This window comes from Megasphaera sp. UPII 135-E (assembly GCF_000221545.1).
In the GTDB taxonomy this organism is placed as follows: domain Bacteria; phylum Bacillota; class Negativicutes; order Veillonellales; family Megasphaeraceae; genus Megasphaera; species Megasphaera hutchinsoni.
Genome location: NZ_AFUG01000035.1, coordinates 57,672 through 113,418, shown reverse-complemented (window position 1 = coordinate 113,418; position 55,747 = coordinate 57,672). Strand labels below are relative to the sequence as shown.

At 41.4% G+C, this 55,747-nt stretch carries 58 protein-coding genes, 1 tRNA gene, 3 pseudogenes, 1 riboswitch and 1 other annotated feature (1 of these 64 running past the window's edge); of the genes and pseudogenes, 50 read left to right on the top strand and 12 right to left on the bottom strand.

Features of this window, described 5'->3' with window-relative positions; translation table 11 throughout:
• The coding region (locus HMPREF1040_RS05425; RefSeq protein WP_007392865.1) for a helix-turn-helix domain-containing protein at nucleotides 1–208 on the top strand (208 nt) is incomplete at its 5' end.
• A 71-nt stretch (nucleotides 209–279) separates the two neighbouring features.
• Here the strand turns inward: HMPREF1040_RS05425 and ribB are convergent.
• Nucleotides 280–1,184: pseudogene (gene ribB / locus HMPREF1040_RS05420) on the bottom strand (3,4-dihydroxy-2-butanone-4-phosphate synthase).
• Between the two features lie 105 nt (nucleotides 1,185–1,289).
• Nucleotides 1,290–1,406, bottom strand: a riboswitch (FMN riboswitch).
• A gap of 135 nt (nucleotides 1,407–1,541) precedes the next feature.
• Here ribB and HMPREF1040_RS05415 point away from each other — a divergent pair.
• From HMPREF1040_RS05415 to HMPREF1040_RS05340, 16 genes and pseudogenes are all read left to right on the top strand, one after another.
• The gene (locus HMPREF1040_RS05415; RefSeq protein ID WP_007392831.1) at nucleotides 1,542–2,780 is read left to right on the top strand and encodes a DUF3084 domain-containing protein; all 1,239 of its coding nucleotides are present in this window, start codon (nucleotides 1,542–1,544) and stop codon (nucleotides 2,778–2,780) included.
• Nucleotides 2,781–2,792: 12 nt separating this feature from the next.
• The gene (locus tag HMPREF1040_RS05410; RefSeq protein ID WP_007392861.1) at nucleotides 2,793–3,209 is read left to right on the top strand and encodes a hypothetical protein; all 417 of its coding nucleotides are present in this window, start codon (nucleotides 2,793–2,795) and stop codon (nucleotides 3,207–3,209) included.
• Nucleotides 3,206–4,079 (top strand): annotated as a pseudogene (locus HMPREF1040_RS05405) (YitT family protein). Before HMPREF1040_RS05410 ends, HMPREF1040_RS05405 begins: the two are co-directional and overlap by 4 nt.
• Nucleotides 4,080–4,159: 80 nt before the next feature.
• On the top strand, nucleotides 4,160–4,390 hold the full coding sequence (locus tag HMPREF1040_RS05400) for a YdbC family protein (protein ID WP_007392881.1): 231 nt from the start codon (nucleotides 4,160–4,162) through the stop codon (nucleotides 4,388–4,390).
• A gap of 146 nt (nucleotides 4,391–4,536) precedes the next feature.
• Complete coding sequence (locus tag HMPREF1040_RS05395) at nucleotides 4,537–5,076, top strand: hypothetical protein (protein ID WP_007392876.1); 540 nt, start codon at nucleotides 4,537–4,539, stop codon at nucleotides 5,074–5,076.
• A 14-nt stretch (nucleotides 5,077–5,090) separates the two neighbouring features.
• Nucleotides 5,091–6,113, top strand: a complete 1,023-nt coding sequence (gene plsX, locus HMPREF1040_RS05390; protein ID WP_007392871.1) for a phosphate acyltransferase PlsX — start codon at nucleotides 5,091–5,093, stop codon at nucleotides 6,111–6,113.
• Nucleotides 6,103–7,101, top strand: a complete 999-nt coding sequence (locus tag HMPREF1040_RS05385) for a beta-ketoacyl-ACP synthase III (RefSeq protein ID WP_071777857.1) — start codon at nucleotides 6,103–6,105, stop codon at nucleotides 7,099–7,101. Before plsX ends, HMPREF1040_RS05385 begins: the two co-directional genes overlap by 11 nt.
• A 19-nt stretch (nucleotides 7,102–7,120) precedes the next feature.
• Nucleotides 7,121–8,062 carry an ACP S-malonyltransferase gene (gene fabD / locus HMPREF1040_RS05380; protein WP_036257730.1) on the top strand — a complete coding sequence of 314 codons (942 nt, stop codon included), beginning with the start codon at nucleotides 7,121–7,123 and terminating at the stop codon, nucleotides 8,060–8,062.
• 1 nt (nucleotide 8,063) lies between these two features.
• Nucleotides 8,064–8,807, top strand: coding sequence for a 3-oxoacyl-[acyl-carrier-protein] reductase (fabG, locus tag HMPREF1040_RS05375; RefSeq protein ID WP_007392896.1), 744 nt, complete (start codon nucleotides 8,064–8,066; stop codon nucleotides 8,805–8,807).
• Between the two features lie 43 nt (nucleotides 8,808–8,850).
• Nucleotides 8,851–9,090 (top strand): annotated as a pseudogene (locus tag HMPREF1040_RS05370) (acyl carrier protein); the annotation flags it as partial.
• Nucleotides 9,091–9,163: 73 nt separating this feature from the next.
• Nucleotides 9,164–10,123, top strand: a complete 960-nt coding sequence (locus tag HMPREF1040_RS05365; protein ID WP_007392832.1) for a nitronate monooxygenase family protein — start codon at nucleotides 9,164–9,166, stop codon at nucleotides 10,121–10,123.
• A gap of 30 nt (nucleotides 10,124–10,153) precedes the next feature.
• Nucleotides 10,154–11,404, top strand: coding sequence for a beta-ketoacyl-ACP synthase II (gene fabF / locus HMPREF1040_RS05360; RefSeq protein ID WP_007392894.1), 1,251 nt, complete (start codon nucleotides 10,154–10,156; stop codon nucleotides 11,402–11,404).
• A gap of 18 nt (nucleotides 11,405–11,422) precedes the next feature.
• Nucleotides 11,423–12,136 carry a ribonuclease III gene (gene rnc / locus HMPREF1040_RS05355; RefSeq protein WP_036257700.1) on the top strand — a complete coding sequence of 238 codons (714 nt, stop codon included), beginning with the start codon at nucleotides 11,423–11,425 and terminating at the stop codon, nucleotides 12,134–12,136.
• 4 nt (nucleotides 12,137–12,140) lie between these two features.
• Nucleotides 12,141–13,223, top strand: a complete 1,083-nt coding sequence (locus HMPREF1040_RS05350) for an elongator complex protein 3 (protein WP_007392920.1) — start codon at nucleotides 12,141–12,143, stop codon at nucleotides 13,221–13,223.
• 199 nt (nucleotides 13,224–13,422) lie between these two features.
• Nucleotides 13,423–14,781, top strand: coding sequence for a pyruvate carboxylase subunit B (locus HMPREF1040_RS05345; RefSeq protein WP_007392887.1), 1,359 nt, complete (start codon nucleotides 13,423–13,425; stop codon nucleotides 14,779–14,781).
• A gap of 111 nt (nucleotides 14,782–14,892) precedes the next feature.
• Complete coding sequence (locus tag HMPREF1040_RS05340) at nucleotides 14,893–17,262, top strand: endonuclease MutS2 (protein ID WP_007392864.1); 2,370 nt, start codon at nucleotides 14,893–14,895, stop codon at nucleotides 17,260–17,262.
• A gap of 59 nt (nucleotides 17,263–17,321) precedes the next feature.
• On the opposite strand, the gene HMPREF1040_RS05335 is transcribed toward HMPREF1040_RS05340, so the two are convergent.
• Nucleotides 17,322–18,056, bottom strand: a complete 735-nt coding sequence (locus tag HMPREF1040_RS05335; RefSeq protein WP_007392927.1) for an NAD-dependent protein deacylase — start codon at nucleotides 18,054–18,056, stop codon at nucleotides 17,322–17,324.
• Nucleotides 18,057–18,460: 404 nt separating this feature from the next.
• On the opposite strand from HMPREF1040_RS05335, the gene HMPREF1040_RS05330 reads away from it, so the two are divergent.
• The 15 genes from HMPREF1040_RS05330 to HMPREF1040_RS05265 all read left to right on the top strand — a co-directional run bounded on the left by HMPREF1040_RS05330 (nucleotide 18,461) and on the right by HMPREF1040_RS05265 (nucleotide 34,913).
• Nucleotides 18,461–19,864, top strand: a complete 1,404-nt coding sequence (locus HMPREF1040_RS05330) for a sodium:alanine symporter family protein (protein WP_007392829.1) — start codon at nucleotides 18,461–18,463, stop codon at nucleotides 19,862–19,864.
• 107 nt (nucleotides 19,865–19,971) lie between these two features.
• A complete protein-coding gene (locus HMPREF1040_RS08135) occupies nucleotides 19,972–20,127 on the top strand; it encodes a hypothetical protein (RefSeq protein ID WP_007392915.1) in 156 nt (51 codons plus the stop codon).
• A 105-nt stretch (nucleotides 20,128–20,232) separates the two neighbouring features.
• Nucleotides 20,233–20,661, top strand: a complete 429-nt coding sequence (locus HMPREF1040_RS05325; protein ID WP_007392918.1) for a DUF1934 domain-containing protein — start codon at nucleotides 20,233–20,235, stop codon at nucleotides 20,659–20,661.
• Nucleotides 20,661–22,325, top strand: a complete 1,665-nt coding sequence (argS, locus tag HMPREF1040_RS05320) for an arginine--tRNA ligase (protein ID WP_007392931.1) — start codon at nucleotides 20,661–20,663, stop codon at nucleotides 22,323–22,325. Before HMPREF1040_RS05325 ends, argS begins: the two co-directional genes overlap by 1 nt.
• Before the next feature lie 51 nt (nucleotides 22,326–22,376).
• A complete protein-coding gene (locus HMPREF1040_RS05315) occupies nucleotides 22,377–23,993 on the top strand; it encodes a CTP synthase (protein ID WP_007392818.1) in 1,617 nt (538 codons plus the stop codon).
• A 569-nt stretch (nucleotides 23,994–24,562) separates the two neighbouring features.
• Nucleotides 24,563–25,906 carry an electron transport complex subunit RsxC gene (gene rsxC / locus HMPREF1040_RS05310; protein WP_007392898.1) on the top strand — a complete coding sequence of 448 codons (1,344 nt, stop codon included), beginning with the start codon at nucleotides 24,563–24,565 and terminating at the stop codon, nucleotides 25,904–25,906.
• A 23-nt stretch (nucleotides 25,907–25,929) separates the two neighbouring features.
• Complete coding sequence (locus tag HMPREF1040_RS05305; protein WP_007392912.1) at nucleotides 25,930–26,988, top strand: RnfABCDGE type electron transport complex subunit D; 1,059 nt, start codon at nucleotides 25,930–25,932, stop codon at nucleotides 26,986–26,988.
• Between the two features lies 1 nt (nucleotide 26,989).
• Nucleotides 26,990–27,547: an FMN-binding protein gene (locus tag HMPREF1040_RS05300; RefSeq protein ID WP_007392892.1), complete on the top strand. Its 558-nt coding sequence runs from the start codon at nucleotides 26,990–26,992 to the stop codon at nucleotides 27,545–27,547.
• Nucleotides 27,547–28,170: an electron transport complex subunit RsxE gene (rsxE, locus tag HMPREF1040_RS05295; protein ID WP_007392830.1), complete on the top strand. Its 624-nt coding sequence runs from the start codon at nucleotides 27,547–27,549 to the stop codon at nucleotides 28,168–28,170. The genes HMPREF1040_RS05300 and rsxE overlap by 1 nt, the downstream gene beginning before the upstream one ends.
• The gene (locus tag HMPREF1040_RS05290; RefSeq protein WP_007392895.1) at nucleotides 28,170–28,745 is read left to right on the top strand and encodes an electron transport complex protein RnfA; all 576 of its coding nucleotides are present in this window, start codon (nucleotides 28,170–28,172) and stop codon (nucleotides 28,743–28,745) included. The genes rsxE and HMPREF1040_RS05290 overlap by 1 nt, the downstream gene beginning before the upstream one ends.
• Nucleotides 28,746–28,769: 24 nt before the next feature.
• The gene (rnfB, locus tag HMPREF1040_RS05285; RefSeq protein ID WP_007392852.1) at nucleotides 28,770–29,615 is read left to right on the top strand and encodes an RnfABCDGE type electron transport complex subunit B; all 846 of its coding nucleotides are present in this window, start codon (nucleotides 28,770–28,772) and stop codon (nucleotides 29,613–29,615) included.
• A 15-nt stretch (nucleotides 29,616–29,630) separates the two neighbouring features.
• Entirely contained in the window at nucleotides 29,631–30,692 is a 1,062-nt protein-coding gene (locus tag HMPREF1040_RS05280; protein ID WP_007392846.1) for an FAD:protein FMN transferase, read from the top strand.
• Nucleotides 30,693–30,876: 184 nt separating this feature from the next.
• The gene (locus tag HMPREF1040_RS05275) at nucleotides 30,877–31,317 is read left to right on the top strand and encodes an Lrp/AsnC family transcriptional regulator (protein WP_007392889.1); all 441 of its coding nucleotides are present in this window, start codon (nucleotides 30,877–30,879) and stop codon (nucleotides 31,315–31,317) included.
• Nucleotides 31,318–31,499: 182 nt separating this feature from the next.
• Complete coding sequence (gene abc-f / locus HMPREF1040_RS05270) at nucleotides 31,500–33,398, top strand: ribosomal protection-like ABC-F family protein (RefSeq protein ID WP_036257695.1); 1,899 nt, start codon at nucleotides 31,500–31,502, stop codon at nucleotides 33,396–33,398.
• Nucleotides 33,399–33,497: 99 nt separating this feature from the next.
• Complete coding sequence (locus HMPREF1040_RS05265) at nucleotides 33,498–34,913, top strand: FAD-binding oxidoreductase (RefSeq protein WP_007392922.1); 1,416 nt, start codon at nucleotides 33,498–33,500, stop codon at nucleotides 34,911–34,913.
• A gap of 77 nt (nucleotides 34,914–34,990) precedes the next feature.
• Here the strand turns inward: HMPREF1040_RS05265 and ychF are convergent, their stop codons facing one another.
• The 8 genes from ychF to HMPREF1040_RS05230 form a co-directional block, all read right to left on the bottom strand.
• Nucleotides 34,991–36,097 (bottom strand): redox-regulated ATPase YchF, encoded by a 1,107-nt coding sequence (gene ychF / locus HMPREF1040_RS05260; RefSeq protein WP_007392924.1) that lies wholly within the window; start codon nucleotides 36,095–36,097, stop codon nucleotides 34,991–34,993.
• Between the two features lie 13 nt (nucleotides 36,098–36,110).
• Complete coding sequence (locus tag HMPREF1040_RS05255; protein ID WP_007392874.1) at nucleotides 36,111–37,352, bottom strand: LL-diaminopimelate aminotransferase; 1,242 nt, start codon at nucleotides 37,350–37,352, stop codon at nucleotides 36,111–36,113.
• A gap of 92 nt (nucleotides 37,353–37,444) precedes the next feature.
• Nucleotides 37,445–38,662, bottom strand: a complete 1,218-nt coding sequence (locus HMPREF1040_RS05250; RefSeq protein WP_007392909.1) for an ABC transporter permease — start codon at nucleotides 38,660–38,662, stop codon at nucleotides 37,445–37,447.
• Nucleotides 38,652–39,359, bottom strand: a complete 708-nt coding sequence (locus HMPREF1040_RS05245; protein ID WP_007392930.1) for an ABC transporter ATP-binding protein — start codon at nucleotides 39,357–39,359, stop codon at nucleotides 38,652–38,654. Before HMPREF1040_RS05245 ends, HMPREF1040_RS05250 begins: the two co-directional genes overlap by 11 nt.
• A 9-nt stretch (nucleotides 39,360–39,368) precedes the next feature.
• Complete coding sequence (locus tag HMPREF1040_RS05240) at nucleotides 39,369–40,469, bottom strand: efflux RND transporter periplasmic adaptor subunit (RefSeq protein WP_007392825.1); 1,101 nt, start codon at nucleotides 40,467–40,469, stop codon at nucleotides 39,369–39,371.
• Nucleotides 40,470–40,556: 87 nt separating this feature from the next.
• On the bottom strand, nucleotides 40,557–40,760 hold the full coding sequence (locus HMPREF1040_RS08130) for a hypothetical protein (protein ID WP_176604709.1): 204 nt from the start codon (nucleotides 40,758–40,760) through the stop codon (nucleotides 40,557–40,559).
• A gap of 216 nt (nucleotides 40,761–40,976) precedes the next feature.
• Nucleotides 40,977–41,624 carry a LexA family transcriptional regulator gene (locus HMPREF1040_RS05235; protein ID WP_007392827.1) on the bottom strand — a complete coding sequence of 216 codons (648 nt, stop codon included), beginning with the start codon at nucleotides 41,622–41,624 and terminating at the stop codon, nucleotides 40,977–40,979.
• A gap of 82 nt (nucleotides 41,625–41,706) precedes the next feature.
• On the bottom strand, nucleotides 41,707–42,375 hold the full coding sequence (locus tag HMPREF1040_RS05230; protein WP_007392860.1) for an XRE family transcriptional regulator: 669 nt from the start codon (nucleotides 42,373–42,375) through the stop codon (nucleotides 41,707–41,709).
• A 200-nt stretch (nucleotides 42,376–42,575) separates the two neighbouring features.
• Between HMPREF1040_RS05230 and HMPREF1040_RS05225 the strand changes: the two genes are divergently transcribed.
• Complete coding sequence (locus HMPREF1040_RS05225) at nucleotides 42,576–42,896, top strand: hypothetical protein (RefSeq protein ID WP_007392838.1); 321 nt, start codon at nucleotides 42,576–42,578, stop codon at nucleotides 42,894–42,896.
• 30 nt (nucleotides 42,897–42,926) lie between these two features.
• Here the strand turns inward: HMPREF1040_RS05225 and HMPREF1040_RS05220 are convergent, their stop codons facing one another.
• Complete coding sequence (locus HMPREF1040_RS05220) at nucleotides 42,927–43,577, bottom strand: ECF transporter S component (protein ID WP_007392817.1); 651 nt, start codon at nucleotides 43,575–43,577, stop codon at nucleotides 42,927–42,929.
• A 188-nt stretch (nucleotides 43,578–43,765) separates the two neighbouring features.
• On the opposite strand from HMPREF1040_RS05220, the gene HMPREF1040_RS05215 reads away from it, so the two are divergent.
• From HMPREF1040_RS05215 to HMPREF1040_RS05170, 10 genes are all read left to right on the top strand, one after another.
• Nucleotides 43,766–45,049, top strand: coding sequence for a hypothetical protein (locus HMPREF1040_RS05215; RefSeq protein ID WP_050791365.1), 1,284 nt, complete (start codon nucleotides 43,766–43,768; stop codon nucleotides 45,047–45,049).
• A gap of 128 nt (nucleotides 45,050–45,177) precedes the next feature.
• The gene (brxF, locus tag HMPREF1040_RS05210; RefSeq protein WP_007392880.1) at nucleotides 45,178–45,645 is read left to right on the top strand and encodes a BREX-3 system P-loop-containing protein BrxF; all 468 of its coding nucleotides are present in this window, start codon (nucleotides 45,178–45,180) and stop codon (nucleotides 45,643–45,645) included.
• 90 nt (nucleotides 45,646–45,735) lie between these two features.
• A complete protein-coding gene (locus tag HMPREF1040_RS05205) occupies nucleotides 45,736–46,566 on the top strand; it encodes an undecaprenyl-diphosphate phosphatase (protein ID WP_007392833.1) in 831 nt (276 codons plus the stop codon).
• 68 nt (nucleotides 46,567–46,634) lie between these two features.
• Complete coding sequence (locus HMPREF1040_RS05200; RefSeq protein WP_007392919.1) at nucleotides 46,635–47,180, top strand: DUF805 domain-containing protein; 546 nt, start codon at nucleotides 46,635–46,637, stop codon at nucleotides 47,178–47,180.
• A gap of 86 nt (nucleotides 47,181–47,266) precedes the next feature.
• Complete coding sequence (locus HMPREF1040_RS05195) at nucleotides 47,267–48,106, top strand: energy-coupling factor transporter ATPase (RefSeq protein ID WP_007392902.1); 840 nt, start codon at nucleotides 47,267–47,269, stop codon at nucleotides 48,104–48,106.
• Complete coding sequence (locus HMPREF1040_RS05190) at nucleotides 48,091–48,960, top strand: energy-coupling factor transporter ATPase (RefSeq protein ID WP_007392878.1); 870 nt, start codon at nucleotides 48,091–48,093, stop codon at nucleotides 48,958–48,960. The genes HMPREF1040_RS05195 and HMPREF1040_RS05190 overlap by 16 nt, the downstream gene beginning before the upstream one ends.
• Nucleotides 48,950–49,747: an energy-coupling factor transporter transmembrane protein EcfT gene (locus HMPREF1040_RS05185; RefSeq protein ID WP_007392853.1), complete on the top strand. Its 798-nt coding sequence runs from the start codon at nucleotides 48,950–48,952 to the stop codon at nucleotides 49,745–49,747. Before HMPREF1040_RS05190 ends, HMPREF1040_RS05185 begins: the two co-directional genes overlap by 11 nt.
• Nucleotides 49,738–50,538 carry a tRNA pseudouridine(38-40) synthase TruA gene (gene truA, locus HMPREF1040_RS05180; protein ID WP_007392843.1) on the top strand — a complete coding sequence of 267 codons (801 nt, stop codon included), beginning with the start codon at nucleotides 49,738–49,740 and terminating at the stop codon, nucleotides 50,536–50,538. The genes HMPREF1040_RS05185 and truA overlap by 10 nt, the downstream gene beginning before the upstream one ends.
• Before the next feature lie 50 nt (nucleotides 50,539–50,588).
• Complete coding sequence (locus tag HMPREF1040_RS05175) at nucleotides 50,589–51,596, top strand: C4-dicarboxylate ABC transporter (protein WP_007392839.1); 1,008 nt, start codon at nucleotides 50,589–50,591, stop codon at nucleotides 51,594–51,596.
• A gap of 71 nt (nucleotides 51,597–51,667) precedes the next feature.
• A complete protein-coding gene (locus HMPREF1040_RS05170; RefSeq protein ID WP_007392873.1) occupies nucleotides 51,668–52,372 on the top strand; it encodes a TVP38/TMEM64 family protein in 705 nt (234 codons plus the stop codon).
• 97 nt (nucleotides 52,373–52,469) lie between these two features.
• Here the strand turns inward: HMPREF1040_RS05170 and HMPREF1040_RS05165 are convergent, their stop codons facing one another.
• Nucleotides 52,470–53,018: a ferritin family protein gene (locus HMPREF1040_RS05165; RefSeq protein ID WP_007392899.1), complete on the bottom strand. Its 549-nt coding sequence runs from the start codon at nucleotides 53,016–53,018 to the stop codon at nucleotides 52,470–52,472.
• Nucleotides 53,019–53,256: 238 nt separating this feature from the next.
• Nucleotides 53,257–53,366: a sequence feature (ribosomal protein L20 leader region), on the top strand.
• Between the two features lie 10 nt (nucleotides 53,367–53,376).
• On the opposite strand from HMPREF1040_RS05165, the gene infC reads away from it, so the two are divergent.
• The 7 genes from infC to tatC all read left to right on the top strand — a co-directional run.
• A complete protein-coding gene (gene infC / locus HMPREF1040_RS05160; protein ID WP_036257690.1) occupies nucleotides 53,377–53,895 on the top strand; it encodes a translation initiation factor IF-3 in 519 nt (172 codons plus the stop codon).
• Nucleotides 53,896–53,910: 15 nt separating this feature from the next.
• On the top strand, nucleotides 53,911–54,108 hold the full coding sequence (gene rpmI, locus HMPREF1040_RS05155) for a 50S ribosomal protein L35 (RefSeq protein WP_007392914.1): 198 nt from the start codon (nucleotides 53,911–53,913) through the stop codon (nucleotides 54,106–54,108).
• 40 nt (nucleotides 54,109–54,148) lie between these two features.
• Nucleotides 54,149–54,499: a 50S ribosomal protein L20 gene (gene rplT, locus HMPREF1040_RS05150; protein WP_007392826.1), complete on the top strand. Its 351-nt coding sequence runs from the start codon at nucleotides 54,149–54,151 to the stop codon at nucleotides 54,497–54,499.
• Between the two features lie 145 nt (nucleotides 54,500–54,644).
• Nucleotides 54,645–54,729 (top strand) — tRNA-Leu (locus tag HMPREF1040_RS05145).
• A 112-nt stretch (nucleotides 54,730–54,841) separates the two neighbouring features.
• A complete protein-coding gene (locus HMPREF1040_RS05140) occupies nucleotides 54,842–55,339 on the top strand; it encodes a nitroreductase family protein (protein WP_007392841.1) in 498 nt (165 codons plus the stop codon).
• Nucleotides 55,340–55,389: 50 nt separating this feature from the next.
• Complete coding sequence (locus HMPREF1040_RS05135; protein ID WP_007392828.1) at nucleotides 55,390–55,638, top strand: twin-arginine translocase TatA/TatE family subunit; 249 nt, start codon at nucleotides 55,390–55,392, stop codon at nucleotides 55,636–55,638.
• On the top strand, nucleotides 55,604–55,747 hold the beginning of the coding sequence (gene tatC / locus HMPREF1040_RS05130) for a twin-arginine translocase subunit TatC (RefSeq protein ID WP_007392837.1). 588 nt of this gene lie beyond the right edge of the window; the window shows 144 of its 732 coding nt (coding positions 1–144); the start codon lies at nucleotides 55,604–55,606; its stop codon lies off the right edge, out of view. The genes HMPREF1040_RS05135 and tatC overlap by 35 nt, the downstream gene beginning before the upstream one ends.

Genomic DNA, 55,747 nt, shown 5'->3' with positions numbered 1-55,747 from the left:
ACGTAAAAATTTAATGTTTTATTTATCGGATGAAGCGATGCGACAACATAGTACTTCTTTTTCATTACCATTTAATCGTCAAGAATTAGCAGATTATTTATCGGTTGATCGCAGTGCGTTATCTTCTGAACTCAGTAAAATGCAAAAAGAAGGTCTTCTTTCGTATCACAAAGAAGCGTTTACCTTACATAAAATATGGGATACATAAAGACGTAAGATAAACATATCGGCTATCCATATAAGTGGATAGCCGATATGTTTATCTTACGTCGGTTGTTTTTAATGCAAATGCGGTAAAATGTGACCCATTTTTTCTTTTTTTGTTTCTAAATAAAATTTGTCATATTTTTGTGGAGCGATTTCAATGGGAATTCGCTCTGTAATTTCCACACCAAACCCTTCTAAGCCATAAACCTTTTCAGGATTATTAGTGAGTAAGCGTAATTCCGTTTTTTCATTGCTAATATCACCTTTGACTAAGGCAACATGGTGTTCACTTGTTAAGTCGTTGACATAGCCATAAATTTTGTAGGCAGTTAAGCGATAGCTTCACGCACGACATGTTTATCGTGACGACGACGATAATTTTGTAAATCATGAATGGTGATAAATTTTAACTGATATTTTTCCGCTACTTCCCATAGTTGCGGCGTACGCATCATCGTGCCATCGTCAGCCATAATTTCACAGCACACCCCAACTTGTTTGAGACCGGCCAAACGCAATAGATCTACCGTTGCTTCCGTATGACCATTGCGTTCGAGAACGCCACCTTTTTTGGCAATGAGTGGAAAGGTATGTCCTGGACGACGTAGGTCTTCGGGTCGTGTTTTTTCATCAGCGCATGCTCGGGTGGTGAACGCACGTTCTACTGCAGAAACACCTGTTGTCGTTTGGATATGGTCAACGGAAACGGTAAATGCTGTTTCGTGATTATCTGTATTGTGTGCTACCATGGGTGATAATTTGAGTTTTTCTGCATATTCAATACTCATGGGCATGCAAATTAATCCTTTGCCATGAGTGGCCATAAAATTCATATTTTCGGTAGTACAAAATTGCCCCGCACAAATAAGATCCCCCTCGTTTTCCCGATCCGGATCGTCTGTTACAATGATCATGCGACCAGCTCGCAAATCTTCCAGTACTTCTTCAACCGTATTGAATGTTCGTGTTTTTGTCATGATAAAGCCTCCTGGTTTCATATAATTTGTCTATACGTGCAGTTGCGGGCATAAAAAAAACCCCAGCAAATGCTTCGGGGCAAAGAAACAAAAAATAAAATATCTTTTCACCTTCTTCTATCCAGACTATACTGTCGGTTTTGGAATTGCACCAAATCCTGCGCTAACGCGCTCGCGGACTATACCGCCGATCGGGAATTGCACCCTGCCCTGAAGATTCATTTTGTATGACGTTTTTATTATACTCTATCTATGTACTTTTGTCAAGGCGAATGGGCTTAGAGGTGGGAAAAGAAAATGAAAATAGGTCATGACATATGTATCTATATAGTATATGATATATAAAGGAGGTGCAGTATGCAGTACGGAATCATTATGTTATTTATTTTAGCCATTATGGGGGGTTGTATTGCCTATTTAGGAGATAAGATTGGCTCGCGAGTAGGAAAACGGAAAATCAAAATATTTGGATTGCGGCCAAAATATTCATCCATATTGATTACGATTATTACTGGCGTATGTATTGCAGCGATGACACTTTGTGTGTTGGGGATTCTTTCTGAAAATGTGCGGGTGGCCTTATTTGGTATACAACGATTACAGGAACAACGTGATCGGTTAGAAGCCCAAGAAAAAGAATTGGGGAAGATTTTGCAGAATAAAAATCGATTGATTGCAGAATCATCGCGGTTATTAGTTCAGCAAGATCAGCAATTAGAAAGCAAAAATCTGGCTCTTCAGCATACACAAATGGATTTACAACAGGCTAGGCGAGTGCGAGATGAAAAGACAAAACAGTTATTTATTATCCAAAAGGCGTTAAACGAAGCACGGCTACAGGAACAACGAGCCATATATGATAAGGAAAAGGCCAAACAAGAGCTAGTGTCGTTAGAAAAGACGAAACAGCGTATGATGGATACGATTCAATTATTGGATAAGCGGATACAATTTTTGAATGATAGTATGATACACGTACGGGAAGGCACGGTAATGTATCGATTCGGTGAAATTTTGTCTAGTTCGGTTATTTCGGGCGGGGGTAATGAATTGCAGGCAAAACAGCGTCTTAGTGAGGCTATTCAAGAAACGAATATACGGATTAGCAAGCAAATGGGTATACAAGATAAAAACGCAGTTTTAGTATATATTTCACCGACGGAGTTTAATGGTGCCGTAAAAGCATTGCAAGGAGCTGGTTCGAAACCGCTTTTGGTACGTGTTGCCGCCGCAGGAAATATCATTTTAGGTGAACCGGCGTTGGTACATGTGCAATTATATGACCATATTAAAATGTATAGAAAAGGTGAGGTTGTATATACGTATCGCCTTACCCCGGAAATGATTACGGGTAATGCCGAGTTACAAGTGATGCGTATATTGCGTAAGGTCAATGAAACGGCACGTCAGCGAGGTGTGCTTCCCGATCCACTGACAGGAAATATAGGGGTCCTTTCGGCAGCGGATATGTTTAAGGCCATTTCATTGTTGCAACAATATCAAGATAGAACGATCGAAGTAAAGGCAATTTGCCGAGAAACGACGTATACGGAAGGACCATTAAATATTTCCTTGCAAATTACACCGGTTATATAAGGAGGGATAGGGATGATTGTAGCAATTGATCCGGGCTCAGAAAAAACGGGTATCGCTATCCTGCGTCGGGACGGGACACTCGTAGAAAAACATATCATTCCGTCCGCTTCTTTGGCAGCGGTATTAACGAACTTACAAGTGAAATATGGATTTACGCATATTGCTATGGGCGATGGGACGTGCCATAAACATTTGCAAGGGGTTGTTGCGGCATGGCTGGCGAAACAGATAAAGACGATTGCCTATGCATTAGTTGATGAAAAGAATACGACTGTCGAAGGAAGGCGGTTATATTTTCGTATGACCCCACGGCGAGGATGGCGGCGAGTGGTACCACTTTGTTTGCAGTTCCCTCCCGTGCCAGTAGATGATTTTGTCGCCTGGATTATTGGCCAAAGGTATATTCAACAACAGGGAGAGAACGTATGATTTCTTATATAGTGCGGATTATTGGTTTAGCTGTGGGAGCACTTATTTATACCTTAGGATTAGACATTTTTCTCGTACCCAATCAGGTTATTGATGGAGGCATCGTAGGCGTTTCCCTTATGGTAGCACAGGTTACGGGACTTAGTTTCAGTGTGTTTATTATTTTGTTTAATATTCCCTTTTTTATTCTGGGGTATAAGAAAATTGGTAGTTTATTTACAGTATTATCGCTTATATCTGTTATTAGCTTATCCTTTTGGAATAAAATATTACATATGGCTCACTTGACGCCTGTTACGTATGATCCCTTTTTATCGACTGTTTTTGGGGGCATCATTATTGGGGTAGGTGTCGGTTTGATTATTCGTTGGGGGGGGCTCATTAGATGGAACGGAAATTTTAGCCATTATTGCCGATAAAAAGATTCCCTTTTCTGTGGGGGAAGTAATCATGTTTTTTAACCTATTTATTTTAGGCATTTCAGGCTTTGTCTTTTCTTGGGATAGTGCAATGTATTCGTTGATTGCGTATTTTATTGCATATAAAATGATTGATGTCGTTGCCAATGGTTTGGATGAAATGAAAGGGGTTTTAATTGTGACGACACAACATGATGAAGTATCACATTATTTGTTGCATCGGCTGGGACGGGCTGTTACCTTGTTACATGGGGAAGGTGCATATATGCGGCAATCAACAAAAGTATTATATTGTGTCGTATCCCGGTTAGAAGTAATGACGATTAAAGAGGCGGTACATCAAGTTGATGAACAGGCGTTTATTTCCATTTTTGATATTCGTGAAGCTCATGGGGGACTATTTAAAAAAGACGATCGAGCCATGTTTAATATGAATTTTTATAAAAAATAATTGACAGAAAGAACATCTTTGATATTATATAAAAAAAGGAATACATATATGTGTTATTAGTATGAATGGAGGATTATAAGATGAAACAATTGCAATTTAACATTGAAGATGTATGTGGTACCTTATCAGAAAATAAAGATGGTTGGCGTAAACAATTAACGTATATTAGCTGGAATAATCGTGCACCTAAATTTGATTTGCGTGCATGGGATCCCGAGTATCAAGCGATGACTAAAGGGATTACGTTGACAAAGGATGAAATTATAGAGTTACGGGATATTTTAAATAAATTAGATGTAGATAAGTATTAAGGGAGTTAAAAAGTATGCTATGTCACAGTTGTGTAAGAATGCATACTTTTTTTGCTATGTATAAAACTTGCAAAATAGATAAAATCATTATATAATCTCTAGTTGTATGTACTATTAGTACTTGGTCATAATAAAGGTGATAAGAGATGGGTCGTATAGTGAGACAAAAACGGCATGAGTTATTAAAAAAACGAATTGAAGATAATCCATTCATCAATGATGAAGAGCTAGCGGAATTATTTTCCGTGAGTGTGGCAACAATTCGTTTAGATCGCTTGGCCTTAGGTATTCCGGAAATGCGGATTCGCATTAAAGAAAAGGCACAGGCACTACCTATGCGACAATCGGCTGGTGAAGTTGGCGAAGTTGTCGAATGCACAGTAGGAGAGCGGGCGATTTCTATTTTAACCGCGACGGTCGATATGGTAGATGAAGCGCATATTGTACGTTCACAGGTATTGTATGCACAGGCGAATGCCTTGGCTCGGCATGTATTGCATTTACCCGTTATTATTACGTCTGTTGCTAATATGAAGTACAAACAGCCAGTTACAGCTGGCGATACACTGGTGGCAATGGCTGAAGTGATTCGTCAACGAGAAAATAAATATTATGTTTGGGTTAAAACACGCAAGAATGGAAAAGAAGTTTTTCGTACAAAGTTTATTATTGAATCATTAGAATAATGGAGTTGCTTTACATGAAGATTGCTGTAGATGCCATGGGTGGTGATTATGCACCAGAGGAAACCGTTTTAGGTGCTATTGACGCTGTTCAGACAGATGATATTGAAGTTGTTTTGGTCGGCGATGAAACACGGTTACGTGCTTTATTAAAAGAATATGGAGCGGCTCAACAGAGTCGAATATCCATTGTACATGCGAGTGAAGTCATAGAAATGCACGAACACCCGGCACAGGCGATTCGTAAGAAAAAGGATGCATCAATTTTAGTAGCTACGCGGTTAGTTAAAGAAGGCCGCTGCGATGCGGTTGTTGCACCGGGGAGTACAGGTGCGGCGGTGAGTGCTGCTTTACTTGGGTTAGGGCGTATTAAGGGAATTGAACGACCTTGTATTGCGACTCCCCTTCCGTCTAAAAAGGGAATTACGGTGTTGCTGGATTCAGGAGCAAATGCGAATAGCAAACCTAAGCATTTACTAGAAGGTGCAATTATGGGTGCTCATTATGCGAAATATATTTTGGGTATTGCCGATCCGCTTGTCGGATTGTTAAATATAGGTGAAGAAGCATCTAAGGGAAATGATTTGTGTCAACGTACCTATCCTTTGCTAGAACATTTAAAGACCATTTCTTTTTATGGAAATGTAGAGGGACGAGATATTCCCAATGGCACGGTCGATGTGGTCGTTTGTGATGGTTTTGTCGGCAATGTTATTTTGAAATTTGGCGAAGGAATGGCTTTGTTTATTATCAAATTAGTAAAAGATGCGATTCGTCATGGCGGTTGGTTGGCTAAATTGGGGGCATTAGCAGTATACCCCGCTTTAAAAAGCTTGAAAAAGCGATTGGATTTTACGGAATATGGTGGGGCTCCTTTACTGGGGGTGAATGGCAGTTTTATTATTTGTCATGGCAGTTCTAAAGCTAAGGCGATAAAAAATGCGATTCGCATTGCCAGTGAATTTGTGGAAAAAGATGTAGTAGGCCATATTCGTAAAAGTATCGAGGAGGAACAAGTTGAACAATACAATGAACAATAAGGCTATATATGCAGGGGTATTAGGCACAGGGCATTATGCGCCTGAAAAGGTGTTGACCAATGCTGACTTGGAAAAAATGGTAGATACCTCCGATGAATGGATACAATCTCGGACAGGAATTTGTCAACGACATATTGCGGCGGATGATATGAATACATCTGATATGAGTACGATTGCGGCAAAGCAGGCACTAGAAATGGCAGGACTTCAAGCTACCGATATTGATTTGATTATCGTTTGCACCTTAACTGCGGATATGACGATTCCATCGACCGCATGCATTGTCCAGAAAAATTTAGGTGCTACAAAGGCCGCTGTATTTGATTTATACGCGGCATGCTCGGGTTTTGCTTATGGGGCGATCACGGCTACGCAATTTATTGAAAATGGTATGTACCGCCACGTATTGGTTATTGGTGCAGAAATTTTAAGTCGTGTCTTGAATTATAGCGACCGCAATACGTGTGTGCTGTTTGGAGACGGTGCTGGCGCGGCTGTCTTTGGACCGGTTGAAAAAGGATATGGCGTGTTGGGGGTAGACATGGGAGCTGATGGCAATGGCGGAGAATATTTATGTATTCCTTCTAGTGGCGTAGCTTTATTACCAACGGATGAAAATCGTCAAAAAGGCTTGACTTATGTTCATATGAACGGTAAGGAAGTATATAAATTTGCTGTTAAGGTCATGGGACAAACGGCGGTAAATGCATTAAATCGAGCTGGTCTTTCTTATGAAGATATTGATTTAATGGTACCGCATCAAGCCAATATTCGTATTATTCAATCGGCGGCAAAACGGTTGCATTTACCGATGGAAAAAGTATTTGTTAATATCCAAAAGTATGCGAATACATCGGGGGCTTCCATTCCGATTGCACTGGATGAAGCCAATCGACAAGGACGTATGAAAAAAGGAGATATTATCGTTATTGCCGGATTTGGTGCAGGACTTACCTGGGGTGGTCTAGTCATGAAATGGGCAATATAGAAAAGGGAGTGAATAGATGATGAAAAAGGCTTTTGTTTTTCCTGGTCAAGGAGCACAAAAAGTGGGTATGGTAAAAGATTTGTACGATCAATATGCAATGGTCCGTGAAGTCTTTGAAGAAGCGGATGATGCGTTAGGTTTTTCCCTTACGAAATTATGCTTTGAAGGTCCTGATGAAGAATTAATGAAAACCTATCATACGCAACCTGCTATTTTAACTGCTAGTGTCGCTTGCTATCGTATATTAGTAGCGGAAGGTATCAAACCAGATATAGTAGCTGGTCATAGTTTGGGGGAATATTCGGCGTTAGTAGCAGCCCAAGTTATGTCCTTTGCCGATGCCGTACGTACCGTACGGTTGCGGGGGCAATTCATGCAAGAGGCGGTTCCCTTAGGCGAAGGTGCTATGGCAGCCATTATGGGCCTTGATGATGAACGCATTGCGGCGATTTGTGCAGACATTTCATCGGTGGGCGGTGTGGTTGAACCGGTAAATTATAATTGCCCAGGCCAATTGGTTATTGCCGGTAGTACGAAGGCTGTGCAACAGGCAACGGAAGAACTTAAAAAGGCGGGAGCAAAACGGGCCGTTATGCTCCATGTTAGTGCACCCTTCCATAGTTCGCTCATGCAACCAGCGGCGAAACGATTGGGGGAAGTGTTACATGATCTTACGTTGCAACAAGCAACGATTCCCGTTGTCTTGAATGTTACGGGACAGCCTGAAACAGATGCGGCAGCGATTAAAGAAGCGTTAGTCAAACAGGCGGCTAGTCCTGTGTTATGGATCACTTGCACGCAGACGATGAAAAATATGGGGGCAGATGTATTGGTCGAAGTTGGACCAGGCAAAACGCTTTGTGGATTTACACGGAAAATAGATCGGTCACTACACTGTGAACATGTAGATGATGTGACATCATTAGAAGAAACGTTAACTTTTTTTCAGGGAGGAAATTAAGATGAATATAACGGAAAAGACAGCCATTGTTACGGGAGGTTCTCGTGGTATTGGACGTGCCATTGCCGTTGAATTAGCAAAAGCTGGCGTGCAAGTTGCTATTATATATGCGGGAAATACGGCGGCAGCAGAAGAAACCTTAGCGTTAGTAAAAGCACAGGGTGTTCAAGGAATGATGATACAATGTGACGTAGCCGATGGAGCGGCCGTAGAAGCGATGGTAAAAGAAGTGAAAGATACGTTTGGCTCCATTGACATATTGGTGAATAATGCAGGTATTACGAGGGATACCTTGCTGATGCGGATGAAAGAAACGGAATGGCAAGAAGTATTGGATACCAATTTGACGGGTGTATTTCATTGTACACGTCAAGTTAGCAAGTTGATGATCAAGCAGCGTCATGGTATTATCATTAATTTGACATCTATCGTTGGGCTTGTGGGAAATGCAGGACAAGCTAATTATAGTGCCGCAAAAGCGGGAGTTATTGGTTTTACTAAAGCCGTAGCAAAAGAATTAGCATCGCGGAATATTCGCGTTAATGCAATTGCACCCGGTTTTATTGAAACGGATATGACGGCCGTTTTAAGTGATACGGCGAAAGAAGATATTTTAAAGACGATTCCTATGGGACGCATGGCGAAACCGGAAGAAGTAGCTACGGTAGCGGCCTTTTTGGCATCAGAAGAAGCAAAGTACATGACAGGCCAAGTTTTACATGTAGACGGTGGCATGATTATGTAATATAATACAAAGGCATATTATATTGAAAGGGGGTGAATGATACATGAGCGGAGAAAATACATTTGAAAAAGTAAAAAGCATCGTAGTAGAACAATTAGGTGTGGATGAAAAAGAAGTAAAACTTGATGCTGCTTTTATTGATGATTTAGGCGCGGATTCTTTGGATATCGTTGAATTAATCATGGCTTTTGAAGAAGAATTCAATATCGAAATCCCTGATGACGTTGCAGAAAAAATTAAGACGGTACAGGATACGGTGGATTACATCGAAAAAGAAAAAAAGCGTAAGTTGACGATGAGAACCAGAGGGAAACCCGGTGGTTTCCCTTCTGGTATCTTGAATGGAGGAAAAAACGGTGAAGCTGCCAGAACTAAAAATAGGTAAGCTCATAGCAAAAGTGCCAATTATTCAAGGTGGTATGGCGATACGGTTGTCGACGGCTCGATTAGCCGCAGCTGTTGCAAATGAAGGTGGCATTGGTTTAATTGCGGCGTCGGGAATGCCTTTTGATGAATTACGGCATGAAATTCGATTGGCAAGAAAATTAACTCCTCATGGAGGAATTATTGGTATTAATGTTATGGTTGCAGCAAGACAATTTAAAGAATTAGTTGCTGTTGCTATTGAAGAAGGAATCGATCTAGTTGTTGCTGGGGCAGGTTTTTCACGCGATATGTTTTTGTGGGGAAAAGAAAGTGGAACACCTATTGTTCCCATTGTTTCAACAGCAAAGCTAGCTAAAATATCCCAAACCCTGGGTGCTTCGGCTATTATTGTAGAGGGGTCAGAAGCAGGCGGGCATCTGGGAACGAATCGACCGAGTCGAGATATTGTGCCAGAAGTACGGGCAGCAGTTGATTTACCCGTTATTGGTGCAGGCGGCGTTTTATCTGGCGCCGATGTAGTAACGATGTTAAAGTTGGGAGCCAATGGCGTGCAAATGGGAAGCCGTTTTGCCGCTAGTGTCGAATCTAATGCATCGGATGAATTAAAAAAAGTATACTTACGGGCCAATAAGCCGGAAGATTTTGTTTTGGTGCATAGCCCCGTAGGGTTACCAGGACAAGCTATTCGGACACCCTTTTCTGAACGTATTATGATAGATAAGGCACCACGTCCTGAACACTGTGATGTTTGTCTAAAAAAATGTAGTCATAAATATTGTATTATTCGTGCGTTATCAAGGGCACAACAAGGCGATGTGGAAACGGGTTTGGTCTTTTCTGGACGATGTATGCAATATATTCACGATATTTTGCCAGTAAAAGAAATCTTTGCGAATATTACCCGTGAAGCAGCGGCAATTTCAGAATAATCGTGTTCATAAAAAAATGAGGTGAAAAGGTTGGAAAAACGAGTTGTAATTACCGGGCTGGGTGTTATTTCTCCAGTTGGTATAGGGAAGGACGTATTTTGGCAGGCCTTACTGGATGGTAAGAATGGTATTAAGAAAATTACGCATTTTGATGCAACCGAGTATACGGCACAAATTGCAGGGGAAGTTACCGATTTTGATCCAACGGTGTATGGGATTGATAAAAAAGAAGCACGTCATATGGATTTATCGACACAGTATGCTGTGTGTGCCTCGAAGATGGCTTTAGATGATTCTACATTAAATTTAGATGACGAAGATAGAGATCGTATCGGAACGGTTATTGGTACGGGTATTGGCGGCATTGAAACACTTCATAACTTGTATAAAGGGTTGTTTGCTAAAGGTCCCGGGCGAGTTAATCCTTTCTCTGTACCTAAGATGATTGGCAATATGGCATCGGGACAGGTATCTATTACGTTTGGTTTACAAGGCAATTGCCTAAGTGTAGTTACTGCTTGTGCAACTGGAACCAATTCTATCGGCGAAGCGTTTCGTAAAATTCAACGGGGTGAGTTAGATGTAGTCGTAGCAGGTGGTACGGAAGCGGCTATTTCTCCTGCGTCCGTAGCCGGCTTTGCTGCTATGAAGGCGTTAAGCACGTGTAATGATGATCCGGAACACGCTTCCCGTCCTTTTGATAAAGATCGTAATGGTTTTGTTATGGGTGAAGGATCGGGAATTGTTATTTTAGAAGAATTAGAACATGCGGTAAAACGGGGTGCACATATTTATTGTGAAGTTGCTGGTTATGGAAGCAATGCCGATGCATATCATATTACAGCACCAGCACCAGAAGGAATACAGCAGTCGAAGTGCGTAGAATTGGCTTTGCGTGATGCAAATGTCACACCACAGGAAGTGGATTATGTCAATGCCCATGGTACGTCCACTCGTTTAAATGATTTAAATGAATCAAAGGCGGTAGCACGAGTTTTTGGTGAAAATTGTAAGCATCTTTTGATGAGTTCAACGAAGTCCATGACAGGACACTTGTTAGGGGCTGCCGGTGCAGTTGAAGCGATTGCTTGTGCGATGACGATTGAAACGGGGAAGGTTCATCCGACTCGTAACTTTGTTGAACCGGAAGATGAATTAAAAGAATTAGGCTTGAATTATGTACCACAAACATTTGTTGAAAAAAATGTGCGTGTAGCTATTTCCAATTCCTTTGGTTTTGGGGGGCATAATGCGACACTTCTATTTAAAAAGTACGAATAAAGCGGCATGATGATACGTATGGATGCACGAAGAAAAGCACAATTAGACGAATTTCTTGCTCGTATACAGGTGAGCTCTTTTGACCAATGGCACTTGTTAGATGCAGCATTGACGCATTCTTCATATGCAAATGAGCATCAATGCGGGCATGAATATTGTAATGAACGCTTAGAGTTTTTAGGCGATGCGATTTTAGATATGGTGGTAGGCGAATACCTCTTTTTGCATTATCCGCATATGATGGAAGGGGATCTGTCTAAGGCACGAGCAAGTGTGGTTAGTGAAGCTCCGTTAGCAGATGTATGCAGAGATTTAAATATGGGGCAATACATGTTATTAGGGCATGGCGAGATTAAGTCAGGTGGAAAATTTCGGCACAGTATATTAGCAGATGCCTTTGAAGCGGTTGTCGGGGCATTGTATTTGGGCGGCTCTTATGAGATGGCTCGTACATTCATCTTAACGCAATTGCAACCTTATTTGCAGCGTATTCAAAATGGCCATTATGGTAGGGATTATAAAACGCAATTTCAAGAGTATATTCAGCAAGATGGCGAGCATAATATTACGTATGTACTCTGTGCTGAAACAGGACCTGATCACAATAAAACATTTACGATGCAAGTTTGCGTAGATGGGAGTATACGTGGTGTAGGTTCTGGAAAAAGTAAAAAAGAAGCGGAACAATGTGCTGCGCAAGCTGCATTACAGAAAGTATATGTTAAGGAGTAGAGATGTGGCTTTTGTCACATCTCTTTTTTTAGGAAATACCATGAAAACATCAATTATCCCCGTTTTTATTCCGCACATTGGCTGTCCGTATCGTTGTGTGTTTTGTAACCAATGGAAGATTACGGGACGACAAGGCCTACCGACATCAGCAGATGTAGCGGCACAAATAAAAGCATATATAACTGAAAATACACGAGATCGCCATTGGGAAGTGGCGTTTTATGGCGGAAGCTTTACGGCTATTCCCGTGGCTATACAAGAGGCGTTATTGACCCCGGCTAAACGAGCGTTGGAGGCGGGGAAAATTCAAGGAATTCGTTGTTCGACTCGACCTGATTGCATCGATGAAACGGTGTTGCAACGATTACTTGCATTTGGTGTCGATACGGTTGAATTAGGAGTTCAATCTTTGGATGATTATGTGTTACGTTTAGCGAAACGCGGTCATACGGCAAATGACGTAGAAAGAGCAACGACTAAACTGAAAGCATGGGGGATTCGCGTAGGACATCAGTTTATGCCAGGATTACCGGGCGAAACCGTAGCAAGCTTGCAGTATACCGTGGCACAAGCATGTGCGTTACACTGTGATTTTGCCCGCATTTATCCAGTTGTCGTCATTGCAGGAACGGAACTAGCTATATCCTATCAAAAAGGAACCTATACGCCCTTATCTATTGCCGAAGGAATTCGGCGAGGTGCTTACATGAAACAAAAATTATTACAAGCTCGTATTCCCGTGATACGAACGGGTCTGCAAGCAACGGATGCGTTGAGTGATACCACGCAAGTGTTAGGGGGAGCGTATACACCGGCGATGGGAGAATTAATTGATACTTATCGTTATCGACGGCAATTAATGGCCGTATTAGCACGATTACCACAAGGAGAAAAAATAACGATTTCTTATCATCGTACAGATACGTCACGGGTCCGAGGATATCGAAATCTTACCGTAAAGTTTTGTCAATGGCGATATGCTCTGGATATAGAATGGCATGAAAGAGAAGATCTTCCGCCGACGTGTGTGTCTGTACAAACGAGTAAGCGTGAATATATGCTCTATATGGATGCGGGGAGTATCTGAGAAGGTACTTGTTTTCTCCTTATAGAGAGCCGGGAAAAAAACAATGCCCGAAGATGGAGGCAGCGTTGTTTACGGCAGGAAAAGAAGGCTGTGCATAGAGACTAACTATACATTCATTTTTTGTATATGATATAATACAACTATTATGACTAGGTAGGAATTTAAAACGGTACGTTTTTATGATGGAGGAATGAAAAACATGGCAAGAGTGAAGATTACGGAAACCGTATTACGGGATGGGCATCAATCAATAGCGGCAACGCGTATGCGTTTACGACACATGATCCCCGTGTTGGAAGCAATGGATGAAGTGGGGTATAATGCCTTAGAATGTTGGGGTGGCGCTACGTTTGATACCTGTATGCGGTTTTTAGATGAAGATCCGTGGGAACGGTTGCGGACGTTAAAACGTTATGTAAAAAAAACACCATTGCAAATGTTATTTCGTGGTCAAAATATTTTAGGGTATCGAAATTATGCAGATGATGTGGTATATGAATTTGTGAATCGGGCTATTGATAACGGCATTGATATTATTCGTGTTTTTGATGCGTTAAATGATCCTCGTAATTTAGAATCTGCCATAAAAGCAGCGAAAGACACTAAAGCGGTGCAAGTACAAGGTGCATTGGTGTATACGATTAGTCCTATTCATACGATGGAATCATTTACTAAAGTGGCCTTAGAGTTACAAGATATGGGTGTAGATTCGGTATGTATTAAAGATATGTCTGGCTTATTAACGCCGTATGATGCGTATAATTTAGTACGTATGCTAAAAAAACATTTACATGTTCCTTTAGAATTACATACTCACTGTACGTGTGGACTTGGTGAAATGACTTATTTAAAGGCAATTGAAGCAGGTGTAGATATTGTTGATACAGCCTTATCGCCGTTTGGTGAAGTAACGAGCCAACCTGCAACAGAGTCGATAGTTATGGCATTGCAAGGGAGTATTTATAATACGGATATTGATGTAGAACGCTTGTGGCCGTTAGCCGATCATTTTAAGGAGGTTCGCAAGGAAGTGGCAGAAGAATTTAAATTAACCATGCCATCGCAAATTAATCCCGCCGTGCGAAAATATCAAATACCTGGTGGAATGCTCACTAATTTATATAATCAGTTAAAAGGACAGGGGGCAGAAGACCGTTTTGACGAAGTGCTAACGGAAATGCCAAATGTGCGGCGTGACTTAGGATATCCCCCATTAGTTACACCGACTAGTCAAATTACTGGTTCGGAAGCGGCATTAAACGTTTTGTATGGTCGTTATAAAATTATTACCAATGAAGTGCGTGACATTGTTCGGGGAAAATATGGTCGTGTTCCAGGAACGATAGATCCGGAATTTCGGAAATTATGTATTGGCGATGAACCCGTTATTGATTACCGTCCAGCTGATGATTTAGAACCGGAATTGGATAAAGCAAAAGAAACGTTGGCCCAAGAAGGATTTCCTGATATGTCGCCGGAAGATGTGCTTAGCTTTGCTTTATTTCCAGAAGTGGCACTTCCCTTTTTTAAAAAACGACAAGAAAGGGAGAATAAATAAGGGTTTGCATTAAAAAAAATGGCCTTGTGGCCATTTTTCATTTAAGGTGTATGTGGTAATGCGGCAATAGAAGAAATTGTTTTTTATAGGGTAAAATAGCAGGAGAATAGTATGAATAAACGTAGTATGCGTATGTTAGGGTTTAATAAAATAAAACAACAATTAATGAGGGAAACAAGTTCTTGCTTATCTCGTAAATTAGTTAATGCTCTTTTTCCCGTGCAGCAGTCGCAAGAAGTGGCACGCTTATTAACGGAAACGGAAGAGGCTGTGACCTATCGTTTGCGTGAAAAAAACATGGTATCCTTGGCTATTTTTGATATTTATACGGTCTTAGATAAGGCCCAACGGGAAATTCTTTTAACGCCGCGAGAATGTACGGATATATGGCATAATATTGGTATATATGACGATTTACGACAGCATATTACGGATCGGGAAACGTATCCTCTTTTATGTCAATATATTGATGATATAGCGGATTTTTCGGAGTTGATACGAACCTTTACGCATATATTTGATGAGGACTTACAAATTCGTGATACGGCTTCATCCCAATTACAGCAATTACGGCAGCGGATGCGTGACTTAGAAGGGCGGACAAAACGATATATACAAGAGATAGTACAAGATAAGGATAAACAAAAATATTTTCAAGAAGCCCTGGTTACGGTACGGAATGCCCGTTATGTAATTCCAATCAAACAAGAATATCGGTATGCTTTTCCTGGCATTGTTCATGATACTTCCGCTAGTGGTGCTACGTTGTATATGGAACCGCTCAACATGGTGGATATGAACAATGAATTGCAAACGGTACGCGTGCGTGAACAGAAAGAAATTGAACGGATTTTTCAAGTTTTAACACATACGATTCATATGTGGGCAGAAGATTTACACAACGCAACGCAGGCAACGGCTCAAGTCGACATGATTTTTGCTAAGGCAAAATTAGCAGAACGGATGCATGCGTGTAGACCGAAGATGGCGAGGCATGGGCGAATTCATTTGATACAGGCACGGCATCCCTTAGTGCCGGCTAAACAGGTTGTGGCGAATACGATTATCCTCGGTGATACCTATCGCATGTTATTAATTACGGGATCTAATACGGGAGGTAAAACTGTTCTTATGAAGACGTTAGGCTTATTGGTGTGCATGCATCAGGCAGGGCTGTTTATTCCCGTAGAAGCAGACTCTGAATTGGCCGTTTTTCACGATGTTTTGGTGGATATTGGCGATGAACAGGATTTGACGCAAAATTTAAGTACCTTTTCAGGACATATGACACAGCTGATATATATTCTGAAGCATTGTCGGGTCGATGATTTGGTGTTAATTGATGAATTAGGCTCTGGTACGGATCCGGCAGAAGGTAGTGCTATTGCGATTGCGTTGTTAGAAGCACTCAAACAACGAGAAACGGTAGTTATGGTGACAACTCATTATAATGAGCTAAAGAATTACGCTTATCAAACTACGGGGATAGAAAATGGACACGTTGAATTTGATGAACGCACATTACAACCAACCTATCGGTTACAAATCGGTGCGGCTGGCAGCAGTCACGCTTTTAGTATTAGCGAACGGTTGGGGTTACCGCCAGACGTATTGGCACGTGCCAAAGAGATACGTAAACAAGCCGGTGATATGGATATGGAACAGGTATTGGCGAAGGTGAATCGTCAGGCAAAGTGGCTTGATGAAAAGGAACGTATCTTGAAAAAGCGGTTACAAGATGTGGGCAATCAAGCGGCACAATTATACCGAGAAAAACAACAATTACAAGCACAATATCAAACCGTATTGGAAAAGGCTAAAGCAGAGGCACAGGAACGCAAACGTCAATTACGGGTAGAATCAGAACAGATCATTCGTGCGTTAAAAGAAGCACGTAAGCAGTCTTTAAAAGAAAAAACGGACGAACAGATTGCAGGCATACGGAAACGAATTAATGACTTGGCTATACCGAATTTGCCGGCGGCGAGTGATAAGCGGGCGGATCTTCTTAATATAAACGTAGGTGATTTTGTTTACCTTAATTCCTTACATGGGGTAGGCCAAGTAACAGCTATACAAGGTAAGCAAGTGACTGCTTCGATACGCGGGATGACAATTCGTGTGAAACGATCAGATATTAGTCAAGCGGATACACAAGAAATACAAGCAGCACAACAGAGGGAGAAAAAGGCGGCTACGTCCGAAAAAACGCATAGCTGCATCCGGCCGAAGACGGTAGCGACAGAAATTAATATTATTGGTGAAACATATGTGGATGCGTTGCCACGGGTAGAACGCTTTTTAGATCAGGCACTAGTGGCCGGGTATAGTCCCGTAAAAATTATTCATGGTAAGGGAAGCGGTGCGTTACGCCGCCAAATTCATAGTTATTTAAGGGATTTGCCCTTTGTTACATCGGTCGTATTAGATGACGGCGATAATGGCGGAGCGGGTGTTACCTGGGTATATTTTTCTACGTAATAGGGAACGTTAAAAAGAAAAAAGTCTACGTGCGTATAAGCTACGGCGTAGACTTTTTTTTATAGTGACGGTAGATGTAATTGGCCTAATACCTGGCCAATAGGTTGGCGAAAGATTAAATCGGCTTTTTTATCCATATCCGTAGCGGCTTTGTTGAGTAATACGATATGTTTACCGCGGTAATAATGGAGCAACCCCGCTGCCGGATACACGACTAAACTCGTACCACCAACGAGTAACAAATCGGCTTTTTGCAGTTGGTTTACCGATTCTTGTAATACGTCTTCATCCAAACTTTCTTCATATAAGACGACATCTGGTTTTATTGTGCCGCCACAGTGGGGGCAATGGGGAATAATCGTCGGACTATGTAAGATATCATCGGCTGAAAAGAAAGCGTGACAAGATTGGCAAAAATTTCGTAGTACGCTGCCATGAAGTTCCAATACATGTTGGCTGCCTGCTTTTTGGTGTAAACCGTCAATATTTTGTGTAATGATGGCGGTTAATTTACCCATTTTTTCTAGTGTCGCCAATACCTGATGGGCCGTATTGGGAGAAGCGGACAGACAAAGCATTTTATCTCGATAGAAGCGATAAAACTCTTCCGTATGAGAAAGATAAAAGGAATGACTCAAGATGGTTTCGGGAGGAAATGCATAGGTTTGATGGTATAGCCCATCCGTACTACGGAAATCGGGAATCCCACTTTCCGTGGAAACGCCGGCACCACCAAAGAAGACGATGCGTGAAGCGTCGTTTATCCATTGTTGTAATTGCTTGATAGCTGTCATAGTAGCCTCCTTTTATGTGTTTTTTTTATTATACTATAAATAAAATGAAGACAATAGGAAATAAACATTTCACATTATGAAAATAAGTGGCATATGTATGTGTAAAATATGTTTTTTGCAGCAGAAAAAAAACGCTATTCTTTTCTATAATACAGAATATTAGCCATTTGCAAATAGAGAAAGTACAATATGCTATTCCTTAATTTAAAGAATACCGGGGAAAAACAAAGGTCGATTTTTTGAGTAACCTTTAAAAAAATATTATATTGACAGAAAAATAAAAAAATATTATCATATTTTTATGTACATTAGATGACGATTAATTGACGGTTATTTATATTAAAATAATGTATGAATATAATATAATAATGGTCAAAGAAAATTACATAAGGAGTGATGCAAAGATGATGGCAATTTTGGATTACTGGGATGGTGTATTGTATTATCCTATCTTGATTATTATATTGACCGTAGCAGGTTTGTATTTTACAGGTAAAACGGGATTTGTGCAATTACGTATGTTTGGGGAAAGTATCCGCGTAGTACGGGAAAAACCGGCAACAAAGGGAGCTGTATCATCCTTTCAGGCATTAATGGTTTCGACAGCTTCACGCGTAGGAACAGGTAATATTATCGGCGTTTCTACGGCTATCTGCTTAGGTGGCCCAGGGGCCGTATTTTGGATGTGGCTGCTGGCACTTATCGGTGGTTCGACCGCCTTTATTGAAAGTACGTTGGCACAAATTTTTAAACGGCGTGACGTACGTGGAGGGAGTTTTGGCGGCCCCGCTTATTACATTGAAGCGGCCTTGCATCAGCGGTGGCTGGGGGTGGTATTTGCCATTGCTTTGATACTTACCTATGCGGGTGGATTTAATCTGCTTTGTTCGTATAATATGCAGTCTACCTTTATGGCATATTCCTTTTATCAACCCGATAGTACGCCTTGGATTATTGGTGCTATTTTTGCATTAATTGTCGGGTATTGTTTGGTCGGCGGCGGTAAGCGGATTATCCGTATTACCTCTGTCTTAGTTCCCGTGATGGGGACGGTTTATATTATTGCGGCCTTATTGGTTATATTGCTAAACATCACTGCATTACCTCACGTGTTCTCTGTTATCTTTGCTGATGCTTTTGATTTTCAATCCATCTTAGGTGGCGTTTCTGGTTCGTGTATGATTTATGGTATTAAACGTGGCTTATATTCTAACGAAGCTGGTATTGGTTCAGCACCGAATGCAGCAGCAGCTGCCATGGTTAGTCACCCTGTAAAACAGGGGTTGGTACAGATGCTATCTGTATTTATTGATACTCTACTCGTGTGCAGTGCGACCGCATTTTTAGGGTTATTTTCGGGCGTACCGGCAACAGAAGAAGTGGCAGGAGCGTTATATATCCAACAAGCGGCTACTTCCGTATATGGTCATTTTGGTCCCTTGTTAATCACGATATGCATGCTTTTATTCGGCTTTTCTACGTTGATTGGAAATTTATATTATGTTGACAATTGCATTCATTTTATTCACCGCAAAATGCCTTCTCAATGGTTTGTTATCCTGTTTCGGTTAGTGTGCATTTTCATTATCTTTATTGGTAGTGCCATGTCGATGGCTGCCGTGTGGGATATTGCAGATATTTTAATGGCACTTATGTGTATCATCAATATTCCTGCGTGCTTACTGTTAGGAAATATGGCGGTGCGTGCATTAAAAGATTATCAGCAACAGAAAAAAGCGGGACATGATCCGGTGTTTAAAGCAGCTGACATCGGGCTTTCTGATGATCGTGTAGAATTTTGGAAATAAAAAAAGATGTATTCCTTTAGTAGAGGGAATACATCTTTTTTTTGAGAGGTTCATCACAAGCGGATAAATTATGATATAATACAACAAATAGGAAAGGAGTTGGCACGATGATTATTAGAGATAATAGTACCAAAAATGGGGATACGCATAAACACAGGAAAGGAAAGAACAAGGGCGAAACCGTGCAGATTGATTTGGGTCGGCCTATGACAGAAGAAGAAAAAAAGATTATGGAGCAATTGCAAGAAGGTATTCATCTATAAAAAGAAGCGGGAATACATGTATAGGGTTGACGAAAAGTATTTCTTTTTTAAGACACATGTTATATAATAGAAACATTGGATTATTTATAGAGAGGTTGGTATAGATTGAAGCCTGTTTTAGTGAAAATTCACAGTATGCAACAGGGCGTGGACGGCGAAAAAAATGAATTTGAATTAATCGCGGCTGGTTCCGCTCGTGTGCAGGGAGATACACAATATATTCGGTATAATGAAAGTAAGATTAATGAGATGGAAGGGGTTAAAACATTAGTAAAAGTGTTACCGGATCAGTCGGTTAATTTGATTCGTACGGGCAATGTACATCAACATCATGAATTTCGTAAAGGAAAAGAACAGCGTTCTGTTTATGCATTGGAATTTGGTAAATTTGAAATGCATACGAAAGTTTATGAATGTAAAGTGGATATGAAAGATGGCATTGGTACCATTCATTTAGAATACAATGTTTCTTTAGAAGGACTATATAACAACTATACAAAATTAACTATAACGGTGCAGGAGGATCGAGCCTAATGGAGATAAAAGAACAGGTGATACAAGGTATTAGAGATGCCCTGCAAACTGCAATTGATACGGGAAAATTACCGGAAGGATCGTATCCGGAGGTAGCATTAGAAGTGCCACCACAAAAAGAGTTTGGTGATTTTGCAACTAATATTGCTATGCAATCGGCACGCGTGGCCCATCGTTCACCGCGTGATATAGCGACCATTTTGGTAGAAACATTACAGGGTTCATGGTTGGAAAAAGCGGAAATCGCAGGTGCGGGGTTTATTAATTTGTTTTTACGCAAACAGGTATTATTTACATCGCTTGCGGATATTTTAGCTGCCGGCGAAACATATGGTACGGCTCCTTTACGACCGGAAGATACGGTGCAAGTAGAGTTTGTTAGTGCCAATCCGACAGGCCCGTTACATGTTGGACACGGTCGCGGTGCAGCTTACGGTAGTAGCTTGGTCAATCTTTTGCGAGCAGCGGGCTATCAGGTGGAAGCAGAATACTATATTAATGATGCAGGCAATCAAATGGATAATTTAGCGGCATCCGTTAATGCACGGTATTTTGAATTATTAGGTCTGCCAGCGGAAATTCCTGAAAATGGGTATCACGGGCAAGATATCGTGGAGACGGCAAAGGCAATTCTTAAGCAAGATGGTGATCGATATGTCCATATGCCGGAAGCAGAACGGTTAGCCGCTTTCAAGGAACGGGCGTATGAAGAAAAATTAAAGGCACTAAAACGAGATTTAGAGGCCTTTCATGTCTACTATGATCGGTGGTTTAGTGAACGTACCTTACATCCGCAAGCCATTCAAGCGGCCTGTGATGTATTGCGAAAACGAGGTACCGTTTATGATAAAGATGGTGCTGTATGGTTGCGGTCGACTGAATACGGTGATGATAAAGATCGCGTTGTTATTCGCGAAAATGGGGTGCCCACGTATTTTGCAGCAGATATTGCCTATCATAAAGATAAGTATGAACGGGGCTTTAAAGCGTTGATTAATATTTGGGGTGCTGACCATCATGGGTATGTAGCACGTGTGAAAGCAGCGATGTCAGCTCTGGGATATGATACGAAACGGCTCGAAGTGCTGTTGTTGCAAATGGTCAGCTTGTTTAGAGATGGAAAACCCGTAAAAATGTCGAAGCGTACGGGTCAGGCGATTACATTAAATGAATTGATTGAAGAAGTCGGTGTTGATGCAGCTCGTTATTTCTTTATTATGCGATCACTTGATACGCAGTTAGACTTTGATTTAGATTTAGCAACATCACATAGCAATGAAAATCCTGTATACTACATTCAGTATGCACATGCACGTATTTTTAGTATCTATCGCCAGGCACAAGAAGCAGGAATAGAAATACCACAAGCAGGAGATGATATTACTTGGGATACGTTGCAACAGGATATAGAATTAGAATTGATTAAAAAAATGGCTGTTTTTCCGGAGGAAGTACAACGTGCAGCTATTGCACGAGAACCCCATCGCATTGCTCATTATGCGTATGAATTAGCGGGGTTATTCCATGCATTTTATAATCATTGTCGCATCATTCAAGAAGATCGAGCATTAGCTGTAGCACGGTTGGCTTTAGTTACAGCTGTACGCATTACGATTGCTAATAGTTTAGCTATGTTGGGCATTTCCGCACCACGGAAAATGTAAGTACATAGGATATAGAGGAAATATCAATTTTAGGCTGATGAGGGAGGAAATATGACGAAATACATTTTTGTCACGGGTGGTGTAGTTTCTTCGTTAGGAAAAGGCATTACCGCTGCAGCATTAGGGAGATTACTAAAAAACCGTGGGTTTAAAGTAACCATTCAAAAATTTGATCCATATATTAATGTGGATCCCGGAACAATGAGTCCGTATCAACATGGAGAAGTATTTGTTACGGATGATGGCACGGAAACAGATTTGGACTTAGGACATTATGAACGTTTTATTGATATTAATTTAGGGAAGAACTCAAATGTCACGACGGGAAAAATTTATTGGTCCGTTTTACAAAAAGAACGGCATGGTGATTATTTGGGACATACGGTACAAGTTATTCCGCATATCACCAATGAAATTAAAAATCGCGTTGTGCGTGTAGGTGATGATGACAATGCGGATGTCGTTATTACGGAGATTGGTGGTACCGTTGGGGATATAGAAAGCTTACCTTTTTTAGAAGCCATTCGGCAGATAAAAAAAGATGTTGGGCGTAACGATGTATTATACATTCATGTCACGTTAGTGCCGTTTATTGGTGCAGCAGGCGAGTTAAAAACTAAGCCAACACAACATAGCGTAAAAGAATTACGTAGTATAGGTATTCAGCCCGATATTATTGTATGTCGGACGGAACATTCTTTATCAGAAGAATTAAAAGAAAAATTGGCTCTTTTCTGTGATATTGAACCGGAAGCGGTCATTGAAAATAAAACGTTAAAAAGCATATATGAAGTCCCTCTTTTATTAGCTAAAGAAGGTATGGATCGTATTGTTTTAGAAAAATTGGCATTGCCGGATAAACCATGCAATATGACTGATTGGGAACAAATGGTACAAGATATTTATCATACGGAACAAGACATTGAAGTGGCGTTAGTAGGTAAATATGTATCGTTGCATGATGCGTATTTAAGCGTGGCGGAAGCCTTAAATCATGCAGGTATTGCGTATAAGGCGAAAGTGAATATTCGGTGGATTGATTCGGAAATGCTCGAAGATAGGCAGTGTTCGGTCGAAGAAATATTTCGTGGTGTCGATGCGATTGTCGTACCGGGGGGCTTTGGCAATCGTGGTATTGAAGGAAAAATCAAAGCGGTACGGTATGCAAGAGAACACAAGGTTCCTTATTTAGGTTTATGCCTCGGCATGCAATGTGCTGTCATGGAATTTGCACGGCATGTCGCCGGTATTAAAGGTGCCACTTCTTCTGAATTTGATGAAACGGCACAACATCCGGTCATTGATTTAATGGCGGATCAGGTTGATGTATCTAATAAGGGAGGTACTATGCGTTTAGGCCTCTATCCTTGCAAAGTAGCAGCAAACACTAAGGCTTATTCAGTTTATCAAGACAAGCTGATTTATGAACGGCATCGTCACCGTTGGGAATTTAATAATAAATATAGGGCACAGCTCGTTGAAGCAGGTCTTATTTTATCGGGAACTTCACCGAATGATCGCTTAGTAGAAATTGTTGAATTACCTGATCATCCGTGGTTTGTGGGATGCCAATTTCATCCTGAATTTAAATCCCGCCCAACGAAGGCACATCCCTTGTTCAAGGGTTTAATACAAGCGGCGATAGAAGAAAAAAAGAAAAAACCATAGTAGAGAAATATATACGTGGATGGATAAAAATCTCCTTACTAAATAATTTAGTAAGGAGATTTTTTTTATTATCTTTATATGCTTTTTTTGCATGGATATCTATTTCACCATAAACAGCACCTTTTTGGAAGAAAATTTATGCATGGCGTATTTTACTGTTTTTTTAAAATATGCAAATTAATTCATGGATATGGTTGATGAATAGATTATCTTTTATACGAATGGAAAAGGTTATAGATACCATAATTGCTATTGCAATGCACATTGAATAATAGAATTGATGATGATATAATGTAAACCGAATGAAGGATAACTTGCAAACAACCTGCATAATAATAAACCTTCTCAAAATGTTTTTGGTTATATGGCTTATAGCATTTTTTATATTTTTATAGATAAACGTATAACTAAAATCAAGGTGCCCTGTATAAAGATATACAAGGTACAGCATCTGAGCTTTTTTTGCAACGGTAATTCTTTGCGTTGGCCCTACGGATAGGAGTACTGCCAGAAGAAGGTCGGATTTTGTTTAGTCATGTTTGATAAATCTGGTAATGAGGTGATGGGTAATGTTTAATACCTTTAAACGAGGTGGCGTTCATCCTGCAGATGGGAAAATTTTGGCACGTAATAAGGCAATTGAAGTAGCACCGTTACCGAAACAAGTGGTTGTGCCAATGAGTCAGCATTTTGGGGCTCCATGCAAACCCGTTGTGAAAGTCGGTGATCTCGTAAAAAAAGGGCAGTTGATTGGTACGATTGATGCCTTTTTGCATGCCGATATTCATGCGCCCTTGTCAGGGAAAGTCGTCAAAGTGGCACCGATGCCACATAATACGATGGTAACATGTATGTCTGTCGTGATTGAATCGGACGGTCAAGATGAATGGGTAGAAGGGTTACCGTTACAGCGTGATTGGCAAACGATGCCCCGTGATGCAATCATTCAAGCTATTAAGGACTGTGGTGTCGTGGGTTGTGGTGGGGCGACGTTCCCGGCACATGTAAAATTGGCACCGAATAAACCGGTGGATTCGTTTATTGTCAATGCGGCAGAATGTGAACCCTATTTAACTTGTGACTATCGGGCTATGGTAGAAGAAGAAACGACACAGAAGTTTGTTACGGGTGTACAAATTTGCATGAAAGTATTAGGGGTTTCTAAAGGCTATATTGGGATTGAAGATAATAAACCGGAAGCGATTGAAAATATGAAGACCGCTTTTGCCAATGTGCCGGGGGTTACCGTTGTTACTTGCAAAACAAAATACCCTCAAGGGGCAGAAAAGATGATGATTGAAGCTTGTACCGGTCGGTTGGTAGCACCAGGTGGTTTGCCGATGGATGTTGGTTGTGTGGTAAGTAACATTGGTACGGTCATTGCGATTACCGATGCCGTTTGTCAGGGAATTCCCTTGATTGAACGTATTACGACTGTAACGGGGGATTGTATTACCGAACCGAAAAACTTGTTAGTTCGCGTTGGCACGACGTACGAAGATGCGATTGCTTTTTGTGGCGGTTTCTCCAAGCAACCTGAACGCGTTATTGCGGGCGGGCCGATGATGGGATTTGCCCAATATCAATTAGATATTCCTATTACTAAAGGGGCATCGGGTATTTTGGCGTTGTCGAAAGATAAGTGCGATGAACGCGAAGAAGAACCGTGTATTCGTTGCGGACGGTGTGTCGAAGCTTGTCCTATGGGTCTTGTCCCTAGTCAGCTTAGTATTTTTTCTTCACGCGAAGCATGGGAAGAATGTAAAGATTATGGCGTTATGAATTGCGTCGAATGCGGTAGCTGTGTCTTTGTCTGTCCAGCAAAACGTAACTTGGTGCAATATTTCCGCAATGCGAAAGGCCAATTAAAAATGATCCAGCAGGCTGCTCAACAAAAAGCAGCAAAAGGCTGAGAATAAAAGGAAGAAGGGATAGCATGAGTCCAGATATGAAAGGACAACATCCAGGAATGGATGGGAAAGAGATAAAACAACAGATGTTGACCGTATCTTCTTCACCCCATGTCCGTGATAAGGAATCTATTCGTAAAATTATGTGGAATGTTATTGCCGCATTAGTGCCAGCCGCAGCCTTTGGGGTATATCATTTTGGTATGAACGGGTTGATTAACATTATTGTGGCCATTGTATCAGCTGTTGTATTTGAATTTTTATGGGAAAAATTAATGCATCAACGAATCACTATTACGGATGGGAGTGCCGTGATAACAGGGTTGCTGTTAGCGATGTGTTGCCCCCCGAATTTGCCGTGGTGGATGGCTATTATCGGTTCCTTTTTAGCTATCGTTGTCTGTAAGCAGTCTATGGGTGGATTGGGATATAACCTCTTTAATCCTGCCCATGTAGGTCGTGCCGGTTTGATGGTATCGTGGCCTATTGCGATGACGACATGGACCCGGATGAATGGTTCTGTTGCCGATATGGCATCAAGTTCATCTGTTGATGCCCTGGCTAGTGCAACGCCGTTAAATGTATTAAAACATGGTGGTACAGATTCCCTATTTCAGTTGTTTGGAACAAATGATTGGATGAGTATTTATAAAAGCATGTTTTTAGGCTTCCGTAGTGGGTCTTTAGGTGAAACCTCAACGGTGTTATTGTTGATTGGCGGTATTTATTTAATTTATAAAGGCTATATAAAATGGCAAGTTCCCGTTGTGATGATTGCTACGGTTGGTATTTTAATGGGCTTGATTGCCGGCGATGCACATTTAGCGCTATTTCATATGATGGCTGGCGGTTTGATTATCGGGGCTTTCTTTATGGCAACAGATATGGTTACCGCTCCTATTACCTTAAAAGGACAGATTATTTTTGCTTTTGGTTGTGGTCTTATTACGGTTCTCATTCGTCAATTAGGCGGATATCCTGAAGGCGTTTGTTATTCTATTCTCTTGATGAATGCGTTGACTCCGTTAATTGATCGGGCCGTTAAACCAAAAGTATTTGGTACGGTAAAAAAGGGGGCGAAATAATATGAGCGAACAACAACAAGAACATAGCTTGGTTAAAATTGCAATGAATCTTATTTTAACATGTTTAGTTTCGGGATGTATTATTGGCTTGGTCTTCTTTATTACCGGTCCAACGGCGAAAGCAAAAGCCGAACAAATGAAAGAAGAATCGATGCGTGGGTTAGTACCACAGGCAGATACGTTTACACCTGTTGCCGGGGAAAAAGACACGTTTGTAGCGGAAAAAGGCGGTAAAAAAATCGCGTATATTATTCCGACTGCACCGAAGGGATATGGCGGTCCTATCAAAATGTTGACGGCCGTTAGCGTTGATGGCATCGTGTTAGATTATGTTGCCTTAGAAGCGAATGAAACACCGGGTTTAGGTGATAGAGGGGCAAAAGAACCCTTTAAGAGTCAATTAAAAGGGAAAAAAGTAGAAGGATTGGAAGTTACCAAAGATCCTAATCAAAAAGATAAGGTACAAGCAATGACTGGTGCTACCATTTCTTCACGGGCCTTTACGTTAGGGGTAAAACAAGCTGTCGAAAAAGCAGCCACGATAGGAGGGAAATCATAATGAATCTTTGGAAAGTATTTAGCCGAGGCATTATTGAAGAAAACCCGTATTTTGTCCTGGCACTTAGCTTATGTCCTGGTCTTGCCGTTACGACTAGCGTGATTAACGGGTTGACCATGGGGCTTACCGTATGGTTTGTTATTACCTCAAATAACGTGGTTGTATCTATTATCCGTCGGATGATTAATAAAAAGGTGCGTGTACCTGTATATATTACCTGTATTGCGACAATCGTTACGTGCGTACAATTGGTATTACAAGCCTATGCACCTGAATTATACAAGGCCTTAGGGGTATACTTGGATTTGGTTGTCGTTTTTGCGATTATTTTAGCTCGTGCTGAATCGGTCGCTTCTAAAAATGGCATTGTCGTATCTTTCTTAGATGGGATGGGCATGGGTGTCGGCTTTACTGGTGCCATGCTGATTATTTCCGTTATTCGTGAATTACTGGGAAACGGTACCCTCTTAGGAATCCCTATGTTTGGTTCATGGTATCAACCTGCGCTTATTTTAGCCTTACCACCGGGAGCGTTCATGCTGATCGGTTTCTTTATGGCAGGCATTAAGATGTGGAATGATGCACGAGAAAAAGCAAAACAATTGAAAGGGAGTGAAGGATAATGGGCGAATACTTTACCTTATTTATCGGGGCAGTGTTGATTAATAACTTCGTCTTAACAAAATTCCTTGGCCTTTGTATTTTCTTTGGGGTTTCTAAGAATTTAAATGCCTCTATTGGGATGGGCTTTGCCGTAACATCGGTTATTACCATGAGTACGGTATTGGCGTGGTTACTATACAATTATGTACTCATGCCGTTGGATTTAACGTTCTTACGTACCATATCCTTTGTGGTACTTATTGCTAGTTTCGTACAACTATTGGAAATTATTATAAAAAAGATGTCACCAACCTTATATAACATGTGGGGCATTTATTTAATGTTAATTGCAACAAACTGTATCGTTCTTTCCGTACCCGTTATTAGTATTACCAATCACTATGGTTTCTTAGAAAATCTCGTGTTTGCTATCGGTTCGGGGTTAGGTTTTGCGTTGGCATTAGTTCTCATGGCAAGTTGCCGTGAAAAATTAGACTATGCAGCTGTACCGGCGGCTTTACGAGGCACGCCTATTGCCTTTATTGTAGCTGGTATGTTAGCGCTAGCTTTCCTTGGATTCTCAGGTATGATATAATGGAGAGGAGTTGGAATTAATATCATGGAATATACACAAATAGCTCTTTCAGCTGTGCTTATTATGACCTGTATCGGTGGTGTGTTCGGCTTTATTTTGGCCTTTGCCGATAAGAAATTTGCGATGGAAGAAAACCCGTTGATCGGGGAAGTAGAAGAAGCGTTGCCGAAGGGACAATGTGGGGCATGTGGTTTTGCCGGTTGCGCAAAATACGCCGAAGCGGTAGTGTTAGATCCTGATGTAGCACCGAATCTTTGTGTACCGGGGAAAAAAGAAGTAGCCGATATTGTGGCTAGCTTAACGGGAAAAATTGCAGAAGAAACGGAACCTCAATTTGCTCATATTCGCTGTAATGGTGGCTTAGGTATCGCTAAAGTAGCCTTTGAATATAAAGGGATACATGATTGTGCTGCGGCCAAATTAGTACAACAAGGACCTAAATTCTGTAAATTTGGTTGCTTGGGATTTGGCAATTGTGTGCGTAGCTGTCCGTTTGGCGCGATGTCGATGGGAGTAGATGGCTTACCCGTTGTGGACAAGAAACTTTGTACGGGCTGTGGTAAGTGTGCCTCCATTTGTCCTAATCACGTGATCGAACTCTTGCCGTTTAGTGCACCCGTTAGCGTGAGCTGCTCATCGAAAGAAATGGGTGCTGTCGCGAAGAAAAACTGTTCTTCCGCTTGCATTGGTTGTGGGTTGTGTATGCGTAATTGTTCTCATGAAGGCGGCGTAAAGGTAGTTGACCATTTGGCCGTTATTAATCCGGCTATTTGTCACACCTGTGAAGAAGCCACCTGTATTACAAAGTGTCCGACAAAAGCGATTGCGGCATTAGTAGCAACGCCAAAGAGGGCAGAAAAGATCGGATAGATAAAGGAGAATAAAATGGGAAAAAAACGATATGTTGCCATTTGGTTGGTACTGTCGCTTTTCCTCTTAGTGGGCTGCTCTGGATGTGGAATATCACATTCGGAGCAGTTTTTTGATAGAAGTGGGGTTGCTATGGATACGACCATTTCTTTGCGAGCAGCGGGGGGAGAAGCACAACAAGCAATTGATGAAAGTTTTGCAAGTATCGAGAAGTTGGATCGGTTAGCAAGTACAAACAATCCGAATAGTGATGTTAGTAAGATTAATCGGGCTGCTGGGAAAGACTATGTTTCGGTTGATCCGATGATCTATGAAATGATTGCTTTGTCAAAATCATATGCCGCGAAAAGTAATGGTTCTTTTGATATTACCGTAGGCATATTTACGCGGTTATGGGATATTGGTAATCCCGATCAACACATTCCTTCACCTAAGTCCATACGAGATAATTTGCAATATGTCAATTATCAGGATATTTTATTGCGGCCGACAGATCACGCTGTAAAATTAGCGAAACCGGGTATGTACATTGATTTAGGGGGAGTAGCCAAGGGGTATGCCGTAGACGTTGTGCGAGATATATATAAACGTCATCATGTACAACAAGGGCTGATTAATTTAGGTGCCAGTTCCATGTTTGCTCTGGGAAAAAATGCCAAACAAACGGAATGGAATATCGGCATTAAGCATCCGCGATCAGATGAAGACGGTAATTATTTAGGCATCATAAAAATAGAAAATCAATTTTTATCTACATCGGGTGATTATGAACGTTATTTTATTAAAAACGGGGTACGTTATCATCACATTTTTGATCCCAAGACGGGGTATCCTGCACGTAGTGGCGTGATAAGCGATTCTATTATTATTCAAGAGGATATACCTCATGCTGGTATTCTAAGCGACATATTAACCACGGTAGTGTTCGTTCTAGGTCCACAAAAAGGGTTAGCTTTTATTCAAAATATGCCGGGGGTAGAATGTGAAATTACGGGTGAAAATGGTATCCTTTATATGACGGAAGGATTTAAACAACGGACATCTGATATTAATCAAGATTTTCGCTTGTCTTCATAGGAGTACGTTGAACAGAAAATCTTAATTGTGATAAAATATATAAATTTTGATTTTTATTATTAATTCTGTAAAAAAAATATTTACTTTTTACCTGTAATGTATGATAATATATTATAAGTAATATTTATCGTTATTTTTATATACGTATAAATAATAGAAATATTTGGCAGAGGATGGTAGTGTTATGGATCATATCGATGATAAAATTTTGACAATTTTGAAAAAGAATGGCAAGGCTTCCGCTACGGAAATTAGTAAAGTGGTAGGACTTTCTATACCCGCTGTGGCAGAGCGTATTCGTAAGATGGAGCATAGCGGTATTATTCAAGGGTATGGTGCGAAGATAAGCCGCCGTAAAACAGGGTATAATGTGACGGCGTTTATTATGGTTAATTTGGAACGGTCTGGTGAAGTAGAAGAGTTCCGCGACAATATTATGCGCTTCCCTCAAGTATTGGAATGTCACCATATTGTAGGTGCATTTGATTATTTATTGAAAGTGTTGGTGAAAACACCGGATGATTTAGAACATTTTCTCATGGATGAACTGAACGAAATTCCATCGGTAGCAGCATCGCAGACCTTTATGTGTTTGTCGACTAGTAAAGAAGAATGGAACGTATAAGCTAATATATTGTTTTATCTATCATTATATGTATCGGCATGTTGGGATAAGCGGCATGCCGATTTTTTTTAGGTCAAGGGTACGTAAAAAGTAGGTGTTTGACCGCAAGTAAAGACGTGGATATAATGGAAATACAGGCGGATAGGCGGCCTGTATTTTTTAGAAATTATAGAGGTGTGTGTATGAGTAGTATACGAGTACAGCAATTAGGTAAGTCCTTTGGCATCCATACCATTTTTTCGGATGTATCGTTTTCACTACATCGGGGTGAGCGATTAGGCCTTGTTGGTGCCAATGGTGAGGGAAAGTCAACACTGTTGATGTGTTTATTAGGGTTAGAAGAAGTGGATACGGGGAATATAGCCGTAGAAGAGGGGGATACGATTGGGTATTTACAACAACAGATTACCTATGATCCATCCTTGCGAGTACGTGATGTTATCAAAGAAGCATGGCAAGATATTATGCAGCTGGAAGATAAATTACATGCTACCGAACAAGCCTTGCAAGATCAGCCGCAAGATGAACACTTGATGGCACGATATGCACGGTTACAGGAGCGATTTGAATGGCTTGGTGGTTTTTCGTATGAAAGCATGTCGCGTAAAATTATGGCCGGCTTAGGCTTTCAAGAAGAAGACTGGGATAGACATATACAAGATTTTTCGGGCGGTCAAAAAACGCGGATTAATTTGGCCAAAGCGTTGGTCAGATGTCCTGATTACTTATTTTTAGATGAACCGACAAACCATTTGGATGTGGATATGTTGGAATGGTTAGAAACGTATTTATTATCTTATGGGGGAGGTATGATTATCGTTTCCCATGACCGTTATTTTTTAGATCGCGTGGCAACGGGTATACTTTCCCTTTCTAAGGGGACTGTTAAAAAATATAAAGGTAATTACACGGCGTATGTGAAGAAACGACAGGCAGAACAAGATGCCCATGCCAAAGCATATGCGAAGCAACAAGAAAAAATTCATGCAACCGAGGCGTATATTCAAAAGTACAAAGCCGGTATTAAAGCTAAGCAAGCACGGGGAAGACAATCCCAATTAGACCGGTTAGTGAGGTTGGAAGCGGATGTTCCTGACGAAACGTTACAATTTTCATTTACCCGGCCAAGTGAATGCGGACAAAAGGTTTTAGTCCTCGATGATGTAGGGGGACAGGTTGGCGATCATTCCTTGTTTAATCATCTTTCGGCTTTGTTGCGGCGTGGCGAGCGGGTGGCTTTAATTGGGCCGAATGGTATTGGCAAATCGTCCTTGCTGAAAATGGTGATGGGCGAATTAAAGCCTACAGCGGGGCATATTGTTCTAGGTAGCCGCGTTTCTATTGGTTATTTTTCGCAAGAACGCACGGATTTGCACGGTGCATGGTCTATTGTGGAAGAAATTATGCAATCCTTTTCGTATAGTGAAGATCAGGCACGGTTGATTTTGGGCCGGTTTCTCTTTCATGGCGATGAGGTGTATAAGACGATTGACTCTTTAAGTGGTGGTGAACAAGCACGTGTGGCATTGCTCAAACTTTTTTTAACCGCACCAAATGTACTGTTGTTGGACGAACCAACGAATCATTTAGACATTCCCACGCGGGAAATATTGGAAGAGGCCTTATTGGAGTTTGGCGGCACCTATATTATCGTTTCCCATGATCGGTATTTTTTAGATAAAGTAACGAATAAAACATGGGTATTGGCACCACAAGGGGTGACCGAATATATGGGCAATTATTCGTATTATCGAGAAAAATGGAACGATCAGCAAGAAGCATTAATGCTTGCGGTTAAGCCGACACGGGATATGGGTAAGGTAATGCATACGGACACTGGCAAAAAAGAACCGTCTTCACAGCCGGTTAAAAAAAAGATACATGGCAATGCTAAAAAGATAGAAGAAGTGGAGTTAAAAATTGCTGAATTGGAAGCTACGGTCACGATGTACGAAGTACAACTCAATATGCCCGAAAATCAAGTTGATAACAAACGATTTATGGAAATACATCAGGCCTATGAAGAAACAAAAAAGAAATTAGACGCACTTTATGAAACATGGGAGATGTTAGCTGAATAATTTTATAAAGTGAAAACAAACACAAACTTTACAAAATATAATAATATGCTATACTATACAAAATTGTATCTATACGTATTATGGAAAGGAAGGGATCCTATGGCTATACGGTTTAACGAAGTTACTGACGAAGTAGTAAAAGCATTGCAAGCAATCGTTGGCGAAAAATATGTTAAAACAGATGAAGAATATAGAACAAAATATCAAACAGATGAAGAAGGTAACTCTTACTTTTTTCATAAACCCGAAGTGGTAGTATTTCCTAAAACAACGGAAGAAGTAGCAGCTATTGTCTGTCTGGCGAATAAAAAGTTGATTCCTATTACTCCGCGAAGTGCCGGTACAGGCGTGGCATGTGGGGCGATTCCTATCTATCATGGTATCGTGTTGGCCTTAGAACGGATGAATAAAATTATAACGCTTGATGCGGAAAACATGTATGCTGTATGTCAGACGGGCGTATTAACGGGTGTATTGCAAGAAGAAGCGAGAAAACATGGTCTTTTATATGCAGGTGATCCATCTAGCGCGGAAAGTTGTCAACTTGGCGGTAATGTCGCAAGCAATGCAGGCGGAAATAAGGCCGTCAAATATGGTACGACACGGCATCAAATATATAGTTTGAAAGTCGTTACGCCGACAGGCGATATCGTAACTGTTGGTGGACGCTTGGCAAAGTGTTCGACTGGTCTTTGCTTAGAACAGTTAATTGCTGGTTCAGAAGGCATTTTAGGGGTAATTACGGAAGTAACCGTACGATTAAAACCGTTGCCACCGTATAACTTCAATATGGTTTGTGTGTTTGAGAAAGATGACGATGCTTTTGCGTTACCGAATAAAATTTTAAAAGCCGGTATTGATCCGACCAGTATTGAATACATGGACAAAGAAGCATTGCAAATGACGTGTAAATTCTTGGATATGACGATGCCGCATGTACAAGAAGGATGTTCATACGTTATTGTTACGGTAGAAACGTTTGACGAAGATGAACTTGATAGAAAGATGGCCGTTCTTTGCGATTTAGCGGAAAATAATGGTTCGATTGATGAATTTGAAGCGGACAAACGGATTTGGAAATTGCGTAAACAGTTTGCTGAAGCGGCACGTAATATAGACATTATGTATCAAGCAGAAGACTTTGTTGTACCGTTGGATAAAATTCACGATATTACAGGGCAACTTCCGGAATTACGCCAAAAATATGACCTATATTGCGTTACAGTAGCACATATTGGCGATGGCAATATCCATGTATTACCCTTGAATCATAGGGGGTTATCGCCGGAAGCATGGCATGAAAAAATACAAGCCTTTCATCAGGACTTATTCCCGCGTGTATATGCTTTAGGTGGCAAGATGTCAGGGGAACACGGCATTGGCTATAAAAAAAGAGATGATTTTATACGTTGTACATCGAAAGAAGAAGTGCAGCTCATTCGGGCCATTAAAAAAGCGTGGGATCCCAATGGTATTATGAATCCGGGTAAAATTATTCCGTTGGAGGAAGCATAATAGAAATAGATAAAGAAATAGGAGAGAAAAAAACACCTCGTGCATGACACGAGGTGTTTTTTGTAGAGGTTTATAGTTTATACATTGAAGCGGAAATACGTAACGTCTCCATCCTTCATGATGTAGTCTTTGCCTTCTAAACGAACCAAGCCTTTTTCCTTTGCTGCTTGTTCGCTACCACAAGCAATAAGATCTTCATAGGAAACAATTTCAGCACGAATAAAACCACGTTCGATATCCGTATGAATTTTTCCCGCTGCTTTTGGGGCTTTAGTACCATTGACAATGGTCCAAGCACGAACTTCATCAGCACCAGCGGTGAAGAAATTGATTAATCCCAATAAGGTATACGAAGCCTTGATAACTCGATCCAAACCCGATTCGGTTAAGCCTAACTCAGCTAAAAAGGAGGTCCCTTCTTCTGGCGATAATTCGGCTATTTCCGCTTCGATTTTAGCAGAAACCGCAACGACTTGTGCTTGTTCGTGAGTGGCAAATTCGATCAAGCGTTGCACATACGGATTATCTTCAGGGTGGGCAGCTTCTTCTTCGGCGACATTAGCAATATAAATAATCGGTTTGGCCGTTAAGAGATTTAATTCTTTTACCCATTGCCAATCATCTTCGGTAAGCGAGGCCGTACGTGCTGGTTTTCCCTCTTCGAGGGTTTTTAACACGACAGTTAAGACAGAAGCTTCGGCTTTCGCTTGTTTATCACCACAAGTGGCAATTTTGCTAATCCGATCTAAGCGACGTTGGGCCACTTCGATATCGGCAAGACATAATTCAGTATTGATAATATCAATGTCGCGAATGGGATCAACCGAACCGGCGACATGGGTGATATTCGCATCATCAAAGCAACGAACGACTTCGGCAATGGCATCTGTTTCGCGAATATGGCTAAGGAATTTATTACCCAAGCCTTCACCACTGGCAGCACCAGCTACGAGACCGGCAATATCGACAAAGCGCATGACCGCTGGAATGGTCTTTTTAGGATGATACATGTTGGTTAATACGTCAATTCGCTCATCCGGTACTTCGACAACACCGACATTTGGTTCAATCGTGCAGAAAGGATAATTGGCTGCTTCTGCACCAGCTTTTGTAATCGCATTAAATAACGTGCTTTTGCCTACATTGGGAAGCCCGACGATTCCTACTTCTAAATTGGTACTCACTGTTATACCACCTTTATTTGCATAATTTTAAATCGGCTATACGTGCGATGGCAGCTGCGGTATTTTCTTTCGTGCCAAATGCGGTTAAGCGTAAATAGCCTTCCCCATGCGGGCCAAACCCTTCGCCAGGAGTGGTTACGACATGGGCTTTTTCTAATAAGAGATCAAAAAATTCCCAACTCTTCATTTGATGAGGTGTTTGTACCCATGCATAAGGGGAGTTGGTTGCACCATATACGGTATATCCTGCGGCGATCAAGCCATCACGAATGGTATGGGCATTGTCCATGTAATAGTTGACATCAGCTTGGCATTGTGCCCACCCTTCAGGCGAATAATACGCTTCAGCTGCCCGTTGGATTACATAGGGGGTACCGTTAAAGAACGTGCATTGACGTCGATTCCAAAGCGGATTTAAGGATACGGCTTTGCCATCTTTGGTATAGGCCTTGCATGCATGCGGAACGACGACATAAGCACAACGCGTTCCCGTAAAGCCGGCACACTTGGAAAAAGAACGTAATTCAATTGCGATTTCTTTTGCCCCGTCAATTTCAAAAATGCTATGCGGTATATCTTCTTCTGTAATATATGTTTCGTAGGCTGAATCATAGATAATAATAAAATTTTGGTCATGGGCTGCTTTTACCCACGTTTCTAATTCAGCTTTTGACATAGCTGTCCCCGTAGGATTGCTCGGGTTACAAAGATAGACGATATCTACTTTTTCTGTTGGCGGTTGTGCTTTAAAGCCATTTTCAGCCGTGCAAGGCAGGTAGACGACCTGTTCATAAATACCTTTATCGGCAAGATAATTGCCTGTATGTCCGACCATTACATTGGAATCTAAATAAACGGGATAGACCGGATCGGCTACGGCAAATTTCAAATCTTGCCCGAAGATTTCTTGAATGCAAGCGACATCCGTTTTAGCACCGTCACTGACAAATACTTCATCAAGATCTAAGGAAATATTGCGACGGTGATAATCACCTTTTATAATGGCTTGACGTAAAAAGTCATATCCCTGTTCGGGACCATAGCCGCGGAAGGTATCAGCATGACCCATTTCATCTACGGCTTTATGCATTGCCTGAATAATCGCAGGTGCTAATGGACGAGTAACGTCCCCAATACCCAAGCGAATAATAGACGCATCGGGGTGATGTTTAGAAAATTCAGCAACTTTTTGTGCGATAGAAGCAAACAAATAATTTCCGGGAAGTTTTAAATAATTTTCATTTACGTGAGCCATAACAAGCCCTCCTTATTCTTTCATACATAGTAACACCCTCTATTCTACTACATAGGAGGGGAATTGAAAAGAAAAAAACAAGGATGATTATCCTATTCATAGCGAAGTGCTTCAATAGGATCTTTGCGAGCCGCTTTGCGTGCAGGATATAAACCAAAAAACAGGCCAATAATGAGGGTAACTGAAAAGGAAAGAAGAATAGGATAAGGCGTAATTTGGGTTACCATATTCGGATTGAGGAAAGGTAAGATGTTGGCGATGGTAATACCAAAGAGAATGCCGATTAGCCCGCCGACGATACTCATGATAATCGCTTCGATTAAAAATTGAATTAAGATGGTACGAACGGTTGCTCCCAAGGCTTTGCGAATACCGATTTCACGCGTTCGTTCTGTGACGGATACGAGCATGATATTCATAATGCCAATTCCCCCGACCAGTAGGGAAATGCTGGCAATACTACCCAAAAATAAGGTTAACGTGGCCGTGTTTTTTTGGAGTGTCTTTAATAAACTTTTTAAGGTATCTACGGTAAAATCATCGGGCTTTCCCGGCAGAATATGATGGCGCTGACGGAGCAAGGAAATCGTACTACCCTTCACCATATCAATGGTTAAAGGGGAATCCGTTTCGATATTAATGGCATGGACATAATCAATGCCCATCAAGCGTTCTTGTGCTGTCGTTAAGGGAATGAGGGCTACATCATCTTGATCTTCGCCCCAAATAGAAGGCCCTTTTTTCTCTAAGACACCAATAATATGATAGGGCTGATTATTTAAGCGGAGTGTTTTTCCTACGGGATTTTGCATGCCAAACAATTTGGCAGCTACGGTTTGTCCGATGACGATGGTCCGACTGCGTGTATTCATATCGTCCGTAGAAATAAAGGTTCCCGATATTACCTTGGTATTGCGGACAGAAAGAAAAGACGGGGTTACGCCGTACATTGAGGTCGTGCGATTTTTGTTTCCTGCTACGAGTAATACCGATTGAGAAACCATAGGAGAAATATGTTTAATATGCGGAAGCTCTTTCGAGATAGCCAGGGTATCAGCCAGGGTGAGCGAATGGTTATCGGCTTCGGCTGTTTCATCGGGAGAAGCATTATTGCCTGGGGTGATGATGATCATATTACTTCCCATGCTGGCAATGGAATTAGTGATACTCTGTTTGACCCCCATGCCAATGGAAATCATGATGATAACCGAGGCAACGCCAATAATCATGCCGAGCATCGTCAAGGTCGTACGTAGTTTATTAGCTAATAGGGACGCAAAGGCAATGGATACACTTTCTTTAAATAACATGGATGGTACCTCCTTTTCGTTCGTCATGTGTGATAGCACCATCTTGTAAAAGTAAGCGCCGTTCTGCACGAGCTGCGATTTCGGGTTCATGCGTTACTAATATAATCGTTTTTTGTTGTCGATGTAATGATTCAAAAATATCCATAATTTCGCTAGTAGAACGGGTATCTAAATTTCCCGTTGGTTCATCGGCCATGATGATCGCGGGATCGTGAATTAAGGCACGGGCAATGGCAACTCGCTGGCGTTGACCGCCGGATAATTCGGTGGGCTTGTGATGCATCCATTTTTCCAGACCCACGGCTGATAATAAAGCAGCGGCCTTTTGTTCCCGTTCTTTCTTAGGAACACCGGCATAGATGAGGGGTAAAGCGACATTGGCAAGGGAGGATATACGTGGCAACAGATTAAAATTTTGAAAGACGAAGCCGATATCGCAATTCCTTGTTTTTGCCAGTTCATCATCCGATAAATGGGCTACTTCGCGACCATTTAATTGATATGAGCCGGAATCAGGGCGATCCAAACAGCCGAGGATATTCATGAGCGTTGATTTACCTGAGCCGGAAGGACCTACTAATGCTGTAAATTCACCCTTTTCGACAACTAAGTGAATATTATGTAAGGCCGTAAATAAGGTGTTCCCTATATGATAGGTTTTTTTTATATCCCGAAGGGTAATTATTGCTTGTTTCATCGTGTACTCCTATATGACAGGGGGATCGTCATCCATAGATGGTGCGGCAGCGGCATAGGATAAGGAAACAACGTCCCCTTCCTTTAGACCGTTACGAATTTCAATATACTTATCACTAGATAAGCCAGTTGTTACGGGCACACGCGTATGACTGCCATCGGGCATAATGCGCGTTACATAGGAACCGGAGGCATCGGTCTGTAATGCTGCCAAGGGAAGCGTTAAGACGTCTGGTAAAAGGGAGGTTGTAATTGCTACACGAGCCGTCATACCTAGACGTAATATAGTATCAGGATCCGTGACGAGTAACGTCACTTCATAATAAATGACGGGCGTATTTGTTGAAGCACGATCGGTGTTATCCCGATCCCACGTATTATTGGTATCGGTTTGAGCTATTTTCTGCACACGGGCCGTAAAGGTTTTATTCGGATAGGCATCGACAGTAAAGGTTGCCATCTGACCGGGCTTAACATGACCAATATCAGTTTCATCAATTTTGGCAATAATTTGTTTTTGTGTCGTATTAGCAAGGCGCATAATCACGGTTCCAGCTCCGTTTCCTTGGGAGATGAGTGTGCCGACACTCTTAGGGGCACCAACGACAACTCCATCCATGGAAGCACGAATGATCGTTTCATTCAAGTCGGCTTGTGCTTCGGTTAAGGCACTACGGGCTGCATCATATTCCGCTTTAGCCGTATCGACTGCTTGTTTTGCTCCGGCACCATGGCGATACAACGTCAAGGCCCGTTGATAGACCTCGCCGGTTTGTCGCACCTTAATTTGAGCTTGATCGCGTTTTGCACGATAATCGGAGTCATCTAAGCGGGCGATAATCTGTCCTTTCTTTACTATATCGTTTTCATGTACCAGCACGTCTTGTAAACGTGCCGTAATTTTTGAGGATACTTCAACAAATTCGAGTGGACTTATCGTACCGGTAGCCGTGACATGCGAGGTGATAGTGCGGCGAGTTACCGTATAGGTTTCTGTGGGAACCGACGGTTGTGACTGTTGCTGATAGCGGATATAGCCATAAATGCCTCCGGCGATGATGAGGAGGACAAGCAGACCTAAACCTATTTTTTTCTTGCGAGTTATATTCATATAGTAGCTCCTTTATATCTATTATAATATCTAATATCAGTATATAAAAATAAAGCTATTTACACCAGTACGTTCTATAAAAATTTGTCAAAAATAAAAGACATAAAAAATAACGCCGAATGTAACGGCGTCTTTTTTTACGAAATGTGCCGTAAAGCCACTGCCTTCAGGCATGGGGATATAAGGCATATTCATTTTTTTGTCGGCAATTACCAACTCTGCAAATTCTTTCAAAGTAATATTATTCATAGAGTTATTCAGTGATAATACACTAGATAACTCTTTTAGCATTTCATTTTTTACCGCCGTCGTAATACCACATTTGCGGACAAAGCCACTTTTATCGGTCTATTTTCACTTGCCGGTATTATCTTTATATGCCAATCGTTGGCACCATAATCTTTTTTCCCGTTGTATAGGATTTAAGAATTTGAAGTTTTCTGTTTTATTCATGGCGGATACCCCTTTTCAAGGACGAATATAGTTACTAAAGTGGATTAGAGGTATCTAAAGCAATTTATGAAGAACTGATACCGCAAGACCCACTATGCGGCAACTGCTGCAGTTATCCGCCGTACACACGATAGGCTTATACGCTGGATTGGCTGGCAAAAGATGCAGTGCCCCAGGCATATGGTATACGCGTTTTAGTGTATATTCATCGTCTATGGCGACGATTGCTATTTGTCCATCGTCTACATCTGGCTGCTTGCGGATAAGCACTATATCACCATCATAGATTTTCGCTTCTATCATGCTTTGCCCTTGTACCCGTACGGCAAAATCTGCTCGGGCAGCGTCGTCTATCGGTAGATATGCTTCTATATGCTCTTCTGAAAATATCGGCTGCCCAGCGGCTACCTCCCCCAGCAATGGTATAGTACGTTTACTTGTAGCTATGTTAGCAAGCGTTTCGTGGGATTCATCATATCCCATAAGCCACGTTTCGCTTACGCCCAGAGCGTACGCCAAAACTGTCAGTTTACGCTGTCCCGGTTCAGTTTTTCCCGATACGTACTGGCTGAGGTCACTACGCTGTATCTTCGCCCCAAATTTTGCACTATAAGGCTTACACGCTTCAATTATATCGATTTGCCGCAGCCTTTTTGTTTTCATGATGTATTTTAAACGCTGTGCCGTTGTTTCTCTTTTCATTTCTCACACCCCCTTATATAACTATTATAATGGCTTTGTGGATTAGAGTTACTCATGAGGTTACTAAGGACGAATAGAGTTACTAAAGCAATACATTATAGGCAACTACTTTACCGACAATATATAATCGTTGGGACTCCGCCGATGAAATAATAATGTCTGTATGAATAGGATTGGTACTGTTCGGGCGTAAAATAACTCTATTGTTAGTATCGTCCTTGTAAATATGCTTGATAGTATAGCCGTTGTCCGCACCTTCTACATTGGTGACTACAATATCCCCGTTAGATACCGACAAAACGTCTATATTCGTTTTTACAGCAATATATGATCCGTTTTGGATAATTTTATTCATGCTATCTTCATTTACTCTCATAATTAAAATGTGCTTATTTTTGGCGTATTTACCTAGAAAAATATCAGGTATTGAAACGGTAGGCAAATTACTTACACTGTCAACGGTTAAAGGATATCCCGCAGAAATAGACGCATCAAGAAAATAATGCATGTGTGAGTCTATATTTGTTGTAGGAATTACTTCCTCTGTATCTAAAAGTTGACTAGCTGAAATATTTAATGCTTTGGCAATCTCTATTAATTTTAACCTTGGTATATCCTGGTCTCCTTTTTCGATTTTAGATACAGAGGAACGGGACGCAAAACCGACTTTAGAAGCCAACTCCTCTTGAGAAAAACCAATCTTTAAACGGGCTTGTTTTATACGTTCCCCTATATTTTTTAATTTATTCATTTGTATTACACCTCTTATATAATATAGTATTATATAGTTTCCTTTAAATCAACTTTTTTATATTTTTTAAAAATAAATGTTGATTTTGTGGTGACAAACGCTATAATGATATTGACAAAAGGCAACAAAAGAAAAGAAATGATTAAAAGAATTGTAACGAGAGAGCAAAATGATTGGATTTAAAAGAAAGGAGAGATTCCATGGAAACTAAAAATAGTGCAATAAGAGTGGCGACACTAACGAGAAAACAGCTTGCCGAGCGTTGGCACTGCGACGTACACACAATTATCAGATTTGAAAACGAAGGACACATACACCGTTGTCCGAATGTTGCCGGACAAGTGCAATACCCGATTGAAGAAATAGAGCGGGGAGAAACTCCAGAGCGTAAGCCCGTAACGGCACATGACATCGTGCGGCTAGAAAGGAGAATAAAACAACTGGAAAAGGTATTAGAAAAGAAAGAAAACACGCTAACCGAGTTAAAGGAGAGTTTAACGTTATTAGTAAAATCATTATGACAACGAAAGAAAAAGACATCTTGAAATTAATTATGAAAAACAAGCAATACCTATAAGGGCAAGAAGAAATATTAAGCAAATAACGCCTAGGAGAAGGTGCGTTTCACTTGTCGCCCACTCATTTAAGGAAGCACTAGAGGTTGCTTCGAGGTGCTGTTGCATAATTGTCTTGAGGGAGTGATATAATAAGAAGATAAATAAGCTATTAAGTCCACCTTTGAGGAGATTAAAAGGCAAAATAGCGGGGATGATTAATTGGAGAACGGCCGCACGAGAACAACCCATATAGAGGGGCGTGATCCAGATATTCCACAGAATCATGCTTATTGTCAAGAGTAAAGTGCCTCCACATAAGGCGAGAAATAATCCTTTGCGTGAAGGATGGCGATGAAATACGGCAATGACAGCACAAGCAAAAGATGCACTAGCAATCGTATTCATGATACAGCCGAGAATGCCCGTATCACTGACGGTCAGCATTTCGAGGACAGACGTGATAAAAGAAAGGGAAAGGGTCGCAAACGGACCAAAAAAGAAACCACTTAAGGTAATGATTACATCTTTTGGCGAATACGTTAAAAAAGGTAGTAATAAGGGAATGCGAATGAGGGCTACCGACAGTAAGGCGATGGCACAACACATGCCCAATAGCGTTACTTGATGGATGCGGTTATGATTCATGGTAGAAACTTCCTTCCGTCTTGACAATGTAAAATAAAGGATGGGAGAATTATATTTTTATCTATTTGTATCTTAACACAGGTTTTCTTATCTCACAATGGAGGGGGAGGAGAAGGACAAGAGAAGGAGTTGACTTTTACAGAAGGGACAAGTACACTGAAGATAATATAAGGAAAGGAATAACATCTATGAGAGAAAAAAAACAGCACACCTCCTTGTGGATATCACGGGGTGTATGGACTGTGGTAGTCGGGATGGGACTGAGCCTAAGCAGTATTTTTAGCGGTGGCATCGGTTATGCCGAAACAACGCCGGACATGTCAGAACAGATGACGGCCCTGATTGATGCGGTACCAACGGCAAAAGATAAGAATAAAGAAACGGATAAAGAAAAGAAAAAGAAGGAAACTCCCTATGAACGGCTGTTAGCGGATGCATCTAAAGAAGAAAAGCCCGTACCCATTAGGGATAATGACACTATTGCGGATTTGGTGGCAACATTACAACCGTTAGCTCCCCTATCGAAAGAAGATGCGAAGACGATTGCTGCATGGGATTCTGTCGTGATCGCTCCGTTGACCAAAGAAGATATAAACATTGGTGGTATTTATCGAGGTATGTCGGGTAAACAACTAATTGCACGTTTTGGGCAGCCTCAAAAGCGGCAAAAAAAAGATCGCCTGGTAACATGGACATACGAACAACCAAACCAGTCCTTTCATTGTGAATTGCGAATGACTCGGAATGGCAAAGAAGAAGATGCCCTAGTTGAAGCAATGACCTTGACGAAAGGTCAGGACATTGATATAGGTAGAAAAATTCATCTTAATATGCCAACGGAACAACTTTTGTGTACCTTTGGTGTACCGCATAATGTCTTACGAGATGTGAAAGCGAATGTTTATTACATTATTTATGAACAGGCTGATACGGATCTTATTTTTGCCGTTGCTGAGCGGCGTATTCAACGGGTTGCTTTCATGCCGGCACGTTATCCTTATCATAATGAGCAGGCGGTGACACGGCGAGAAGAACGGGTGGAACGCGATTTTTCCCTGATGGGGTATTCGCTGGGTGATGAATTGGTAAAACGGCAATATAACATGTGGAAAAGTAAACTACATCGTGGCTCATATACGGTTTGGCTGTATGGTGATTATGGCGTGCTTGTTAACGCCAAAGGAAACGTAGAACGGATCTTTTTATTGACCAATAGCGGGTATACAAGTCGTGGTGTCACCTTAGGGTATCGTCTTTCTACCGTCTTGGCGTTGTATGGACAACCGGAATTTGTCGTGTGGGGAAAGAAAGATGAAGGAGTTGATGTGTATTATTACCATCATCCCATTTTGTCCAGTGCGTATTTAGCTATCGTCATTAAACGAGAAACGCAACGTGTTGATGATGTGATTGTTACAGCTATGCCACTTGTCCGCTTGCAAGATCAATTAGCACGCTATGGGTTACCATAATGCAAGGACGTATAAAATAGGTGCATAAGACGTATCTTTAATTCAGGATATTCCCTTTACATTTGCGTATTTTTTCTATTATAATGAACATAACGTATTTCAATACTTAGCAAACGAAGGTGATTTCCATGGTGACAGAGGCAGACGTTTTACAGCGGTGGAAGTATATCGCACAAGAAAAAGAAAAAATGCTTATTCTTATTGGCGGTGCTGGTTCGGGTAAAAGTAAAGTCATACGAGAATTATCCGAACAGGACGGTTGGAAAATGTGTGAAGCACGGGATATGTTTGATGATGAATTCCTGAAAATACCACGTGCAGATCGACCGGAGCGAGCAGTGGAATTGATTTCCCAGGCCTTACAGCGGTTACATGCACGGGTAGTACTCATTGATAATGTGGAATTTTTGTTTGCACCCATGTTAAATTTAAATCCCGTTCATATGTTGCTGGAATTAAGTAAAACCTTTCCCATTGTAGTTAGTTGGCGGGGAAGTTTAGAGGGAAACACGTTGTATTTTGAACACAACGGTGAACCGAAATATGCGAAGTTTACGGTTCCCAATACGAATCATGTGATTTCTATGGACGCATAGGGAAGTAGGCTGCGGAGGAAGTCTTTGCAGCCTGCTTTTTTTTAGTACGGTTACAAGACAGAGAAAGAAACAGAAAGGAAGCAAGAATATATGCAAGATGCAATAACAGCAGTCCTATTAGGGATAGTAGAAGGCCTTACAGAATATATTCCCGTATCATCAACAGGACATATGATTTTAGTAGGCGATTGGGTAGGTTTTACAGGCGTGCGTGCCGGTGTTTTTGAAGTATTCATTCAATTAGGAGCGATTTTATCGGTTCTCCTCATATATAAAGATACGTTTTTACGCATGTTTACACGCTATGACTGCCTGTATTTATATAAACGGAAAAACTGGTTCCGCCGTGATACGGGATTGACGTTGGCTCATATTGTGGCTGGGATTGTTCCTGTCATGATCATTGGCCTATTGGCACACCATGCGATTAAAACCTATTTGTTTTCTGCCGGGACGGTTATTATCGGCTTGATTGTGGGGGGCATATTCATGCTCGTTGCCGAAAAACTGCATGTTCACACGGTTTGTCGCGATGTAGAGCAGATGACCATTGGCCAAGCCTTCTTTGTAGGTTTGTTTCAAGTTTTCGCGTTGTGGCCAGGCTTTTCGCGGTCTGGATCGACCTTAGCGGGTGGCTTACTACTTGGCGTTAGTCGGAAAGCGGCAGCAGATTTTTCTTTTATTATAGCCGTCCCCGTTATGCTTGCGGCCTGCTTTTTTGATTTATACAAAAATTGGTCCTTATTAAGTAGCGATGATATTCTGATGATTGCCATTGGCTTTATCGTTGCCTTTGGTGTTGCCTATGTATCCGTATTGTGGTTTTTACGGTTCTTACACAAATCAACGTTAGCATCGTTTGCGTATTATCGCTTTTTTATAGCCCTCATTTCGTGGGTATATTTTTTCCTTTTGCATTAAGGTAAGTATGGATGTACTAGACTTGCATAGAGAGATGGGGAAGCCCGTTATGTATAGGGAGGAACGACATGACAGCAAAGAAAAAAATTCAATTAACCAGGCGATCATCACGTGAAATAGCCTTGCGAAAAGGATTTGAATTACCTGCACGAGAAGGAAAGGGCGTCATTGGCTTTGAAGATATGGGCGATTTACGCTTTAAATATTTTCATTTAGAAGGACGGCTCACGAGATGGCCTTTTTTCGCACGGATGCTTTTATTGACAGGAGCACAACTCGTATTTACCCTCATTTTATATACGCGTTTTGTTGAAGCCCTTTGGATTGGGCGACAAGATTTAGGAATACTCTTTTTTTGTATTTTTATCGTCTTATCCATTCCCGTTATTCGTGCACAAGTATCGTTGGGCGTACGGCGTTGTCACGATCTGAATTTGCAAGGTGCCGTGGCCGTATTGCCTTTAGTGGGGTATCTGTCCCTATATATATTGGCTGTAGGCAAATGGATGATTCCTTTTACGGTAGTTGCCGTTTTTGTTCTCCTCGCCTATCTTTTATTGTTTACGATAAAAGGTAAAGACGAAGATAACATATATGGCAAAAAAGCAGCATAAATGCGAACCCAATAGGGGGGCATATTCGTTTTACAAAGGAAGATAAAGCATGTATAATGAAAAAAAAATGTAAAAGGAGCGTATCTATGAATGATCCTATGATTGAGTTGGAACATGTCAGCCACGCTTATCATGATGAACAAGGGGCAGAAGTATTTGCCGTTAAGGATGTATCCTTGAAGATTGACCGCGGCGAGTTTGTATCCATTATTGGGACAAATGGGTCGGGAAAATCGACTTTGGCTAAGCATATAAATGGATTATTATTACCGACAGAGGGAATATGTAAGGTTGTCGGTTTAGACACAAGAAAATCGGAGAATATATGGAAGATTCGACAACAAGTGGGGATGGTATTTCAACATCCCGATAATCAAATTGTCGCATCTATTGTGGAAGAAGACGTGGCCTTTGGCCCTGAAAATTTAGGGGTTCCGTCAGCGATGATTCAGCAACGCGTACACGAGGCCTTGGAACGTGTAGGCATGACGGCCTTTGCGAAACATGGACCGCATTTATTAAGTGGTGGTCAAAAACAGCGCATTGCTATTGCGGGTATTTTGGCGATGCAATCGACCTGTATCGTATTGGACGAACCAACGGCGATGCTTGATCCGGAAGGACGGCGTGAAGTGATGGAAACGCTTTTGCAATTACATCGCGATGGCGTAACGATTATTCTAATTACCCATTTCATGGAAGAAGCTGTCCAAGGTGAGCGGGTGGTTGTGATGAACCAAGGCCAAGTACAATTAAGCGGTACACCACGGGAGATTTTTTCACAAGTAGAAACCTTACAGCAGTTAGGCCTAGATGTACCTGTCGCCGCCGAAATTGCGACAGAATTACGAAAGAAACAGGTGCCTTTAGGGGCATCCATTATTACCAAAGAAGAGTTGGGAGATGCATTATGCCCATTACATTAGAAGGTGTATCGCATACGTATGGAAAGGGTACGCCCTTTGAAAAAAAAGCCTTAGATCCTTTACAAGTGACGATTCATGATGGGGATTTTATAGGTATCATCGGTCATACCGGATCGGGAAAATCGACACTTGTGCAAAGCTTAGTTGGCTTAATTAAACCAACGACAGGACGCGTTTTGGTAGATGGACAGGATATTGCCGAAAAGACCGCGGCGGGTCTTGCAGCAAAAAAGAAGGTTGGCATGGTGTTCCAATATCCGGAATATCAATTATTTGAAGAAACGATTGCCGCCGATATCGCCTTTGGCCCTAAAAATATAGGTGTACAAGGTGAAGCCTTGACGAAACGGGTACAGGAAGCAATGGAATTTGTGGGGCTTGATTATCAGACTTATAAAGACCGTTCCCCCTTCCATTTAAGTGGCGGACAAATGCGGCGTGTTGCTATTGCCGGCGTGATTGCCATGAAACCGACCTACTTAATCTTAGACGAACCATCGGCTGGGTTGGATCCGGTAGGACGGCGTGAAATTTTTGCACAAATACAACAATTACATCAGCAAAAAGGGGTCACGGTTATTTTGATTTCTCATAATATGGAAGACATTGCACGGCTAGCTAATCGTGTGCTAGTCCTTGCACAAGGGCGAATTATTATTGACGATGAACCACTGGACGTCTTTGCTAAGCGGCGACAGCAATTACAGGCAGCCGGCGTTGATGTACCAGCCATGACGGATGTTTTGCAATACTTGCAGCACCGTGGACTTGACGTACCGGCGGCAGTACATACGGTACAAGAAGGAACACAGGCCATTTATCAGGCTATAAGGGAGGATTGGCATGCTCACTGATATTACATTAGGACAATTTTTCCCGGGAAACTCTTTTTTGCATCGCCTTGATCCACGGGCAAAGATTATAGGAACGATGATTTTTATCGTAGCCATCTTTTTAGCCAACTCCTTATGGGCATATATCGGAGTAGCTGTATTTGTTATAGGCAATTTTTGGTTATCCCGTTTACCGGCAAAATTAATCCTTTCATCGCTAAAACCATTGTGGGTGATTATCGCTTTTACGATGGGCGTACATATTTTTACTACGCCAGGGACGCTGGTATGGCATTGGGGGATACTACACATTACATGGGAAGGACTTACGCAGGGAGCATTAATGACGGCACGGTTAGTCTTTTTGATTGTCTTCTCGTCACTCCTTACCTATACGACGTCGCCCATCGTCTTAACCGATGGTATCGAACATCTGCTTAAACCGTTTAGCCGTATGGGAGTACCTGCTCACGAACTAGCTATGATGATGACGATTGCCTTGCGGTTTATTCCAACCCTCTTAGAAGAAACGGATCGGATCATGAAGGCACAAACTGCACGGGGTGCGAATTTTACGTGCGGTTCCATTTGGCAACGGGGAAAAAACATGATTCCCTTACTCGTACCTTTATTTGTGAGTGCTTTTCGCCGGGCTGATGAACTGGCAACCGCCATGGAAGCGCGGTGTTATCGCGGGGGAGAAGGGCGGACGCGCATGTATGAATTGACCTATACACGGCGTGATGGCATAGCGATTACAGCCGTTATCGTGATGACGATTTTCTTGGCGGTATTACGATGGCTATAACAAGAGAGAATATATGTCTTACCGTTGCCTATGACGGGACGGATTTTCACGGCTTTCAGCGTCAAGCAAATGCACCGTCTATTCAACAATATTTGGAAGAAAGCCTGACACAATTGTTGCACACGCCAATTCGCATCTATGGGGCAGCTCGTACGGACGCAGGTGTACATGCCTACGGTCAGGTCGTCAACTTTTATGGCACCTTGCCGATGCCGGTTGAGCGATTGCCCTTTGCCTTACGAGCCTATTTGCCACCGACAATTGTCGTGCGGACGGCTCAAATCATGCCGGAAATGTTTAGTGTCCGTCATGACAACTGTGGTAAATATTACCGTTATCGAATTATCAACGCCCCGTACAACGATCCGTTGCAACTCCGTTATGGGTGGCATATTCGTAAACCGTTAGATCTGCAACGGATGCAAGAAGGTGCGGAAATATTACGAGGAACACATGATTTTACGTCATTTGAGGGAAAAAATACCACGCCTATGAATCCTGTCAAAACAATGTATGCCATTACGTTTACACAAGAAAAAGAAAATGTAGATATACACGTTATTGGCAGTGGTTTTTTATATCATATGGTACGAAATATGGTTGGTGGTTTTATCGATTTAGGGTTACATCGGTTTACGACAATGAAATTTAGGCGTATACTGAATATGTTAGACCGAACTGCATTAGGAGCTACCGCCCCAGCGCATGGACTATATTTAGAAGAAGTGTTTTACAATACAACACGAAGACAGCTCATAATAGAGAACGTGCGACAGGGGATAGTTCGCTGAGACAACAACATATGTATGTTCAATATTAGACACGATAGGTGGGGGAGAGCTTGACAAAACATATTGAAGTGATTCAACGTGGCGAGCGAGAACGAATTCGGCGAATTGGATTTGTTCATTTTATGTCTATATCTACATTTGCGGCATCTATGGGGTATTGTGGCCTCTGTTTTGGATGGCGTATGGCACATGAATTGTGGGGAGTGCCATCTATTATAGGAGAAGGATTTGGCATGTTTGCCTTACTCTTATATGTACTTATTTTTGTGCGGTATTTTCAGAAATGGCGTATTGATGCAGCAGCCGTACTTGCTGAATGGAATAGTCCAACGAAAGTTAACTTTTTTGGGACCTTTAACGTATCGACCGTATTACTGGCAGCCGTACTGGCCCCGTATCAGCATACGCTGGCCAGCTTTTTCTGGTATGCCGGGATGATTTTAATCATGGTCTTTAGCTGGATTTTACTAAAACACTGGTTGTATGACGATCAAGTTGTCGAATCGGTGACACCCGCATGGCTACTTGCCGTACTCGGACCGATTACGATTCCCGTAGCAGGTAATATGTTGCAAAATCCGGGGTTTCACGACATCTCCGTGTTTTGTGTCGCCATTGGGCTGGTGACGGGGATACCTGTTATCGCCTTGTTATTTACGCACAGCATTTTTTCTAAACATGTACCCGATGCGGTCCAACCGAGTTTAATGATTTTAATGGCACCTTTTGGCATGGGATACATTACTTATACTTCGACATTTCATGCGGATATCTTTACAGAACTATTTATCAATGCGGGCATATTTATGTTTTGGCCAGTAGTACTCAAGATTGTTCACGTGATGCGACGTTCTACGTTCTGTATGGGCTGGTGGGCATGTAGCTTCCCTACCATGGCCTTTGCTAATGGCGTCTTGCATTACAGTATGGATTACCCTGTTTTTTGGACACGTGCCTTAGGACTGGGATTACTTCTCTTCGGGACGACCCTGATCTTGTATTTATCCATTAAAACACTTTATGCAGCGTATAAGAAAACGCTTTGGCGTTTGTATTAATCCGCTGCTTTATGCTAGTGGATAAACGATAATGAACAGGATAGGAATAACCATAAAGGATAGAATATAGTATGACAGATAAACGATTACGATGGATTATCAAATGTATCGGCATCGTCATGATTGCAGCCATACTCTTTGGTATGCAATTGTGGTTACCTGATTTTTTTATGACCATGGGCCATCTTATCTTTCAAGGAGATTTAGACGGATTGGCCCGATACATTGAATCTTTTGGCTATGCGGCGATTATTGTCAGTATTGGCATGCTTGCCCTGGTTAATGCCGTAGGTTTTCCATCCATTTTATTTTTAACGGTTAATGGCATTATTTTTGGACTTATTCCGGGAATTATTATTTCTTGGATAGGGGAAGTCATTGGCATTGAAATTAGTTTTCGCTTGACACGAACACTTTTTCATAAACAAGCTAAAAAACTATTAGCCAACAGTCAAGTTTTTGAAAAAATGGACTCTCATAGTGGTATAAAAACATTACTACTAGGGCGAGCCATTCCTTATTCACCGAATATGTTGGTGACTGCATTTGGTGCGTTAAGTAACGTATCGTATCGCGATCACTTTATTGCCGATGCATTGGGGAAACTCCCTGCGGTTATTATCGAAGTATGGCTGGGACATGATTTGCTGCGCATACAAGAACATTGGCAACGGTTAATTGCCTTAGTGGTTCTTGTCGCCTTGGTATATGGTCTTATTTGGCTACGGAAACGACGTCAACGAAAAGAACGGATAAAGAAAACACCTTCGTTGTAAATACATATACAACGAAGGTGTTTTCTTTTTGGAGGGCATGTATAAACATACCAAAAAATGAAAACGAAATATAAAATAAAAAGCTTTTTTTAAGCCCTTATTTTGCGAAATAACGATCTAACAAGCCGTCAAATACACGACCATGACGAGCTTCGTCTTTTGCCATTTCATGAACTGTATCATGAATCGCATCTAAGTTTAATTGCTTAGCTAACGTGGCTAATTCCTTTTTACCGGAGCAAGCACCTTGTTCAGCAGCGGCACGCATTTCTAAGTTTTTACGCGTATCGTCCGTTACCACTTCACCGAGCAATTCAGCAAATTTAGCCGCATGTTCTGCTTCTTCAAAGGCAATACGTTTATATGCTTCCGCAACTTCCGGGAACCCTTGACGATCGGCAACACGGCTCATGGCTAAGTACATGCCGACTTCTGAACATTCACCGGTGAAATTCATGCGAAGACCTTCCACGATGCGTTCATCAACGCCGTTTGCTACACCTACATGGTGTTCATCAGCATATTCTTTTTTATCGCCTGTTAATTCGTTGAATTTGTTTTGAGGAGCACCACATTGGGGACACTTTTCGGGAGCGTTGCTGCCTTCATATACATAACCACAAATACTACATACAAATTTTTTCATGATAAATCCTCCTATATAAATACACATTTATATGTCGCTATGTTTTTCAACATATAAAACTAATAACTAACAAATATGAATTACTTGTTATGTTGATAGTATAACAGAAGATTTTGATAAAAGCAAGAGTAAATATAAGCAAATATTAAATAAAAATAATTATCGTTTATATTTAATATGGTAGTAGCAGAACGGCTATTGACAAGAAAAGACAAAGATGATAAACTAATACAAGTTAAAAATAAAGTAGAAACTATCCGTTTCTCACCTTACATGACGACAAGTTACTAAGGTTTATGATGAAGGCAATGAACGGATAGTGAATACTATTCGTTCTTTTTTTTGGAGGTGAAAGACCATTAGTAAGGAAACACGTATCAACGATCAAATTAGAGTCCGCGAAGTTCGTGTCGTCAGTGATGCGAATGAACAATTAGGTGTTATGTCGATACGTTCAGCACTGCAAATTGCTGAAGAACGTCACTTAGATTTAGTAGAAGTAGCACCAAATGCCAAGCCGCCCGTTTGTCGGATTATGAATTATGGCAAATATCGATACGAACAACAAAAGCGTGAAAAAGAAGCAAAAAAGAAACAAAAGGTATTGGTATTAAAAGAAGTCAAACTGCGGCCGAATATCGAAGACCATGACTTTTATGTCAAACTAAAAGGGGCCCAACGATTTTTAGGCGATGGAAGCAAGGTCAAAGTGACGATTATGTTTCGAGGCAGAGAGATGAGCCACCCCGAATTAGGGCGTGACTTACTGCTACGTTTCGCTAAAGAGCTTAATGAGGTCGCTCATGTAGAAAAAGAACCGAAATTAGAAGGCAGAAACATGACGATGGTCATGTCTGCGATTAAAGGAAAGCAATAGGAGGAAGTCGTTATTATGCCGAAATTAAAAACTCGCCGTGCTGCGGCAAAACGTTTTAAAGCAACAGGTACGGGAAAAATAAAACGTATGAAACCGTATAAGAGCCATTTATTGGAATCCAAATCACCAAAACGGAAACGCAATTTACGAAAAGCAGCACTCGTTTCTAAGACGATGACAGAAGCTGTGCGTAATATGTGCCCCTACATGTAAGAAAATAGAATTTAAATAGAGTAGTTGGAGGAATAAAATCATGGCTAGAATTAAAGTGGGTGTGACCGCACACGCTCGTCATAAAAAAATTGTAAAAATGGCAAAAGGATATCGTGGTACACGGAGCCGTTTATTTAAAAAAGCAAATGAAAGTGTAATGAAAGCATTGTTCTATGCACGTCGTGACAGAAGAGCGAAAAAACGTGAATTCCGTAAATTATGGATTGCTCGTATCAACGCTGCTACTCGTGCACAAGGACTTAGCTATAGCCGCTTTATTTACGGTTTGCAAAAAGCAGGTGTTATGGTAAATCGGAAAATGCTTGCTGATTTAGCTGTTCATGATGCAGCTGCTTTTACGAAGTTAGTAGAATTAGCGAAAGCACAATAAGTAAGGAAAATACAAAACCGAAGTATTCGGTTTTGTATTTTTTTTGCTTGTAAAAAAGCATGTACAAAGGCGATAAAAAAAGCTTGACGAAATAAGATTATATGATATAATAGTTTTTGTCTTTAAAAGTATTTTCCATAGACATGCCGGAGTGGCGGAATTGGCAGACGCACCTGACTCAAAATCAGGCGGGTAACACCGTGGGGGTTCAAGTCCCTTCTCCGGCACCACCAAAACATCCTACGGGATGTTTTTTTTATGCCTCCATATAGGGCGATACCGTTTTCATCCCATTGTGCCTGTGGTATAATAAAGTATATTAAAAAACTGAGGGGGAAAATCATGGAAGCGATTTTTTCAAGACACAGTGTACGAAAATTTTTACCTAAGCCCGTAGAGAAAGAAAAATTAGAACGATTGCTACAAGCTGCCATGGCCGCACCTTCCGCAGGCAATCAACATCCATGGGAATTTTACGTGGTACAAGAGCCGGACGTATTGCAACGCCTTGCCACATGTAGTCCGTATGCAGGTTGCTGTGCTCAAGCACCGGCGGCGATTGTTGTCTGTAAGCGGGATAAACTAGTTCGTTTTCCCGGCTTTGCCAATCTGGATTTGAGTGCGTGTACCGAAAATATATTGATTGAAGCATCTTATTTAGGGCTTGGTGGCGTATGGTTAGCCTTAGCACCGTACAAAGCCCGTATGAAAGCGACCGCTCGTACCTTGCAGACGGCGGCAGATTCCATTCCTTTTGCCATAGTCCCTATTGGGTATGAGGCCGAACCAAAGGCAACGGTTGAATCCAGATATGACGAAACACGCATTCATTGGTTGTAAAAAAAGCAGGGACTCGTTAAGAGTCCCTTTTTTATAAGGGAGATGGTTATATGGGGTTTAGTGAAATGCTACTCGTGATGGTAGTTGCTTTTATCATACTAGGTCCACAAAAATTACTGGAAATAAGCCGTTCCTTAGGAAAGGCTGTGCGTGAATATAAAAAAGCGATGAACGAGATCGATGAAGATGTAGTAGAGGTAGAAATCACGCCGTCTGATAAGAAAGCGAAAACGACGCCTGCGGACAACCCGGAAGGGAGAGGGCATGAACACGGTACGGACACCCCAACATCCATATGATGAAAAAATAATGCCCGTAGAAGGGCATGTACAGGAACTACGAAAGCGAATTATTCGTGCTGTTCTTTGGTGGGGGATTGCATCAGGAGGAGCTTATTACTACATTGAA

Excerpts from the sequence above, each read along its gene's own strand:
- HMPREF1040_RS05200 (WP_007392919.1), top strand. The coding sequence starts at position 46,635 with ATGACAGCAAAGAAAAAAATTCAATTAACCAGGCGATCATCACGTGAA.
- HMPREF1040_RS05205 (WP_007392833.1), top strand. The coding sequence starts at position 45,736 with ATGCAAGATGCAATAACAGCAGTCCTATTAGGGATAGTAGAAGGCCTT.
- rnfB (WP_007392852.1), top strand. The coding sequence starts at position 28,770 with ATGGAATATACACAAATAGCTCTTTCAGCTGTGCTTATTATGACCTGT.
- argS (WP_007392931.1), top strand. The coding sequence starts at position 20,661 with ATGGAGATAAAAGAACAGGTGATACAAGGTATTAGAGATGCCCTGCAA.
- HMPREF1040_RS05300 (WP_007392892.1), top strand. The coding sequence starts at position 26,990 with ATGAGCGAACAACAACAAGAACATAGCTTGGTTAAAATTGCAATGAAT.
- HMPREF1040_RS05345 (WP_007392887.1), top strand. The coding sequence starts at position 13,423 with ATGGCAAGAGTGAAGATTACGGAAACCGTATTACGGGATGGGCATCAA.
- HMPREF1040_RS05335 (WP_007392927.1), bottom strand. The coding sequence starts at position 18,056 with ATGACAGCTATCAAGCAATTACAACAATGGATAAACGACGCTTCACGC.
- HMPREF1040_RS05400 (WP_007392881.1), top strand. The coding sequence starts at position 4,160 with ATGAAACAATTGCAATTTAACATTGAAGATGTATGTGGTACCTTATCA.
- HMPREF1040_RS05190 (WP_007392878.1), top strand. The coding sequence starts at position 48,091 with ATGCCCATTACATTAGAAGGTGTATCGCATACGTATGGAAAGGGTACG.
- HMPREF1040_RS05315 (WP_007392818.1), top strand. The coding sequence starts at position 22,377 with ATGACGAAATACATTTTTGTCACGGGTGGTGTAGTTTCTTCGTTAGGA.
- HMPREF1040_RS05265 (WP_007392922.1), top strand. The coding sequence starts at position 33,498 with ATGGCTATACGGTTTAACGAAGTTACTGACGAAGTAGTAAAAGCATTG.
- HMPREF1040_RS08135 (WP_007392915.1), top strand. The coding sequence starts at position 19,972 with ATGATTATTAGAGATAATAGTACCAAAAATGGGGATACGCATAAACAC.
- HMPREF1040_RS05230 (WP_007392860.1), bottom strand. The coding sequence starts at position 42,375 with ATGAATAAATTAAAAAATATAGGGGAACGTATAAAACAAGCCCGTTTA.
- fabD (WP_036257730.1), top strand. The coding sequence starts at position 7,121 with ATGAAAAAGGCTTTTGTTTTTCCTGGTCAAGGAGCACAAAAAGTGGGT.
- HMPREF1040_RS05330 (WP_007392829.1), top strand. The coding sequence starts at position 18,461 with ATGATGGCAATTTTGGATTACTGGGATGGTGTATTGTATTATCCTATC.
- HMPREF1040_RS05185 (WP_007392853.1), top strand. The coding sequence starts at position 48,950 with ATGCTCACTGATATTACATTAGGACAATTTTTCCCGGGAAACTCTTTT.
- abc-f (WP_036257695.1), top strand. The coding sequence starts at position 31,500 with ATGAGTAGTATACGAGTACAGCAATTAGGTAAGTCCTTTGGCATCCAT.
- HMPREF1040_RS05240 (WP_007392825.1), bottom strand. The coding sequence starts at position 40,469 with ATGAATATAACTCGCAAGAAAAAAATAGGTTTAGGTCTGCTTGTCCTC.
- HMPREF1040_RS05255 (WP_007392874.1), bottom strand. The coding sequence starts at position 37,352 with ATGGCTCACGTAAATGAAAATTATTTAAAACTTCCCGGAAATTATTTG.
- HMPREF1040_RS05220 (WP_007392817.1), bottom strand. The coding sequence starts at position 43,577 with ATGAATCATAACCGCATCCATCAAGTAACGCTATTGGGCATGTGTTGT.
- HMPREF1040_RS05250 (WP_007392909.1), bottom strand. The coding sequence starts at position 38,662 with ATGTTATTTAAAGAAAGTGTATCCATTGCCTTTGCGTCCCTATTAGCT.
- rsxE (WP_007392830.1), top strand. The coding sequence starts at position 27,547 with ATGAATCTTTGGAAAGTATTTAGCCGAGGCATTATTGAAGAAAACCCG.
- HMPREF1040_RS05165 (WP_007392899.1), bottom strand. The coding sequence starts at position 53,018 with ATGAAAAAATTTGTATGTAGTATTTGTGGTTATGTATATGAAGGCAGC.
- HMPREF1040_RS05245 (WP_007392930.1), bottom strand. The coding sequence starts at position 39,359 with ATGAAACAAGCAATAATTACCCTTCGGGATATAAAAAAAACCTATCAT.
- rnc (WP_036257700.1), top strand. The coding sequence starts at position 11,423 with ATGGATGCACGAAGAAAAGCACAATTAGACGAATTTCTTGCTCGTATA.
- HMPREF1040_RS05410 (WP_007392861.1), top strand. The coding sequence starts at position 2,793 with ATGATTGTAGCAATTGATCCGGGCTCAGAAAAAACGGGTATCGCTATC.
- rplT (WP_007392826.1), top strand. The coding sequence starts at position 54,149 with ATGGCTAGAATTAAAGTGGGTGTGACCGCACACGCTCGTCATAAAAAA.
- HMPREF1040_RS05140 (WP_007392841.1), top strand. The coding sequence starts at position 54,842 with ATGGAAGCGATTTTTTCAAGACACAGTGTACGAAAATTTTTACCTAAG.
- HMPREF1040_RS05395 (WP_007392876.1), top strand. The coding sequence starts at position 4,537 with ATGGGTCGTATAGTGAGACAAAAACGGCATGAGTTATTAAAAAAACGA.
- HMPREF1040_RS05280 (WP_007392846.1), top strand. The coding sequence starts at position 29,631 with ATGGGAAAAAAACGATATGTTGCCATTTGGTTGGTACTGTCGCTTTTC.
- fabG (WP_007392896.1), top strand. The coding sequence starts at position 8,064 with ATGAATATAACGGAAAAGACAGCCATTGTTACGGGAGGTTCTCGTGGT.
- HMPREF1040_RS05215 (WP_050791365.1), top strand. The coding sequence starts at position 43,766 with ATGAGAGAAAAAAAACAGCACACCTCCTTGTGGATATCACGGGGTGTA.
- HMPREF1040_RS05195 (WP_007392902.1), top strand. The coding sequence starts at position 47,267 with ATGAATGATCCTATGATTGAGTTGGAACATGTCAGCCACGCTTATCAT.
- HMPREF1040_RS05170 (WP_007392873.1), top strand. The coding sequence starts at position 51,668 with ATGACAGATAAACGATTACGATGGATTATCAAATGTATCGGCATCGTC.
- HMPREF1040_RS05340 (WP_007392864.1), top strand. The coding sequence starts at position 14,893 with ATGAATAAACGTAGTATGCGTATGTTAGGGTTTAATAAAATAAAACAA.
- HMPREF1040_RS08130 (WP_176604709.1), bottom strand. The coding sequence starts at position 40,760 with ATGCTAAAAGAGTTATCTAGTGTATTATCACTGAATAACTCTATGAAT.
- rsxC (WP_007392898.1), top strand. The coding sequence starts at position 24,563 with ATGTTTAATACCTTTAAACGAGGTGGCGTTCATCCTGCAGATGGGAAA.
- truA (WP_007392843.1), top strand. The coding sequence starts at position 49,738 with ATGGCTATAACAAGAGAGAATATATGTCTTACCGTTGCCTATGACGGG.
- HMPREF1040_RS05235 (WP_007392827.1), bottom strand. The coding sequence starts at position 41,624 with ATGAAAAGAGAAACAACGGCACAGCGTTTAAAATACATCATGAAAACA.
- HMPREF1040_RS05415 (WP_007392831.1), top strand. The coding sequence starts at position 1,542 with ATGCAGTACGGAATCATTATGTTATTTATTTTAGCCATTATGGGGGGT.
- HMPREF1040_RS05135 (WP_007392828.1), top strand. The coding sequence starts at position 55,390 with ATGGGGTTTAGTGAAATGCTACTCGTGATGGTAGTTGCTTTTATCATA.
- HMPREF1040_RS05305 (WP_007392912.1), top strand. The coding sequence starts at position 25,930 with ATGAGTCCAGATATGAAAGGACAACATCCAGGAATGGATGGGAAAGAG.
- HMPREF1040_RS05275 (WP_007392889.1), top strand. The coding sequence starts at position 30,877 with ATGGATCATATCGATGATAAAATTTTGACAATTTTGAAAAAGAATGGC.
- plsX (WP_007392871.1), top strand. The coding sequence starts at position 5,091 with ATGAAGATTGCTGTAGATGCCATGGGTGGTGATTATGCACCAGAGGAA.
- HMPREF1040_RS05225 (WP_007392838.1), top strand. The coding sequence starts at position 42,576 with ATGGAAACTAAAAATAGTGCAATAAGAGTGGCGACACTAACGAGAAAA.
- rpmI (WP_007392914.1), top strand. The coding sequence starts at position 53,911 with ATGCCGAAATTAAAAACTCGCCGTGCTGCGGCAAAACGTTTTAAAGCA.
- HMPREF1040_RS05385 (WP_071777857.1), top strand. The coding sequence starts at position 6,103 with ATGAACAATAAGGCTATATATGCAGGGGTATTAGGCACAGGGCATTAT.
- brxF (WP_007392880.1), top strand. The coding sequence starts at position 45,178 with ATGGTGACAGAGGCAGACGTTTTACAGCGGTGGAAGTATATCGCACAA.
- HMPREF1040_RS05290 (WP_007392895.1), top strand. The coding sequence starts at position 28,170 with ATGGGCGAATACTTTACCTTATTTATCGGGGCAGTGTTGATTAATAAC.